This is a genomic window from Clostridium neonatale (genome assembly GCF_900465025.1).
GTDB lineage: Bacteria > Bacillota > Clostridia > Clostridiales > Clostridiaceae > Clostridium > Clostridium neonatale.
Genome location: NZ_UICR01000001.1, coordinates 951,371 through 1,009,041, shown reverse-complemented (window position 1 = coordinate 1,009,041; position 57,671 = coordinate 951,371). Strand labels below are relative to the sequence as shown.

The 57,671-nt window shown below is 29.6% G+C and carries 49 protein-coding genes, 1 pseudogene, 1 riboswitch and 1 other annotated feature (2 of these 52 running past the window's edge); of the genes and pseudogenes, 4 read left to right on the top strand and 46 right to left on the bottom strand.

From position 1 onward, the window contains the following. From CNEONATNEC86_RS04610 to CNEONATNEC86_RS04425, 39 genes and pseudogenes are all read right to left on the bottom strand, one after another. Positions 1 to 437: the 5' portion of an ABC transporter ATP-binding protein gene (locus CNEONATNEC86_RS04610; protein WP_125149311.1), read on the bottom strand. The gene continues 1,330 nt to the left of window position 1, outside the view; 437 of the gene's 1,767 nt are visible here — the first part of the coding sequence; its start codon is at positions 435 to 437; its stop codon lies off the left edge, out of view. A gap of 1 nt (position 438) precedes the next feature. Further along, the gene (locus CNEONATNEC86_RS04605) at positions 439 to 2,172 is read right to left on the bottom strand and encodes an ABC transporter ATP-binding protein (protein WP_159135592.1); all 1,734 of its coding nucleotides are present in this window, start codon (positions 2,170 to 2,172) and stop codon (positions 439 to 441) included. 734 nt (positions 2,173 to 2,906) lie between these two features. Next, positions 2,907 to 3,494, bottom strand: a complete 588-nt coding sequence (gene rbr / locus CNEONATNEC86_RS04600; protein ID WP_125149313.1) for a rubrerythrin — start codon at positions 3,492 to 3,494, stop codon at positions 2,907 to 2,909. A gap of 316 nt (positions 3,495 to 3,810) precedes the next feature. Then, on the bottom strand, positions 3,811 to 4,662 hold the full coding sequence (locus tag CNEONATNEC86_RS04595; protein WP_058294085.1) for a MetQ/NlpA family ABC transporter substrate-binding protein: 852 nt from the start codon (positions 4,660 to 4,662) through the stop codon (positions 3,811 to 3,813). Positions 4,663 to 4,758: 96 nt separating this feature from the next. Then, entirely contained in the window at positions 4,759 to 5,397 is a 639-nt protein-coding gene (locus tag CNEONATNEC86_RS04590; RefSeq protein WP_058294084.1) for a methionine ABC transporter permease, read from the bottom strand. Continuing rightward, the gene (locus CNEONATNEC86_RS04585) at positions 5,397 to 6,362 is read right to left on the bottom strand and encodes a methionine ABC transporter ATP-binding protein (RefSeq protein WP_058294083.1); all 966 of its coding nucleotides are present in this window, start codon (positions 6,360 to 6,362) and stop codon (positions 5,397 to 5,399) included. The genes CNEONATNEC86_RS04590 and CNEONATNEC86_RS04585 overlap by 1 nt, the downstream gene beginning before the upstream one ends. 98 nt (positions 6,363 to 6,460) lie before the next feature. Beyond that, a riboswitch (SAM riboswitch) is annotated at positions 6,461 to 6,584 on the bottom strand. A gap of 296 nt (positions 6,585 to 6,880) precedes the next feature. Further along, positions 6,881 to 7,348 carry an SsrA-binding protein SmpB gene (smpB, locus tag CNEONATNEC86_RS04580; RefSeq protein WP_058294082.1) on the bottom strand — a complete coding sequence of 156 codons (468 nt, stop codon included), beginning with the start codon at positions 7,346 to 7,348 and terminating at the stop codon, positions 6,881 to 6,883. Between the two features lie 212 nt (positions 7,349 to 7,560). Beyond that, positions 7,561 to 9,759 carry a ribonuclease R gene (gene rnr, locus CNEONATNEC86_RS04575; RefSeq protein WP_159115715.1) on the bottom strand — a complete coding sequence of 733 codons (2,199 nt, stop codon included), beginning with the start codon at positions 9,757 to 9,759 and terminating at the stop codon, positions 7,561 to 7,563. Positions 9,760 to 10,107: 348 nt separating this feature from the next. Continuing rightward, on the bottom strand, positions 10,108 to 10,674 hold the full coding sequence (locus CNEONATNEC86_RS21905; protein ID WP_317049001.1) for a beta/alpha barrel domain-containing protein: 567 nt from the start codon (positions 10,672 to 10,674) through the stop codon (positions 10,108 to 10,110). Positions 10,675 to 11,298: 624 nt separating this feature from the next. Further along, positions 11,299 to 11,958 (bottom strand): class I SAM-dependent methyltransferase, encoded by a 660-nt coding sequence (locus CNEONATNEC86_RS21900; protein ID WP_230131910.1) that lies wholly within the window; start codon positions 11,956 to 11,958, stop codon positions 11,299 to 11,301. A gap of 9 nt (positions 11,959 to 11,967) precedes the next feature. Continuing rightward, a pseudogene (gene cysK, locus CNEONATNEC86_RS21895) lies at positions 11,968 to 12,873 on the bottom strand (cysteine synthase A); the annotation flags it as partial. Beyond that, entirely contained in the window at positions 12,874 to 14,031 is a 1,158-nt protein-coding gene (locus tag CNEONATNEC86_RS04560; RefSeq protein WP_058294078.1) for a trans-sulfuration enzyme family protein, read from the bottom strand. A gap of 451 nt (positions 14,032 to 14,482) precedes the next feature. Then, a complete protein-coding gene (locus tag CNEONATNEC86_RS04555; RefSeq protein WP_159135589.1) occupies positions 14,483 to 15,502 on the bottom strand; it encodes a D-cysteine desulfhydrase family protein in 1,020 nt (339 codons plus the stop codon). A gap of 444 nt (positions 15,503 to 15,946) precedes the next feature. Further along, on the bottom strand, positions 15,947 to 16,870 hold the full coding sequence (locus CNEONATNEC86_RS04550) for a radical SAM protein (protein WP_370468876.1): 924 nt from the start codon (positions 16,868 to 16,870) through the stop codon (positions 15,947 to 15,949). Between the two features lie 6 nt (positions 16,871 to 16,876). After that, positions 16,877 to 17,227: a NifB/NifX family molybdenum-iron cluster-binding protein gene (locus tag CNEONATNEC86_RS04545; RefSeq protein ID WP_125149317.1), complete on the bottom strand. Its 351-nt coding sequence runs from the start codon at positions 17,225 to 17,227 to the stop codon at positions 16,877 to 16,879. 80 nt (positions 17,228 to 17,307) lie between these two features. Further along, positions 17,308 to 18,162: a MetQ/NlpA family ABC transporter substrate-binding protein gene (locus tag CNEONATNEC86_RS04540; protein WP_159135588.1), complete on the bottom strand. Its 855-nt coding sequence runs from the start codon at positions 18,160 to 18,162 to the stop codon at positions 17,308 to 17,310. 21 nt (positions 18,163 to 18,183) lie between these two features. Next, the gene (locus CNEONATNEC86_RS04535) at positions 18,184 to 18,852 is read right to left on the bottom strand and encodes a methionine ABC transporter permease (RefSeq protein ID WP_125149319.1); all 669 of its coding nucleotides are present in this window, start codon (positions 18,850 to 18,852) and stop codon (positions 18,184 to 18,186) included. Next, positions 18,849 to 19,628: a methionine ABC transporter ATP-binding protein gene (locus tag CNEONATNEC86_RS04530; RefSeq protein ID WP_159135587.1), complete on the bottom strand. Its 780-nt coding sequence runs from the start codon at positions 19,626 to 19,628 to the stop codon at positions 18,849 to 18,851. The genes CNEONATNEC86_RS04535 and CNEONATNEC86_RS04530 overlap by 4 nt, the downstream gene beginning before the upstream one ends. A gap of 139 nt (positions 19,629 to 19,767) precedes the next feature. After that, positions 19,768 to 20,625, bottom strand: coding sequence for a nitrogenase iron protein (gene nifH, locus CNEONATNEC86_RS04525; RefSeq protein ID WP_058294072.1), 858 nt, complete (start codon positions 20,623 to 20,625; stop codon positions 19,768 to 19,770). 207 nt (positions 20,626 to 20,832) lie between these two features. Then, positions 20,833 to 22,131: an O-acetylhomoserine aminocarboxypropyltransferase/cysteine synthase family protein gene (locus CNEONATNEC86_RS04520; RefSeq protein ID WP_159135586.1), complete on the bottom strand. Its 1,299-nt coding sequence runs from the start codon at positions 22,129 to 22,131 to the stop codon at positions 20,833 to 20,835. A 42-nt stretch (positions 22,132 to 22,173) separates the two neighbouring features. After that, the gene (locus CNEONATNEC86_RS04515) at positions 22,174 to 23,505 is read right to left on the bottom strand and encodes a nitrogenase component 1 (RefSeq protein WP_058294070.1); all 1,332 of its coding nucleotides are present in this window, start codon (positions 23,503 to 23,505) and stop codon (positions 22,174 to 22,176) included. Beyond that, a complete protein-coding gene (locus tag CNEONATNEC86_RS04510) occupies positions 23,493 to 24,971 on the bottom strand; it encodes a nitrogenase component 1 (protein ID WP_159135585.1) in 1,479 nt (492 codons plus the stop codon). The genes CNEONATNEC86_RS04515 and CNEONATNEC86_RS04510 overlap by 13 nt, the downstream gene beginning before the upstream one ends. 237 nt (positions 24,972 to 25,208) lie before the next feature. Then, positions 25,209 to 25,361: a YezD family protein gene (locus tag CNEONATNEC86_RS04505; RefSeq protein ID WP_058294068.1), complete on the bottom strand. Its 153-nt coding sequence runs from the start codon at positions 25,359 to 25,361 to the stop codon at positions 25,209 to 25,211. Positions 25,362 to 25,877: 516 nt separating this feature from the next. Continuing rightward, a complete protein-coding gene (locus CNEONATNEC86_RS04500; RefSeq protein ID WP_125149326.1) occupies positions 25,878 to 26,558 on the bottom strand; it encodes a TIGR00266 family protein in 681 nt (226 codons plus the stop codon). Positions 26,559 to 26,696: 138 nt separating this feature from the next. Further along, positions 26,697 to 28,721, bottom strand: coding sequence for a sodium-translocating pyrophosphatase (locus tag CNEONATNEC86_RS04495; RefSeq protein WP_058294066.1), 2,025 nt, complete (start codon positions 28,719 to 28,721; stop codon positions 26,697 to 26,699). A gap of 173 nt (positions 28,722 to 28,894) precedes the next feature. After that, complete coding sequence (secG, locus tag CNEONATNEC86_RS04490) at positions 28,895 to 29,125, bottom strand: preprotein translocase subunit SecG (RefSeq protein ID WP_058294065.1); 231 nt, start codon at positions 29,123 to 29,125, stop codon at positions 28,895 to 28,897. Positions 29,126 to 29,351: 226 nt separating this feature from the next. Then, entirely contained in the window at positions 29,352 to 29,711 is a 360-nt protein-coding gene (locus CNEONATNEC86_RS04485; RefSeq protein WP_125149327.1) for a DUF805 domain-containing protein, read from the bottom strand. Between the two features lie 114 nt (positions 29,712 to 29,825). After that, positions 29,826 to 31,121, bottom strand: a complete 1,296-nt coding sequence (gene eno, locus CNEONATNEC86_RS04480) for a phosphopyruvate hydratase (protein ID WP_058294063.1) — start codon at positions 31,119 to 31,121, stop codon at positions 29,826 to 29,828. A gap of 441 nt (positions 31,122 to 31,562) precedes the next feature. Further along, complete coding sequence (locus CNEONATNEC86_RS04475; RefSeq protein WP_058294062.1) at positions 31,563 to 32,144, bottom strand: hypothetical protein; 582 nt, start codon at positions 32,142 to 32,144, stop codon at positions 31,563 to 31,565. A 349-nt stretch (positions 32,145 to 32,493) separates the two neighbouring features. Further along, complete coding sequence (gene gpmI / locus CNEONATNEC86_RS04470) at positions 32,494 to 34,032, bottom strand: 2,3-bisphosphoglycerate-independent phosphoglycerate mutase (RefSeq protein WP_125149329.1); 1,539 nt, start codon at positions 34,030 to 34,032, stop codon at positions 32,494 to 32,496. A 486-nt stretch (positions 34,033 to 34,518) separates the two neighbouring features. After that, on the bottom strand, positions 34,519 to 35,265 hold the full coding sequence (gene tpiA, locus CNEONATNEC86_RS04465) for a triose-phosphate isomerase (protein ID WP_058294060.1): 747 nt from the start codon (positions 35,263 to 35,265) through the stop codon (positions 34,519 to 34,521). A 335-nt stretch (positions 35,266 to 35,600) separates the two neighbouring features. Next, on the bottom strand, positions 35,601 to 36,779 hold the full coding sequence (locus tag CNEONATNEC86_RS04460; RefSeq protein ID WP_058294059.1) for a phosphoglycerate kinase: 1,179 nt from the start codon (positions 36,777 to 36,779) through the stop codon (positions 35,601 to 35,603). A 185-nt stretch (positions 36,780 to 36,964) separates the two neighbouring features. Beyond that, positions 36,965 to 37,966 carry a type I glyceraldehyde-3-phosphate dehydrogenase gene (gap, locus tag CNEONATNEC86_RS04455; RefSeq protein WP_058294058.1) on the bottom strand — a complete coding sequence of 334 codons (1,002 nt, stop codon included), beginning with the start codon at positions 37,964 to 37,966 and terminating at the stop codon, positions 36,965 to 36,967. A 77-nt stretch (positions 37,967 to 38,043) separates the two neighbouring features. Continuing rightward, positions 38,044 to 39,072, bottom strand: coding sequence for a sugar-binding transcriptional regulator (locus CNEONATNEC86_RS04450; protein ID WP_159135584.1), 1,029 nt, complete (start codon positions 39,070 to 39,072; stop codon positions 38,044 to 38,046). Between the two features lie 165 nt (positions 39,073 to 39,237). Next, positions 39,238 to 40,611 carry an RNA polymerase factor sigma-54 gene (gene rpoN, locus CNEONATNEC86_RS04445; protein ID WP_058294056.1) on the bottom strand — a complete coding sequence of 458 codons (1,374 nt, stop codon included), beginning with the start codon at positions 40,609 to 40,611 and terminating at the stop codon, positions 39,238 to 39,240. 197 nt (positions 40,612 to 40,808) lie between these two features. After that, positions 40,809 to 41,645 (bottom strand): DegV family protein, encoded by an 837-nt coding sequence (locus CNEONATNEC86_RS04440; protein WP_058294055.1) that lies wholly within the window; start codon positions 41,643 to 41,645, stop codon positions 40,809 to 40,811. Between the two features lie 16 nt (positions 41,646 to 41,661). Beyond that, complete coding sequence (locus tag CNEONATNEC86_RS04435; protein WP_058294054.1) at positions 41,662 to 42,123, bottom strand: tRNA (cytidine(34)-2'-O)-methyltransferase; 462 nt, start codon at positions 42,121 to 42,123, stop codon at positions 41,662 to 41,664. Positions 42,124 to 42,337: 214 nt separating this feature from the next. Then, positions 42,338 to 43,822 (bottom strand): VanW family protein, encoded by a 1,485-nt coding sequence (locus CNEONATNEC86_RS04430; protein WP_230131908.1) that lies wholly within the window; start codon positions 43,820 to 43,822, stop codon positions 42,338 to 42,340. Positions 43,823 to 43,973: 151 nt separating this feature from the next. Continuing rightward, a complete protein-coding gene (locus CNEONATNEC86_RS04425) occupies positions 43,974 to 44,918 on the bottom strand; it encodes a glycoside hydrolase family 25 protein (protein ID WP_159135583.1) in 945 nt (314 codons plus the stop codon). A 246-nt stretch (positions 44,919 to 45,164) separates the two neighbouring features. On the opposite strand from CNEONATNEC86_RS04425, the gene CNEONATNEC86_RS04420 reads away from it, so the two are divergent. Continuing rightward, positions 45,165 to 45,878 carry a response regulator transcription factor gene (locus tag CNEONATNEC86_RS04420; protein ID WP_058294051.1) on the top strand — a complete coding sequence of 238 codons (714 nt, stop codon included), beginning with the start codon at positions 45,165 to 45,167 and terminating at the stop codon, positions 45,876 to 45,878. A gap of 10 nt (positions 45,879 to 45,888) precedes the next feature. Next, complete coding sequence (locus CNEONATNEC86_RS04415) at positions 45,889 to 47,352, top strand: sensor histidine kinase (protein WP_230131911.1); 1,464 nt, start codon at positions 45,889 to 45,891, stop codon at positions 47,350 to 47,352. A 137-nt stretch (positions 47,353 to 47,489) separates the two neighbouring features. Here CNEONATNEC86_RS04415 and CNEONATNEC86_RS04410 read toward each other — a convergent pair whose 3' ends face one another. The 7 genes from CNEONATNEC86_RS04410 to CNEONATNEC86_RS04380 all read right to left on the bottom strand — a co-directional run bounded on the left by CNEONATNEC86_RS04410 (position 47,490) and on the right by CNEONATNEC86_RS04380 (position 54,479). After that, on the bottom strand, positions 47,490 to 48,398 hold the full coding sequence (locus CNEONATNEC86_RS04410; RefSeq protein WP_159135582.1) for a D-alanine--D-alanine ligase: 909 nt from the start codon (positions 48,396 to 48,398) through the stop codon (positions 47,490 to 47,492). Positions 48,399 to 48,643: 245 nt separating this feature from the next. Then, a complete protein-coding gene (gene nth, locus CNEONATNEC86_RS04405; protein WP_058294049.1) occupies positions 48,644 to 49,282 on the bottom strand; it encodes an endonuclease III in 639 nt (212 codons plus the stop codon). Between the two features lie 12 nt (positions 49,283 to 49,294). Then, positions 49,295 to 49,999: a lysophospholipid acyltransferase family protein gene (locus CNEONATNEC86_RS04400; RefSeq protein ID WP_058294048.1), complete on the bottom strand. Its 705-nt coding sequence runs from the start codon at positions 49,997 to 49,999 to the stop codon at positions 49,295 to 49,297. A 175-nt stretch (positions 50,000 to 50,174) separates the two neighbouring features. After that, positions 50,175 to 51,173 carry a tRNA epoxyqueuosine(34) reductase QueG gene (gene queG, locus CNEONATNEC86_RS04395; protein WP_058294047.1) on the bottom strand — a complete coding sequence of 333 codons (999 nt, stop codon included), beginning with the start codon at positions 51,171 to 51,173 and terminating at the stop codon, positions 50,175 to 50,177. Positions 51,174 to 51,183: 10 nt separating this feature from the next. Continuing rightward, on the bottom strand, positions 51,184 to 51,774 hold the full coding sequence (gene epsC / locus CNEONATNEC86_RS04390; protein ID WP_058294046.1) for a serine O-acetyltransferase EpsC: 591 nt from the start codon (positions 51,772 to 51,774) through the stop codon (positions 51,184 to 51,186). Positions 51,775 to 51,817: 43 nt separating this feature from the next. Continuing rightward, on the bottom strand, positions 51,818 to 52,729 hold the full coding sequence (gene cysK, locus CNEONATNEC86_RS04385) for a cysteine synthase A (protein WP_058294045.1): 912 nt from the start codon (positions 52,727 to 52,729) through the stop codon (positions 51,818 to 51,820). Positions 52,730 to 52,889: 160 nt separating this feature from the next. Continuing rightward, positions 52,890 to 53,128 (bottom strand) — a binding site (T-box leader). Between the two features lie 103 nt (positions 53,129 to 53,231). Then, positions 53,232 to 54,479, bottom strand: coding sequence for a magnesium transporter (locus tag CNEONATNEC86_RS04380; protein WP_058294044.1), 1,248 nt, complete (start codon positions 54,477 to 54,479; stop codon positions 53,232 to 53,234). A gap of 697 nt (positions 54,480 to 55,176) precedes the next feature. Here CNEONATNEC86_RS04380 and CNEONATNEC86_RS04375 point away from each other — a divergent pair. After that, positions 55,177 to 57,138 carry a YgiQ family radical SAM protein gene (locus CNEONATNEC86_RS04375; RefSeq protein ID WP_159135581.1) on the top strand — a complete coding sequence of 654 codons (1,962 nt, stop codon included), beginning with the start codon at positions 55,177 to 55,179 and terminating at the stop codon, positions 57,136 to 57,138. A gap of 109 nt (positions 57,139 to 57,247) precedes the next feature. Then, on the top strand, positions 57,248 to 57,671 hold the 5' portion of the coding sequence (locus CNEONATNEC86_RS04370; protein ID WP_058294042.1) for a hypothetical protein. 125 nt of this gene lie beyond the right edge of the window; 424 of the gene's 549 nt are visible here — the first part of the coding sequence; its start codon is at positions 57,248 to 57,250; its stop codon lies off the right edge, out of view.

Below are 57,671 nucleotides of genomic sequence, written 5' to 3'. Positions count from 1 at the left end.
TTTGCTATACTATTATTTAATAAATTTTGAAGTGCATTAACGTCACCAACTACTCTTGAAATAATTTTCCCAACTGGTCTATCATCAAAAAACTTAAAACTTAAGGTTTGAATATGAGTATACAAGTTATATCGTATATCCACTAAGATTTTATTTGTTATTTTTGACATGGATATTGTTCTAATTCCTGATAATATTGGTGCAATTAGATTTAACAATAATAATCCTAAACCAACAATTAGTAATCCATTTATATCTTTACTTTCAATAAATTTATCAATAGAAATCTGCATTAAATAAGGAGTTATACTACTGCATGTCATAACTATAAGTAATAATAAAACTACGAAAATCACTTTCGACTTATATGGTTTTACATATGATAATAGTCTTTTTATTATTTGCGATTTAGATGATTCATTATTTATATCATTCATATTAATTCGCCTCCAATTGTACAGCTGCAAAATCTTGAAATTGGTGAGCATAAACGTTATAGTAATTTCCTTTTAAATTTACTAAAGATGTATGATTTCCTTTTTCAATTATTTTGCCATCTTTCATAAATATAATAATATCTGCATCCTTAACAGCTGAAATTCTATGTGCTATTAAGAAATTTGTACATTTCTTTTTACCTTTTCTTAGATTTTGAAGTACTTTAAATTCTGTTTCCATATCAAGAGCTGAAGTTGAATCATCAAGAATTACTATAGGTGTCTTTCTTATAATAGCTCTTGAAATAGCTAGTCTTTGTTTCTGCCCTCCTGATAAACCGACACCTCTTTCTCCAATAATAGTTTCAAGTTTATCTGGCATATCTTCTATAAATGAATATGATTCACTATCTTTAACCGCTTCTATAAGTTCACTTTCTGACTTGTCACTTCCAAAATCAATATTATTTCTAATACTATCTGAAAATAAAAAAGTATCTTGAAATACTACTGACATATTACCTCTTAAAGTCTCTAAGTTCCAATCTTTAACATTAACACCATCAACTAAAATCTCTCCTTTAGTAACGTCATAATATCTTCCTATAAGCGAAAGCAATGTACTTTTACCAGAACCTGTTGCTCCCATAATAGCTACTTTGCTTCCATGAGGAATAGTTAAATTAATCTCATGTAATATTTCCTCATCATTATATGAAAAACTAACATTTTTAAATTCTATATCTCCTCTTACAAATTCAGGATTATAAGCATCCTTTTTTGAGATTATTTTTGATTTTCTATTTAAGATAGCATTTATTTTTTCCATTGAGGCTTTATTTTGAGAAAGCAAATTAACAAGCGAACCCAAATTTCTTACACACCAAGATAAGTTAAATATATAACTTGTAAATGCAATTAAGCTTCCTAAGCTTAATTCACCATTAATACATAAATAACCACCATATACTATTATTAGTATGGGAGCACAGTTAGTTAAAAATTCTACTAGTGGACCATAGGTTCCTAATATCTTAGCTTGTTCAACGTTCAAATCATAAAATTTTTCATTAATCTTGAGAAATTTTGATATCTCATACTTTTCACGTGCAAATGCTTTTACAAGTCGTATTCCACTTACATCCTGTTGAACTATTGAATTAATTTCAGCTGTCTGATCACTAATTTGTGAATATATATCCCAAAATTTTTTATCCATAACTTTGGCAATAAATATTACTGGTATTAATACACTTACACATATAACAGTCAATGATACATTGATTTTTAACATGATAATAATACATACTACAAAAAGTATAAAAGCTTCTATAAAAAGCCTCATTCCAAAAGCTAATGTATCCCAAACAACATCTACATCTTCTATTATTCTAGACAATAATTCTCCAGTATTATTATTATCAAAAAATGAAAATTCAAAAGACTGAAACTTTGAGTATAAATCTCTTCTCATTTGCCTACAAATCGTAAGTGCAAATTTATCAAAGAAATATTCTTTTACATATCCAAATATCCCTTGGGTAAACGCCAATACAGCAAATATAGTTAGAAATCCAAACAAATATTTTTGCTCATTACCTAAAATAATGTCATCTACAAATATCTTTTGTAGATATGGATACGATGAGTCAATACAAATACAAACTATCATTGCAATTATAGGAAGTATTGTTAATCTACATTCCTTCAAAATATAATTTCTAAAAAAATTCATTAGTTTTATTCCCCCTTTGATTGTCTACTAAATTTTTGTCGTAAAAAAAAGCACAGCTATTACTCATAGCTGTGCTAGTCCAATAAAATAGTAATTAAGATTTAAATCATATTAATTACACAATATTATACCTCCATTTAAAATGCATCACAGATGAATAACTAAAACTATAATATTTAATTTTCATATTTAAATATAATATTTTTACCATTTTCACTGCTTTGCTTCAATTATCTTTTCTAGTACTAGTTATATAAAAATTATAATTTTATGCAAAATAAAAGCGCAGTTACTTACAACTGCGCATACAATCTCTAAAAAATATATTTCAAGTCTTATTTTATTAAAATAATCACAAAATATACACTCCAGAAGGCATTACAGATGAATAAGTAAAAAAATTATATTTAATTTTAATATGTCTTTCAAATCTATTACTCATTTTCATATTTTTACCTCCTTTTGATTTTTTTGCTTTTACAAAATATATCATAACTCCATATTTTTATTAAGTCAATATTTTTTTAAAATTTTTAATAATAATTTTTAATTTTTATTGCTTTTTAGGTATTATAAATTTAATACATGGTCATATTTAGCTAAAAATTATATTATCAAATGCCACCTCATCAATAGATTGTCCAACAATATAATTTCTTAAAAAATAGGAAAGCCCCCATATATTTATATGGGGGGCTCGTACACAAATTTAATAATTTATGTTTATATTATTTTTAATAATTTTCTACAAATACTTCAAAGTATGATTGTGGATGTGCACATGCTGGGCATGCCATTGGTGCTTCGGCACCTTCATAAATATAACCACAATTATTACATTTCCAAAGTACAGTTTCGTCTTTCTTAAATACTTTATCTTCTTCAATATTTTTAGCTAATTTATTATATCTAATCTCATGGTGATTTTCTACTTTTGCTATTTGTCTATATACAGCTGCTATTTCTGGATATCCTTCTTCATCTGCAATTTTTGCAAATGTAGGGTATAAATCAGTCCACTCTTCATTTTCTCCACTTGCTGCTGCCTTTAAATTCTTTAATGTGTCATCATAAAGAGCTACTGGATAGCCTGCTGTTATTTCAATTTGTTCTCCTGAATAATCATTCTTTAAGAACTTATAAAATCTTTTTGCATGCTCTTTCTCATTTTCTGCTGTCTCCATGAAAATGTTGGAAATTTGAACATACCCTTCCTTTTTAGCAACACTTGAATAATAAGTATACCTAGTTCTTGCTTGACATTCTCCAGCAAATGATTTCATTAAATTTTCTGCTGTTTTGCTTCCTTTTAAACTTTTCATGTAAAACCCTCCATTCTAAATCCATATATATCTATATATGTTTACATTTATATTATATCACTTATAAATTTTTTTTCTATATCTCAACTTAATTTAATTATTTTATATTTCTTGTTGCTTTCTAATAATTAGCCATTTTATATTTTTTATCTTCTGTGACTTCTTTTCCAAGCCACGTTGGTACAGTAAAACTTTCTGCTTCCTTTTTAGATTCAAACTCTATTTCCCCATAATATTAATACACTGCATTTATCTGCAGAATCAGAATAAAAAACAGCTTATGTAAGATTTAACACATAAGCTGTTTTTATATAATCTAGAATGCTGGAACTACTGCTCCATCTGGATATGTTTCTTCAATATACTTCTTAACTTCATCTGAATTTAATGCTTTAACTAAAGCTTGAATCTTAGGTAAGTTTTCATTGCCTTCTTTTACAGCAATTATATTTACGTAATCAGATTCTTTACCTTCAAGAATAATTGCATCAGTAGATATATTAAACCCTGCTGGTATTGCATAGTTACCATTAATAACTGCTGCATCAACATCTTCTAATGCTCTTGGAACAGATGCTGCTTCTAATTCTTGGAATTCTATCTTCTTTTCATTTTTAGTTATATCTTTTGGAGTAATTAATTCTCCATCTGGAATTTCAATTAATCCATTAGCTGCTAATAATTTTAATGCTCTAGCTTCATTTGTAGCATCATTAGGAATTGCTATTGTTGCGCCCTCTTTTAATTCATCTAAGCTCTTTATAGTATTAGAATATAACCCCATTGGTTCTACGTGAACTCCTCCAACTGAAACTAATCCTAAGTTCTTTGATGAATTTTGTTCATCTAAATAAGGCTTATGTTGGAAGAAGTTCGCATCTAAATCTCCTTCTGATACTGCTGTATTTGGTTGAACGTAATCATTAAATTCTGTTATTTCTACAGTATATCCTTCTTTTTCAAGTAAAGGTTTTGCTGCATCTACGATGCCTTTATGTGGTTCTGGTGTTACACCAATTTTTATAACTTTATCATCTCCACTGTTTGATGCTTCTGTTTTAGCTCCATCACTCTTTGTTCCTTCATTTGAAGCTGTCCCCCCACAACCTATTAAGCTTAATGCAAGTACTCCTGCTAATATTGATGATATAATTATTCTTTTTTTCATATTTGATACCCCCATTTAATCAATTCATATTTTACAATGCACAATTCACAAATCAAGTAAAAATTTAAGTTAAAAGCACATTGTACTAATTTAATTTTATTTTGATAATTTATTGTAGAAATAGTTTCCTAAAAATTGTAGTAATTGAACTACTATAATAAGTATTATACAAGTTACTACCATTACATCTGTCTGGAATCTTTGGTATCCATATCTTATTGCTACATCACCAAGTCCTCCTCCACCAATAGCCCCTGCCATAGCTGAATAACCAACTATGCTTATTATTGTTAATGTTATTCCTGACATTATTGATGGTATAGCCTCTTTTAGCATAACTTTAAATATTATTTGGAAATTTGAAGCTCCAAATGCTTTAGCAGCCTCAATAACGCCTTTATCCACTTCTCTTAATGAAGATTCAATAACTCTTGCAACAAAAGGTGCTGCTGCTATTGTAAGTGGAACTATCGCTGCTGTTGTACCAATTGATTTACCTACAATAAATCTTGTTAGTGGTACTATTATTACCATTAATATAACAAACGGAAAACTCCTTAATGTATTTACTATAAAATCTAAAATATTATATATTATTTTATTAGGTTTTAATCCATCATTTGCTGTGACTGTTAGAAGAATTGCTGGTATAAATCCTAATATTACTGCAAAAATTGTTGATGTAAAAACCATGATTAGTGTTTCTTTTAATGCATCTAATACTATCTCACCCATTAATTAAGCACCTCCAATAAGATTTCTTTACCTTCAAGATACTTAATAACAGCATCCTTGTCTTCTTCTTTTATATTTATTACAAGCCCACCTAATACATTTTGTCTGAATTTTTCAAGTTTACCCCAAACTATTGAAAAATCTATATTTAATTCTCTAGCCATCCTAGTTATAAGGGCATTTTCTGAAGAATCACTTGGGAAAAATATTTTAATATTTACTCCATCTTCAGGTAATACCTCATCATCTTCTTCACCTAAGAATTTTTTAAGTGATTTTCCTGGTTGTAAAAATACGTCCTCAACTTTACCTTCTGCTCTAATTTCGCCACCATCTATTAAAGCTACTTTTTCACATATTTCTTTTATTACTTCCATTTGGTGTGTAACCACTACTATGGTTATTCCAAGTTCTTTATTTATTTTCAAAAGTAATGCCAAAATATCTTTTGTTGTTTTTGGATCTAAAGCTGATGTTGCTTCATCACAAAGTAATACCTTAGGTTCTAGTGCTAGTGCTCTTGCTATTGCTACTCTTTGTTTTTGTCCACCACTTAATTCTGATGGTTTATTTTTAACTTTTTCTTCTAGTCCAACTAATTTAAGAAGCTCTAAAACTCTAGTCTTTATTTCTTCCTTACTGTATCCCCAAACTTCAAGAGGAAGAGCTACATTATCAAAAACGTTCTTTCTTTGCATTAGATTAAAGTTTTGAAAAATCATTCCTAAATCTTTTCTAAATTTTCTAAGTTCATAGCTGCTTAATGTAGAAACTTCTTGTCCCATTACATTTACTGTTCCTTCATTATATCCTTCAAGACCATTTATACATCTTAATAGTGTTGATTTACCTGCACCACTATGCCCAATTATTCCGTAAATTTCCCCCTGCTTTATGCTTATTGAAATATCTTTTAAGACTTTAGTTTCCCCAAAACTTTTAACAACATTTTTTATTTCTATCAAAGCACTTTTCCTCCTTGAAGCTGTTTTTGAATTATCGCGATAAAAACAAAAGCGCTAGAGAATAAACCTCTAGCGCATAAAACACTCATTAATTTACTCTCTCATCTACCAGTTTTAAATATAAAAACTGCAGGAATTAGCACCGTATATAATTGGAAAATGAGCCAATCTATCGGTTGCTGGGCTTCATCGGGCCAGTCCCTCCGCCACTCTTGATAAGACTATATATTTAATTTAGCTTCTGTCTGTTATTATAAATATATTTTTTTCATCTGTCAAACAACACCTGAAATATTACTTATCACCTTTTAAAACTTTTTCAATATATATAGTTTTAAATTATCCATTTATCACAATATATTGCTATTTATTGACTACTCTCATAAATTTCTACAATATATTTATTAAATTAATAATTCAATTCGCAAAACTTTTAATTTTTAAGTAATTGTTTACTAAATAAAAATGAATATAAATGCTTCTAAAAAGCCTATATTCATTTACATAATTATAATTTATTATCTATACTTTTCTTTAATAGCTCTGTCAATATCTCTCTTATGAGCCTTTTCCAGCATAGCATCCCTTTTATCGTAATTTTTCTTACCTTTACATATACCTAGTGCAACTTTAACTCTTCCTTGTTTCAAATATAATGATAATGCAATTAATGTATATCCATCCCTAGATACAAGCTCATCAAGTCTTCTAATTTCTTGTTTATGAAGTAATAATTTTCTTTCTCTAAGTGGATCAACATTAAATATATTTCCTTGTTCATATGGAGATACGTGCATATTTTTTATGAATACCTCTCCATTGTATATATCAGCATAGGAATCTTTGAGATTCGCTCTTCCATTTCTTATAGATTTTACTTCTGTTCCTACTAACTCTAATCCTGCTTCTATTGTTTCTTCAACAAAATAATCATGTCTTGCTTTTCTATTTTCAGCTAATGTATTTGAATTTTTCTTTCTTACCATTTTTATCACCTTCTACTTCGGTTAAAATTTCCCTAAATAAAATTATATTATAGCTAGAAATTTTAATCAATTAAATCTTTATAGCTATAATGTCTATTAAATATTCGATTATTTTTCTATTGTCAAATCTTCTTATAACATTTAATTATGCCAGCATCCATTATTTATTATATTGAAGTGGCTGGCATATTAAGGTATTTATATTATATTATTTATTCTTCTATGTTTTCTTGCTCATGCATTATTTCATTTTCTTCATCATCTAAAGTTTTACCTTCTTCTTGGGTAATCTTAAAGAAAATTTCTCTATTATCTATATCTACATGATCACATTGAACTTTTACTTTATCACCAAGCTTATATATTTTTCTAGTTCTTTCACCAATTAAAGATAATTGACTCTCATTATAAACGTAATAATCGTCGTCTAAATCTGTAATATGAACTAATCCTTCTATTGTATTTGGAAGTTCAACAAATACACCAAATGATGTAACCGAAGATATAACTCCTTCAAATTCTTCACCAATTCGATCTTGCATATACTCAGCCTTCTTTAAATCATCAACTTCTCTTTCTGCATCTTGTGCTTTTCTTTCCATTTCTGATGATTGTTTTGATGCCTGACCTACAATATTTTTAAGTTTATTTACTCTCTTTTCATCAATTTCACCATGAAGATGCTCTTTTATGATTCTATGAATTTGTAAATCAGGATATCTTCTTATTGGAGAAGTAAAATGACAATAATATTTAGCAGCCAAGCCAAAATGTCCTGTACATTCAGGTGCATATCTAGCCTGCATCATTGAACGTAATAATAATGTACTTACTACGGTTTCCTCATTTTTACCCTTTACTTTCTCTAATATTTCTTGGAACATCTTTGGATGAATATCCTCTTTCCAATGAATTGTATAGCCTAAATTATAAATAAATTCTTTAAATTTAGCCAATTTCTCTTCATCTGGATTTTCATGAATTCTATATACAAAAGGCATATGTGTCCAAAACATATGCTCAGCTACAGTTTCATTAGCTGCAAGCATAAATTCTTCTATCATTCTATTTGCAATTGCCCTTTCGTAAGGCTTTATTTCTATTGGCTTTCCAAGCTCATTTAAAACAATCTTAGCTTCTGCTATTTCAAAGTCAATAGCTCCTCTTTTTTCTCTTTTTGTTCTTAAGATAGTGCAAAGTTCTTCCATAAGTTTAAAGTCATCATATAAATAATCATATCTCTTTATCAATTCTTCATCATGATCTCTTAACATTTTAGTTACATCTGTATATGTCATTCTTTCATTTGTCTTAATTACAGATTCAACAATCTCATGATCTACAACCTTACCTTTTGAGTTTATTTCCATAAAGCATGTAAGTGTAAGTCTATCAACCTTTGGATTTAATGAACAAATTCCATTTGATAACTTTCTAGGCAGCATTGGAATAACTCTATCTATTAAATAAACAGAGGTAGCTCTTTTTAACGCTTCTCTATCTAATGGATTATTTTCTTTTACATAATTAGTAACATCAGCTATATGAACACCAAGTCTGTAATTACCATTTTCAAGTTTTTCTATAGATACTGCATCATCTAAATCTTTTGCATCTTCACCATCTATAGTTACCATTCTTAACTCTCTTAAATCTCGTCTTCCCTTAAGCTCTTTTGGATCTATTTCCTCGGAAATACCATCAGCATACTTTAAAACTTTATCTGGGAACTCCTCTGGAAGTCCATTTTTCTTGATTATTGTTAAAATATCAATTCCTTTGTCACCTTTTTTACCTAGAATTTCTGTTACGACACCTTCTGGCTTTCTTCTTTCAGCTGGATATTTTGTTATTTTTACAACAACTACATCACCATCTTGCGCACCATTTCTATCTCTCTTTGGTATATATATGTCTCTTGAAATTCTAGTATCTTCTGATATTACAAATCCAAAGTTTCTTGAATCTTCATATACGCCAATAACTTTGGTTACATTTCTCTCTAATACATCTACAATCTGACCTTCTCTTTTTTTAGTATCTGTATCTTCTCTTGTTACTTTTACTGCTACTTTATCACCATTCATAGCATCTCTCATAGCATTGCTTGGTATAAATACATCTTTCTGTCCTTCTTCATCTGGAATAAGAAAACCAAACCCTCTTTGATGTACTTCTAAAGCTCCAATAACAAGACCATCATAATTATTTATCTCTTCTTTTCCTGCAACTTTATATCTATCTCTTTTGGTTTTTACTATTAATCCCTCTGCTTCCATAGTTCTTAATGTCTTTTTAAATGCTTTATATTCATTCGGTTGTATATCAAATACAGCGCATAATTCCTCTAAATCCATAGGACTATAAGCTGTTTCTTTCATAAAGCTTACTAGTGTTTGTTTAATTCCCATAATGATTCCTCCTTTAAAAGGCATTATTTTACTATTTATAATTTAAATTTCTTAAACATTATAAATATTCTTTTATATCTATATACTACCACAATAACATCTTACTGAATATATCTCCATTACTATTCTCTCTGCTATAAATAATATTATTATGTCTATAATAAATAATAATTTATTATGATTTATTAATTTAGTATGTCATCTTCATTATAAATTATAGCCATTATGTATACTTTCTATAAAAAAAGTTATCATTATTCCTATACTACTTAAAATATATAAAAAAGCGATAATAATAAATCAGAAAAAACTAATCTATAATCATCACCCTTACTTCTCACCTAATTTTCAAATTATATTTTTAAGATCACTTTTGATTAAATTCATTTTATCTATTTTCACTTCTTCAGGAAACTCAAACCCAATTCTTAAAAATTCTTGTAAATTGCAATTTCCACTTCTTTCTCCTATTCCATCTAAAGTACAATCAACATATCTCACACCATTTTTTACTGATTCTATTGCAATTGCTAATGCCATTCCAAAATCATTGTGTGAATGTATCTCTATCTCAACATTAGAATTTTTTCTTAATTCACTAATAACTTGTTTTGTTTTTGATATAGATAATATCCCAACCGTATCTGCATATCTTACTCTTTTTACACCTAAGTCTTCAACTAAATTACATAAATCTAAAATATATTTTTGAGTTGGATATCCATTAAATTTCTTAACTTCATATTTAATTGAATTTTCTTCTAAACTTCTGTATAAATCTATTCTCACTATTTTTAATGCTGTCTCTCCTCCAACTATTAACACATTTTTTCCGAACTCTTTAATAAAATCTCCTGCTCTTTTTATAATCCCAGCTTCATTTTCATAATATTTAGGTAAATTTATTTCACTCATTTTTAACACTCCTTCCATAATTAAAATTTTACATATCCCTCAAAAGCCCATAAAATAAGAAAAGTTCCTTATTGCAGCATAGCTGCTCTTTTTATAAGTGCACATTCTTAAGCAGAGAACCCGAATCTGTGATTTGGTGTGAATCGCTTACACCTACCAATGTATATGAGTAGGTGTTTCCTTGGCATATAATGCTTGGTGAGGTACGAGCCTAGCAGTATAGCCCATCTTCATCTAGTGATGAAGATGTTTCCTTAAATAATTCCTTCTCCCCCGCATAAAATAAGCAAATTCTTATATTCTTATATTCTTATATTCTTATATTCTTATATTCTTATATTCTTATATTCTGGACATTTTATCTTTATTAAGATATTTATGCAAATAATTTTTTTAAACGAAACTCACTATTCACATCCGTTCATAGGAGTAAGTTCGATCAGCCAAATACAAAATTTGGGCTCTCACTTAAATTCTGGGCATTTTATTTTCTTTTAAATATTTGTGCAACTATTTTCTGCTCTTCTTTTATAAACAAATACTTTTTTATATTGCAAAAAAGACTTACGCAAAAATTATGCGTAAGTCTCCAGTTTTCTAGTCAACTTATAACAATTAAATTTATTAATCAAGTTTTGCAGTTAAAATCCATACAAATTTATTCATTTGCTGATAAGTTACTTTAAAACCTTCATTTTCAAATAGTTCTGTTAATAATGTCTCTGTTGAAGAAAATTCATTTTTCAATGTATGTGCTAAAGTAATCTCCACAGACTCTTCTACTTCTCTTATAAAGTTCTTCTTAGCTTCATCATTTTCATAAATGGTATCTGCAATCACAACAGTCCCATTATCTTTAAGTTTCTTTTTAAATTCTGCAATTGCATCTTTCTTTTCTTCATCAGTCAAATTATGAAATGCATAACTGCTTATTATTGCATCTAAACTACTATCATCTATTGGTAGTGATAAAAATGTTCCTGATAAAAAGTTTATTTCCGGGTATTTTGCAGTTGCAATATTTCTTGTTTTTAAATTTGGCTCTATTCCAACTATATCATATCCAATTTTAGAAGCAATATTTGTTAAATTTCCAGTTCCTGAACCGATATCAATAACTTTTGCATTTTCAAATTTTGATATGTGTTTTACAGTTTCATTCAATATCTCATTATAATTTTTAAATAACTCTTTATATTCTCCATCTTCCATAGCAATAGCTTCATCATAATTCTCTGCAAAATCATCAAACAAAGCATTAAATCTAAAATCGGAAAGCTGCACATTAAAATCATACAAATTTTGACTGAAATATCTATCACTTCGATCTGGAAGTATTACTACTATATTAGTTTTACTTTTTGCCTTATACGCCTGTTTTAGTGCTGCTGCCACTGCTGCTCCTGATGATGACCCAGCAAATACCCCTTCTTTTTTAGATAATAATCGTACAAAATACATTGATTCTTCATCACGAATTTTTTCTACTTCATCTATAAGACTTCTATCAAAGATACTTGGAATAAAATGATTTCCTATTCCTTCTACCTTATATGTGCCTTCTTCTCCACCTCCAAGAATTGAGCCAACTGGATCTGCAAGAATAATTTTTACGCTTGGATTTTTCTCTTTTAAATATTGAGCTATTCCAGTAATAGTACCTCCAGAACCTGCACCTGCTACAAGTACATCAACATTTCCATCAAGAGCATCATATATTTCTTTTCCTGTTTTTCTATGTGCAGCCACATTTGCCGGATTATCAAATTGCTTTGCCATAAAAGAATTTGGTATTTCTTTTAATAATTCATCAGCTTTTTTAACTGCGCCTTCTATCCCTTCTTCTGAAGGTGTAATAATTAGCTCTGCGCCAAGAGCCCTCATTAAAATTTGCTTTTCTATTGAAAATTTCTCTGGAATTACAATTATTAATTTATAATTTTTTTCAAATGCTGCGATAGCAAGCCCAATTCCAGTATTTCCAGCAGTAGCTTCTATAATTGTGTATCCTGGCTTTAATAAGCCTTCCTTTTCTGCACTTTCTATAATCTCAAGACCTATTCTGTCTTTAATACTTCCTCCTGGATTTAGATATTCTAATTTTGCAAATATATTAACATTATTATCGGGAGATATATGATTTAACTTAAGTAATGGTGTATTACCTACTAATTCTCTTATATCATCATAATATTTCATTTACATCAAACTCTCCTTAAATGCATTATTTAAATCATCTATTAAATCGTCAACATTTTCTATTCCAACTGATAATCTCAATAAATTGTCCACTATACCCACTTTTTGTCTTATCTCATATGGTATTGCCGCATGTGTCATAGTTGCCGGATGGCATATTAATGATTCAACTCCACCTAAGCTTTCTGCAAGTGTTATAAGCTTTAAACTTTTTACAAACTTTTTATAATCTACATTATCTGCTACAACAAATGATATCATTCCGCCAAATCCTGATGCTTGCTTTTTTTGTATTTCATATCCTTTAGAATCCTTGAGTCCTGGATAATATATCTTTGATACATAATTACTATTTAATAAAAACTCTGCTATTTTGCTTGCATTTTCATTATGTCTATCCAATCTTACTCCTAATGTTTTTATTCCTTGAAGTAAAATAAATGAATCAAATGGCCCAAGAACTCCTCCTGTTGAATTTTGAATAAAATGAAGTTTTTCAAGTAGTTCCTGATCATTTACTACAATTAACCCAGCGACAACATTGCTGTGTCCCCCTAAATACTTAGTTGCACTATGGACAACTACATCTGCTCCAAAGTCTAATGGTCTTTGAAGATAAGGTGACATAAATGTATTATCAACTACTGTAAGTGCACCAAATTCCTTTGCTAATATACTTACTTCTTCAATATCTGTTATATCCATAAGTGGGTTAGTTGGAGTCTCTATTAATATTGCTTTTATTGGCGTATTATTCTTATTATCTTCTAATACTTCTCTAACTTCACTTAATCTTGAAATATCCACAATTTCATAATTAATATTAAAGTTCTTAAACACTTTATCTACAACTCTAAAAGTTCCACCATAAAGATTGTTTGGTATTATTATTTTATCTCCACTTTTAAATAATGATAATACAGCTGTGATTGCTGCCATTCCACTTCCAAAAGCAAGTCCACCAACACCATTTTCTAGTGTAGCAATAGTTTTTTCCAACGCTTCTCTTGTTGGGTTTCCTGTCCTTGAATATTCATATTTATAATCTCCAAGTCCAGCTTGCTTATAAGTTGATGTTTGATATATAGGAACATTTACTGCTCCTGTGAATTCATCTCCATCAATACCTCCGTGTACTAATAATGATTCTATTTTCATAATATATTCCTCCTCTATAAATTTTCATGATTTTTATATATTTTATTAACAAAAAAACCTCTGTAACTAAAATTACAGAGGCAGATTAAATCCACGATTCCACTCTGATTATTATACATAAATTTATGTATAACATCTTATTTCATGCTATATCAGGCATACCTGCTAAGACTACTACAAATGTTCACCTCAGTACTCAAAGATGCATTCTAATAAGTTCCATTTAGAATTCTTTTCAGCCGTTTTCGAGAATTCCTCTCTGAAAATTTTCCTTATTATACTTTTTCTTATCATCGCAATTATATATTCAACTATTCCTATTGATTTACTATGATTTATATTTTTATTATATGATTTCATATTATAATTGTCAACATTATTTTCTATTTTTTTGTTTTATTGTAAATAAGACCATTCTAATCAATGGTCTTATAACTCAATTTTTAAATTATTAAAATAAATCCCCTATTATTTCTTTTTCTGCAAACAATGCTGTCGATCCACCTGTATGCCAAAAAACAACATTACTGCCTTGTTTAACTTTTCCTCTTTCTATATAATCAATTAATGCAGAGAAAGCTTTCCCTGAATAAACAGGATCAGCTAATATTCCTTCTGTTCTAGCTAATCGCTTTATAGCATTGCTTGCTAATTCTGTTGGTATCTCATACCCTTTTCCAAAATAGTCTAAATCATGATTTATATCCTTGCCTGTAATTATTTGCTCAAATCCAACTCTTTTTATTGTTTCAGTTGCGAGCTTGGCTACATTTTCATAGAATTCTTCATCTTTGTCACTTACATCTATTGATATTATTTCTGTACCAGAATTTAATAGTTTCTTTCCTGCTACTAATCCAGCTAATGTTCCTCCTGTTCCTGTTGCATGAAAAATATAGTCTGCTTCAATCCCTTTTTTACTTAGCTGCTCTGTTAATTCTGCATATCCACCTACAAATCCGGTTGATCCTATTTCATTAGCTCCTCCCATTGGAACTACATAACATTTGTGTCCTGCACTTTCTAGTTGATTAATTTGTTTTTCAGCTTCTTTCATAAGGTCAATACCTTCTTCAAATATATGAATTTCAGCTCCCATAATTTTATCTAGCAATAAATTAGATCGTACATCATTTTCATCTGGCTCAACTATACTTTCTAGGTATAATACAGGTTTTAATCCACATCTGCAGCAAGATGTGGCTGTTTGCATCGCATGATTTGACTGAGTAGCCCCAAAAGTAAATACATATTCACAACCTTTAGAAACTGCATCTCCTATTAAATATTCAAGTTTTCTTATTTTATTTCCACCAAAAAGATTCATTCCAGAAAAATCATCTCTTTTTAAGTATAAGTTAACACCTAACACCTTTGATAAATTTTCTAATTTATGCAAAGGTGTTGGGAAAAAGCCTAGTTTTACTCTTGCAAGATTATTTAATTTTTGTTTTAATTCCTCTATTTTCATTAAATCATTCCTCCACTTTCTATATTTTATTATTTCTTAATATTATTATCGTAATCAATAAAAAAACATTTCACACACCTCTCCCAAATATTTCTTAAATTTTAGTTTACTTCAATTTCACATTTCTTTATCATAAGGATATCTTTATGATATATTCTATAAATAATCAGCCTCTGTAATTAAAATTACAAAGGCTGATTAAATCCACAATTTCACTCCCATTGTTATAAATAACTGTTTTGTACACTATCATCTCAGATGCAAAAATACGATAAAATTGTATTTGTTAATTATGGCAAAATCATTGAAGAAGGTCGCTGTTAAGATTTAAATAATTCATCAAATGATAGAGTTACGCAGTTTTTAAACTTAATTAACTAATAATTAAAAACTAAATTAAAAGGATAACTTTGAATCTATCGAAGCTACCCTTTTACTAGATCCTTAACCATGTGAAAATGTTTCTACTACTTCCTTATCATATAATAATCCATGTATATCCTGATTCTTCCCCGGAACACCACATGCATCTGCTCTACAATGCTTACAATGCCTGAATACATCTAGATATTCACCAGCCTCTTGTCTTACCCTCTCAAGCATTTCACATGTTGGAGCATTAAGGTGTGACAATTCATTTTGAGGTATAAGTGGTATTATATTTAATATTGAAGCTCCTAATTCTTTTGTAACTCTTGCTACTTCTTTAATATGCTTATCATTTATTCCTGGTACTAAAACACTATTTATTTTCACTATTACACCTAATTCACTAATCTTCTTGATTCCTCTAAGCTGTGCATCTATTAATTTTTTCGCTCCTTCAATACCTTCAAGTTTATTTCCGTTTTCATCAATAACAAATGAACATATATCTTTAAGGATTTCTGGATCTACAGCATTAACTGTAACAGTTAATGTTTGCACACCAGCTTTAACTATTCGCTCTGCTTTTTCTTCTAAACGTAATCCATTTGTACTTAAACAATTAACAAGATGAGGAAATTCTTTCTTAATAAGTTCAAATGTTTCTAACGCCAAATCAGTAGCTAATGTATCTCCTGGGCCTGCAATTCCTGCTACTCTGATCTCAGGACATAACTCCAATGCTTTCTGTACAGTCTTTACGGCTTCTTCTGGCTTCAAAAGTAATGAACTAACCCCTGGACGCACTTCTGATTTATTAAACCCCCGCTTACAAAACTTACATTGAATATTACATGCAGGACTTACAGGCAAATGAATTCTACCATATTTAAAATGTGCTTCTCCTCCTAAACATGGATGAGTCTTTGCAAGATGTTTAAACTTTTCATCTTTATGATGTCTATTATTTTTAGGCTCTTTCACAATCGCTAGTTTTTCCACTTGCCATCACTCCCTTTCATCAAATAATTTAACTTTTGAATTTATCAAATTATCTATTATATCTTCTATAAAATAAGGTGCTTCTATAGCTTGTATTCCACTTGCTTCAACCTCATTTAAAGCACCTTGTCCAATTCTAGCTATAAATACTGCTTTACAGTCTTCTATAAGTTTTATTGAATTTATTATTCCATCTTCTGTATGCTGGAAATCATTGCAAGGAGGTATATTCTCTCTACTTTCAATAACCTTATAATCTTTATCATCTATTTCAACAATATGAAATTGCCTAGCTCGTCCAAAATGTTCATTTACAACTTTTCCATCAGTACTTGCAAATGCTACTTTATAAGACATCTAAATCCTCCTTTTAAAATGATATTTAATATTAATTTTCACTTTTAACTTTTTCTCTATTATAATTAACTTATTACTTATTAAAATGCTGGAACAACTGCTGATCCATACTTTTCTTTTATAAAGTTCTTTACATCATCGGTAGTCAATGCTTCAATTAATGCTTTTATTTCTTCTCTATTTTCATCACCATTTCTAACTACAACAATATTGGCATATGGTGAATCACCTTCTTCTCTTACAATTGCTGAATCTGTTTTCATACCAGCTTCAAGCACCACATTAGTATTTATTATAGCTCCAGCTAAATCATCAAGTGATCTAGGAAGTTGAACTGCTTCTGCCTCAATAAATTCTAGATTCTTTGGATTTTCAATTATATCATCAGGTGTGGCACTGTAATCAGCCAATCCATCCTTTAATTTTATTACTCCGTTCTTTTCAAGTAATTTTAAAGCTCTATATTCATTGGATGGACTATTAGGTATTCCAATCTTATAACCATCCTTTAATTCATCTAAAGATTTGATTGAGTTTGAATAAAATCCAATAGGCTCTACATGGATTTTTCCTGCAACCTTAAAATCATATCCCTTTTCTTTTTCTACTGACTCTAAATACGGAAGATGTTGAAAATAATTAGCATCAATTTGCTTTTCATCTAATGCTGGATTCAATCCATTTTCATCATCCAAAGTTACAATTTCTAAATTTATTCCTTTTTCCTTAAGTTTTGGTTTTACAAATTCTAATATTTCTGCATGTGGAGTCAGTGCTGCTCCAACTTTAATTGTTTTTTCTTCGCTAGCACTCTCTGTTTTCCCATTACTGTTATTTGACTTTCCATTATCTTTTGATGATGAATTTGTGCAACCTGCCAAAATTCCTATTGCTAAGATTCCTATTGCTAAAGCTGATATAATTTTCTTTTTCATTTTAATCTCTCCTCTTACTCATTATTCAAATTTATATCTCTTTTTATTTATTAATCTCGCTATAAAATCCCCAATAAACTGAAGTAACTGCACAACCACTAATAATATTAAAACTGTTCCAATAAGTATATCTGTACGAAACCTCTGATATCCAAATCTTATAGCCAAACTGCCTAATCCACCTGCACCTATTGCTCCTGCAATTGCTGTAAATCCAACTATTCCAATAATAGCTATTGTTATTCCTCTAATAATCGATGGAAGTGCTTCAGGTATTAAAACTTTAGTTATTATTTCAAAAGAAGTAGCTCCCATTGCCTCTGCTGCTTCTATTTTCCCAAATTCTATTTCCTTCAAACTATTTTCTATTATTCTTGCAATAAGCGGTGCTAAACCTATTGATATTGATATTATTGCTGCATTTGCTCCAAGTGTTGTTCCAACAATCAACTTTGCTAAAGGAAGCAATATTATTATTAGAATCATCTCTGGCATTGATCTTATAATATTTATAAATATCCCTATTACCTTATTTACTTTAATCAATGGATATATTCCACCTTTATCAGTAACAACCAATGATATCCCTATAGGGATGCCTAATATTAACGCAATTATTGATGAAATTGAAACCATATATAAAGTTTCCTTAGTTCCATTTAAAAGCATCTTTAATAAATCACCACTCATATTCCTTCACCTCCAACAAAGCTCTTATTTTTATTAAAACTTTCTGTAATACTTATAAAATTCTTTAGTGTATCACTTTTAGGGTTTAAAAATAAACTTTCAGTACTTCCTACTTCTACAATTTGTCCATTTTCTAAAACAACCATATTATTAGTTGCATATCTTAATACATCTAATTCATGAGTTATTATTACTATTGTCAGATTTAACTTTTTATTTATACTTCTCAAAAGCTCTAGAATTGAATATGTTGTTTGTGGATCTAATGCTGAAGTTGCTTCATCACTTAAAAGTACATCTGGTTCATTTGCCAGTGCTCTCGCTATGCCTACTCTTTGCTTTTGTCCTCCACTTAATTGAAGTGGATAAGAATCTCTTTTTTCTGATAATTCTACTAGATCTAATATTTCTTCAACCCGTTCTCTTATGTTTTCCTTTTTGTATCCTGAAATTTCTAATGGGAAAGCAATATTTTCATAAACAGTTTTTGAATCAAATAAATTAAATTGCTGAAATATCATTCCTATTTTCTTTCTTGCGTTTCTAAGCTGCTTTCTATCTAACTTTGTTATTTCATTTTCTCCAACAATTATTGTTCCAGAATCTACTTTTTCAAGACCATTCAAGCATCTAATTAAAGTCGATTTTCCTGCACCACTAAATCCTACTACTCCAAAAACATCTCCATCTTCTACTTCTAAATTTACATTTTTTAAAACTTCTACCTTGCCTGTTTGAGTATTAAATGTTTTACTTATATTCTTTACTGATATCATTAAATATCACCCCCTTATTAAATTGACACTAGACAGTTAATAGTTGACAGTTTAATTCTCATATAAAATCATTCTTATTTGCACTTTAAAGAAAATCTCATTACTCATAATCAAACTATTACTTATTAATTGTCACTGTTTAAATTTGATATTCTTTTTCCAAGTCATCCATCAAGCCATATTCTATTAAGATTTCTTCAAGTCTATCTTGTGTCATTGGGTTAGGAATAACAAACAGTTGATTTTCTTCAATTTTCTTTGCTAATTCTCTATATTCATCAGCCTGTTTATCCTCTGGTGAATAATCTATTACTGTTTTCTTTCTGATTTCTGCTCTTTGTACAACATTATTTCTTGGTACAAAATGAATTAACTGAGTTCCAAGTTCATCTGCAAACGCTCTTAAAAGTTCAATTTCTCTATCAACGTTTCTACTATTACAAATTATTCCTCCAAGTCTTACTCCACCTTTTAATGCATATTTTTTTATCCCCTTACAGATATTATTAGCTGCATATAAAGCCATCATCTCGCCACTTGCAACTATGTAAATCTCTTTTGCTTTACCTTCTCTTATTGGCATTGCAAAGCCTCCACATACAACATCTCCAAGTACATCATAAAAAACATAATCCAAGTCTTCTGTATATGCCCCTAGACTTTCAAGCATTCCAATTGATGTTATAATTCCTCTTCCAGCACAACCGACTCCTGGTTCAGGTCCCCCCGATTCTACACATTTAATTCCATTGAATCCTGTTTTCATTATTGCATCTAGCTCGATATCGTCGCCTTCTTCTCTCAATGTATCAAGAACGGTCCTTTGAGCAAGGCCATTTAAAAGTAATCTTGTTGAATCTGCTTTTGGATCACATCCAACCACCATTATTTTTTTCCCTAACTCTGAAAGTCCTGCTGTTAAGTTTTGAGTTGTTGTTGACTTACCTATTCCACCTTTTCCGTATATTGCTATTTGTCTTAACTCTTTTTCTGCCATTTCCAATTCTCCTATCTATAATTTTTTTATTATAAACTTTTATCTAATTGGCTATTATGCCTATTTAGATATTATCTATATAGCCTTTAATCTTAAAAAATTATTTCTATGTGTGGTTAATTACATACAATAATTTATTTTAGAGATAATTCTATAATCGCATTCAGTTATGGTTAAATATATATTGTTGATCTATTTAATCTGATTTCAAGATAAAGCCTTTTTAAAAGCTTGTTTCAAATCATTTATTAAATCTTCTGGATCTTCAAGTCCTATTGAAAGCCTTATTGTTTCTTCTGGTATATCTGCAAGCTTAAATTCTTCTTCACTTAACTCACCATGAGTTGTCTTTTGAACATTTACAATTAAAGAACGTGCATCTCCAACATTTGCCTGATAACTAAACAATTCTACTGAGTCAATTAATTTATAAATTTGATCTGCATTTCCATTAAATCCGAATGAAAATGTTGATCCCACTCCTTTTTTATAATATTTATCTGCCAATTTCTTATATTGACTATCTTCAAGTTCAGGATATCTTATCCACTTTACTGCATCACTTGTTTTAAGAAAATTTACTATTTTTCTAGTATTAGCAACCTGCTTATCAACTCTTTCTGAAAGTGTTTCAATTCCTAATAATATTAAATATGCACTGAAAGGACTTATTACAGCTCCAAAATTAGTAACATAATCTAATCTTATCTTTCCTGCAAGTGCTGAATTTCCAAACATCTCATTAAAAGAACGATTTTTTCCCTGAAGATCTTTGAGCATTACATCAGGTTCATTGAATTGAGGGAATTTTCCATTATTCCAATCAAAATTACCACTATCTACTACAATTCCACCAATAGTATTTCCATGACCATTTAAAGCTTTTGTTGCTGAATGTACAACAATATCTGCACCAAATCTAATTGGATTAAATAAATATGGTGTAGCAAATGTATTATCAACAATAAGAGGAATATTATGCTCATGGGCGAGTTCTGCAAGTGCTTCGATACCACTAATGACTGCTCTTGGATTACTAATAGATTCTACAAAGATTGCTTTTGTATCATCTCTTATATTTTTTCTAAATTCATCTATACTGCTATCATTTTTTACCTTATCAATTTTGACTCCAAACTTAGGTAATAAACTATCTAAGTTGTATATTGTTCCACCATATAACTGTTGTGTTGTTAATATTCTTCCACCTCTCTCAGTTACTGCAAGTAATGAATAAGTTATTGCAGCCATTCCAGATGCTACTGCAACTGCTGCTACTCCGCCTTCAAGTTCATTTACCCTTTCTTCTAAAACTGCTACAGTTGGATTTGATAATCTGCTATAAAGATGTCCATTTTCTTCTCCAGCTGCGATTCTTTCAAATCTAAGTGCATCTCCAATTTCATAAGATGCAGTTGAATATATAGGTACTGAAACCGCATCATTGTGATCTTTAGGATTGTATCCTGCCCTTACTTTTAAGGTATCAAATTTATACTCTGCCATTTTCATTTCCTCCTCATAATTATGATTATTAATATATACTAGCTATCTATACGTTCCTAAAACTCTGTCATAGATATCTTCTATAGCTCTAAGTCCTCCAGCATATCCAGCATATCCGCAATTTAAAATTAACCTGTAGGTTACTGGAACACTTATTATAAGCAAATCCGCTTTAATTCTTTCTGCTAAATCTTTATCCCATCCACTGCCTAAAATCAATGGACGTTTATCTGGATTATTTTTAAAGTCTTCTTCAATTTTAGAGCTATCAGCTCCGGCATCTGGATTGAATTCTATTTCTACAGTTCTTTCTTTATATTCTGATATATTTTCAAACTGCTTTCTTATATATTCTTGATATTTTTCTGGAGTATCATCTATTATAAATTGCTTTCCTGGTATAATTCCAAGTTCGTTTAATAAAAATCTGCTGAAACCTAAAGCATACGTTGAATCAGCTATACTATATACCTTTCTTGGAATACCATATCTAAACTCCAACATAAAATCTGCTGTTTTCTCAATATGAGAATAATACTTTTCCTCTTCTCTTCTTATAAATGCTTCAACTTTTTCTTCATTAAGTTTTCCAAATTTAGCCACACCTCGTAAAAACTTTGATGTATCTATCCCTCCAATAGGTAAGTATGGAAAATGAAAATATGGTGTTTTATATTTTTCCTCTAAATGTTTTACAATATCAAGGCCAGCCCATGAATTAACTAAAATATTAAACTCCGCATTAGGAACAGTCTTCCACTCCTCAACACCATCAGATTCATTTCCAAAAAGTACATTAACTTTTAATCCAATTGCTTCAAGTATCCTTTTAAGTTCTTCCAAATTTCCATTCCAATATGGATCTTGATATGGTACTGTTGCAAATAAATTGACAAGTCCTTTCTGCACTCCATTATTATTTTTAAATTTATCCACATATTGATCAATTATTGCATTTACAACAACACTATGGCTAACATAGTTATTGCTTTTAAATCCGCCACTATCAACATGAACTATGGGCTTGTCATCATCTTGATACTGTGAAACTACACTTCCAACATCATCACCAACAATGGCTGCTGTACATCCTGTTAAAACTACATAAAGATCAGCATCTATAACCTTAAAAGAACCATCTATAACATTTTGTAATTTTCTTTCTCCACCAAATACGACATCTTTTTCTTCTGCATTAGTACAAGGTATTGTACTACCTCCTGCATATCCTTCTCCTTGACCTATTAATTTAGTGATTTTATTTGCACATCCTGGTCCTGAGTGTAATATTGGTACACCTCTTTTTATTGCTACTACACTTTGCATTGCTCCTAGAGCACATGAATATCTCGGTTGTTCAATTAATCTTGGCATCTCTTTTTACCTCCTAAAAAAGCTCCTGGTTCTTGATCCAGCCACCACTTTGTATATGGCATTGTGCTGTGCTTAGATAAGTTAGTTACAAATTCAATAGCATCTAAGGCTTCTTCTATTCTTGAAGCATAATTTAGTACACCTTGATATCCAAAACCAAATTGTTCATCGCCAACTAATAATGCTGGTATTCCAAGCTTAGTTCCCCATAAAGTCATTCCATCATGCCTAGCCACCATTAAATCTGGCTTAATTCGATTCAATGCATTTACAAGCTCGTATGCTTGCTTATTACATACATGATAATTTTTTATATCACCATAGATTTCAACATCTTGTGCTAATGCATCTGATTTTACATCCTTATTATCATAAAGTGGGTCGTGATGGAATATAGCTGCCCCTTGAAATTCTAATCCAAGCTCTCTAAGTAATGCTATAATCGCATGTCCATGTGCTGCCCCTGCTGTTACATATGCCTTCTTTCCTTTAAATTTTTCTTTATATTTTTCTACTTGTGGCAGTATTTTTTCATGTTCTTCTTTTATTATTTTTTCAATTTCCTCTTGTCTATCTAATACTTTTCCAACTTCTCTAAGCCATCTATCTGTACCTTCTATACCATAAGCTGGCGGCGCCTTTACTTCTGGAACACCATAAACTTGTTCAAGACCTGCTCCCATATAAGTGCTTAATGATGGACAAATATGAATTGTTGCAGCGGCTTCTGAAATATGCTCGAGTTCTTTTATTGAAGCAAAAGGCATTATATATTGTGCTTCATATCCCAGCCTTCTTAATAAATCATCAAAAATATGGCTTCCCCAGAAATTTGGTATATTTACTTTATTGGTCTTTTTAGTTGGTGGTTTTACTATTTTTCTTAAAACAGAATGATATGCTGCATCAAATCCTGTTGTCCATATTCTTGATCTAAAGCCTTCACATGAACATGATACAACTGGTATTTTAAGTTCATCGCTTAATGATTCAACAACAGATTCAATATCTTCACCAATAATTCCTGATGCACAAGAAGTAGTAACAAAAATAGCACTAGGATTTACTCTTTTATAAGCTTCCCTTACTGTATCCTCTAATTTTTTAACTGCCCCAAAAACAGTATCTTTTTCTTCAATACATGTGCTAAAATATCTCCCTATTGCTGGTGGTAAATTTCTTTTTACTTGTTCTACTCTATAAGTAAAATTGAAACCAAAGAAATCTCCTGAGCATCCAACAGGTGCATGATTAACTATAGCTACATCTTTTATCATTGATAGTTGACAAAATGCCTGCCCAGCATTACATCCCATACACTGTGAAAACTTTCTAGAACATTCTTTTAATTTTCCTGAATGTGAACACTCTACAAGCTCTTTGGCTGTTCCATTAAATCCAGTAATAGAGCCTAGTCTACTTTCTCTTATAGGTACATTAGCCTCTTTTAAATTAATAGTTGCCATTGCTTAATCCCCCTAAAATATTTATTATTTCAAAATCAACTTAATAAATTGCATTTTTTATTTAATGCAAGAAACTAAATCAATTTGATAGCAAATATAAATAAAAAACAAAAGAGGGCATACTTCATGTTTTAGAAGTATGTCCTCTGGTTTTCCAGTCAGATATAACTTTGTTCATTATAATATTTATTTTTATACTATATGTTCTTAATATTTTTAGCTTATTGTTTATTACTATTATTTTAATCTTATCTTCTCGTTTTTTTCTATTTGTAATAGTACTCCATCTTGTATTATTAGTGTTACAGATCCATACTTTACACTTGAAATAATTTTTTGCAATTCTTCTAACTGCTCAGGTTTTAATACTTTACCTTCTTTATTAACCATTTTCCCCACACTCCATCGTATAAAAATAAAACTACCTCTGCAAAAAGTTACAGAGGTAGATAAGTTATCTACGGTCCCACTCTGACTCATTATAAATCAAATAATAATTAGTAAAAATAAGTTTTAAAATAATTATTATAGCTTTCTTTATAATATCTCATTTTGTGCTATAACAGGCACACCTGCTAACCCTACTACTATTTCGGTTTAGTTGCTCCAGGACGCACTTCCATTAAGTTCCGTTTAGAATTTCTTGCAGCTTGGTTAAAAATTCCTCTCTTTAAACTTTCCTTAATATACTCTTTCCCTTCATTGCATTTTATATTTCTTAATTCATATCTGTTTACTACGATTTATATTTAGTATAAAGTCCCAGTTATATTTTGTCAATATATTTTGAAACTATTTTTAAATATTCTCAAAATAATCTATAAACTAGCTTTTTATAATATATATTAAGATACTTTATATTACAAAAATTATAAAGTATCTTATATATTAATGTTATTAAGCTTACTAATTTCCTGATGGGAAATATGGTCTTAATGTGCCTGCAACCGCACTTATAGGCATTGTTTGAAGCATAACTTTACCCGGACCAGTTACTACTGTATTAAAGAATCCTTCTCCCCCAAATACTTTATTCTTAAGTCCTGCAACTGTTTGAATTTCCATCTTACAACTTTCACTCATAGCTGCTAGATACCCGCTGTCAATTACTATAGATTGCCCAGCAGATAATTCATATTCTACTATATATCCATCTATTTCAATAAAAGCAGTACCATGCCCGCTTAATTTTTGCATTATAAATCCTTCTCCTCCAAAAAGGCCCGATCCTATTTTCTTTTGAAAGTGAACTGATAAATTAACACCTGCTTCTGAAGCTAAAAATGCTGATTTTTGAACAATAATACCTTGCTCTGGTGTAATTTCAATTGCTCTTATTGAACCAGGAAAACTTGATGCAAATGCAATCATTCCTTCTCCACCTTCAGCAGTGTATATGTTTTGAAATAAAGACTCTCCTGAAAACATTCTTCCCAATGCTTTCCCTAAGCCACCATTTGTTGTTGTTTCCATTTTCATATTAGGAGACATCCAGCTCATAGATCCCTTTTCTGTTATCATTTTTTCCCCTGCTTCCAAAGTACAAATTACTACTGGAAGCGGCTCTCCTTGAATTTTATATTGCATTATTATTCCCTCCATATATTCTTATCATAATAATTGTAATATATCATATATCTCCTATATTTTCTCTTAATTTTTTCATAATTCTAAATAAAGAGGAGATTATAACCTCCTCTTTATTCACTAAATCATTTAATCATTTTAACTAAATAGTGATAATAATATCCCACCATACTTAAGTATCAATGGTGCAAAAACAACTGAAACTATAGTCATTAACTTTATAAGTATATTCATAGATGGACCTGAAGTATCCTTAAATGGATCACCAACTGTATCTCCTACTACACCAGCTTTATGAGCAAAGCTACCTTTTCCACCATTTACTCCAGTTTCAATGTATTTCTTCGCATTATCCCATGCACCGCCTGCATTTGCCATCATAATAGCAAGTAATACTCCTGTAACAACACCTCCTGCAATAAGTCCAGCTAGCGCTTCTGTTCCAAGTAGTAATCCTATAGCTAATGGAACTACAATTGCAAGAATTCCAGGTATAATCATTTCCCTTAATGCAGCATTGGTTGAAATTTCTACACATCTTGAGTAATCTGGCTTATCCTTTCCTTCAAGAATACCTGTCTTTTCTCTAAATTGTTTTCTTACTTCTTCAACCATTTCTGTGGCTGCTTTACCTACAGATTGCATTGTCAAAGCTCCAAATAAAAATGGAAGCATGCCTCCAATTAATACTCCTACTAATGTCAATGGATTTAATAAATTTATACTTTGTAAATTTACAGCTTGAGAATAGGAAGCAAATAATGCAAGGGCTGTAAGTGCTGCTGATCCTATAGCAAATCCTTTACCTATGGCTGCTGTGGTATTACCTACAGAATCAAGCTTGTCTGTTATTTCTCTAACACTTTCATCTAACTCACACATTTCAGCAATACCACCTGCATTATCTGATATTGGACCATATGCGTCAACTGCAACAGTTATAGCTGTAGTTGCAAGCATTCCTACTGCTGCAAGCGATATTCCATAAAGACCAAGTGCTGGATTGCTTGATCCTCCAATAGCAAAATAAGATATTATTATTCCAATTACTATTAATATTATTGGTGCTACTGTTGATTTCATTCCAACACCAAGACCTGCTATTATATTTGTTGCTGGTCCAGTCTTAGATTCATCAGCTATGAGCTTAACTGATTTAAAATCTGCTGAAGTATATATTTCTGTAATCTTTCCAATTAATAATCCTACTATAAGCCCTGCAACTATTGGAATAAATATTTTAATTTCTCCAATCATCATATCACATACTATAAAACCGGCTACAAGTACAATTATACCTGCAATTGTACTACCTGCATTTAACGCTTTTTGTGGATTATCTCCTTTATATGATTTAACATATATTATTCCTACCAAGGATGCTAAAATTCCTAGTGCAGATAATATTAACGGAAATATAACTATGTTTTCCCCATATGTTGCTACAAGTGCGGCACCTAATGTGATAGCTGAAATAATCGATCCTACATAAGATTCAAACAAGTCAGCCCCCATGCCAGCAACATCGCCAACATTATCACCAACGTTATCCGCAATAACTGCTGGATTTCTTGGATCATCTTCTGGAATTCCTGCTTCAACTTTTCCAACTAAATCCGCACCTACATCTGCTGCTTTAGTATAAATTCCACCACCAACTCTTGCAAATAAGGCAATTGACGAAGCACCAAGTCCAAAACCAGTTATATATTCAGCATTCAAATCGAAAATAATAGAAAAAAATCCAAGTCCAATTAACCCTAATCCTACTACACTTAATCCCATTACGGTTCCACCAGAAAAAGCAATTGATAAAGCTCCTTTTATACCATCTTTAGCCGCTTCTGCCGTTCTTACATTTGCTTTCACAGCAATTCTCATGCCTACATAACCAGTTATTATAGAAAAAATTGCTCCCACCACAAAAGCCATAGCTGTTTTATAGCTTAAAAATATTAATATTGCTATGGCTACAACAACTATGAAAACACTTAAATATAAATACTCCTTTCTAAGAAATGCCATGGCTCCTTCTTCAATGTAACCTGAAATTTCTTTCATTCTCTCGTTTCCTGAATTTTTCTTTAGAATGTCTTTCACTAGTAAAATAACAACCAAAATAGCTATAATACCAACAAGTATTGGAATATATAATAAATTCATACCTCTCACCTCTTTTTTAAATTTGGAGATAAGTATAGAAGATTAGGCTTTTCATTCTACCTTATAGATATATTCATTTGTTTCTTAAACATTCTTAATAAATTTCCATTTAGTTAAACCTTTACAAAAGCTTCATAAAAATAAGCTACCTTAATTAAAGTAGCTCAGATTATTTATATTATGTTTAAAATAAGTGTATTTATTGCAAAAAGTATTGAAAATAATACTGTCAATTTAACTAAAACAACTTCTTTTGTTCTAGATTTATTTTTTGCAAAGAAAGTCTCTTTATTTCCACCTTGAACTAATCCACTTAGTGCATCAGCTTTACTTGGTTGCATAAATATTGTTATTACTATACCCGCTCCAAGAATTACTTCTAAAATTAATAATATATTTTCCATTGGAACACCTCCATTTATCATCATAGCGTACATTCTAAATGATATCACATTTACAATATCATTACAACTTTTCTATTGTAAAAAATATACCTGAGCTTGGTTATATTATACCACACTTTGGTAATAAAGAGTGGAAATAAATCAAAATTTTAGGAATTGGCTTAATCTATAGTTCAACTCCTTTTTACGTTATCTAAAATCCTAGACTTAAATTATAAGTAATTATTTAATCTATATAGCTTCCTTCTTTAGGATCTAATCCATATTTATTTTCTCCGTGTGTCCCATCCATGCACATTAACACTAAAAACCATATCACTCCTACTAATGGAATAAAACTTATAAGGTACCACCATCCACTTTTCCCTATATCATGTAACCTTCTTACTACAACCGCTATTGTTGGTAATAAAAATGCCAATGAATATAATAAGTTTATTTTATTTCCAGCATTCAACATCATATCTGCAACAGTTACTGGTATAGCAAAAATATTAAAAAATAAAAAATACATCCAAAGCTCTTTTCTGCGTGCTCTACCAGTAAATGTAGCATAATTTTTTAATGCCTTCAAATAATAATTCATTTATTATTCCCCTTTATCTTTTGATTTATGAATTTAATAATTATATTGTATAAAAACAAAGATTGTAGACATTTAAGCTACAACCTTTGCTTCAAAATTATATGTTTTACCTATTTATTTTTTAATATTGAAGAATGCTTTCTTTCCTCTATATTCTGCTACATCATCTAATTCTTCTTCTATTCTTAACAATTGATTGTACTTAGCAACTCTTTCAGATCTAGCTGGTGCGCCAGTCTTAATTTGACCCGCATTAACTGCTACAACTAAATCAGCTATTGTTGTATCTTCTGTTTCACCACTTCTGTGTGATACTACTGCAGTATATCCTGCTCTGTTAGCCATCTCTATAGCATTTAAAGTTTCTGTTAATGTACCAATTTGATTTAATTTAATAAGAATTGAATTAGCTACTCCTAGATCAATTCCCTTTTCAAGTCTTTCAGTATTAGTAACAAATAAATCATCACCAACTAATTGAACTTTCTTTCCAAGTCTTTCAGTCATTAACTTCCAGCCTTCCCAATCTTCTTCTGCCATACCATCTTCAATTGAGATTATTGGATATTTGTTAACCCACTCTTCAAAGAAATCAACCATTTCAGCAGATGTTAATGTTTTTCCTTCATTTTCTAAAACATATTTACCGTCTTTATAATATTCAGATGAAGCTGCATCAATTGCAATAAACATATCTTCCCCTGGCTTATATCCTGCTTTTGTAATTGCTTCAAGAATAACATCTATTGCTTCTGCGTTGCTCTTTAAGTTTGGAGCAAATCCACCTTCATCACCAATAGCTGTTGAATATCCTTTTTCATGTAATGTTTTCTTTAATGTATGATAAACTTCAGCACACATTCTTAAAGCTTCACTAAAGCTACTTGCTCCAGCTGGCATTACCATGAATTCTTGTAAATCTACAGAGTTATCAGCATGTGATCCTCCATTTATGATATTCATCATAGGAACTGGTAATACTTTTGCATTTAATCCGCCTATATATCTATATAGTGGTAATCCTAAAGCATTAGCTGCTGCATTTGCTACAGCTAATGATACACCTAATATAGCATTTGCACCTAATTTACCTTTGTTATTAGTTCCATCTAATTCAATAAGCATTTTATCAATATAAACTTGATCAAATACATTACATCCAATTAATTCTTCTGCTATAGTGTCATTAACATTTTGTACTGCTGTTAAAACACCTTTTCCTAGGAATTTATCTTTATCTCCATCTCTTAATTCTACTGCTTCATACATCCCAGTTGATGCACCTGATGGCACAGCGGCTCTTCCCATAGTTCCATCTTCCAAATATATTTCAACCTCTACTGTTGGGAAACATCTAGAGTCTAGTATTTGTCTTGCGACAACATCTACAATTTCTAAATAATCTTTCATTTTATTTCCTCCTCAAATTTAGTAATTGTTATATTTAATTTTCTTTAATATTATTATAGCACTTTTGATAATAATTATCAATGACATTCATAAACTTATTAATATTAAAGTATGTAACATTATTACTAGAATATTATTTGTTTATATTCTAATAAATATTCATACTAAAATTTTTCGCTATAAAATGCAGTATATAATTTAATAAAAATGCCTCAATACAATTATACACCAAATATAGCAACATATTAATATTGTTTGAAAATACAATCTACAAATCTATAACTAAATTAGATTTATTTGCAACAAAATAAGAAATATAGTTGTCTAATCCCATATTTCTTATAAAATGGTAATTATATAAAATATCTAAATAGGTCATTTCACACCTTTTAAAATATGTTTTATAGCAAAGATAGTAAATCTATTTGGGATTCTATAAGTTTAAATATTTTCAATATATTCTTGGAATTTTTCTTCCCAAATAACTGCTTTTTCTCTATCTATTTCACTTATTCCTAAAAGAAAATCTTCCAAAATACCTATACGTTTCATACCCTTCATCAAATGTCTTGGATAATCTACTTTTCTTTTATAAGCCTTTTTAGGATCTATTATCATTAATTCTTCATCAGTAGAAACGTATATATCTTTACATCTTGTGTCAAGTTTCTTAAATTTGAGTCTCTTAAATTCTTGTAGCAATGAATATATATTTCTAATTAATTTTTTGCTTAATCCATTTTTTTTTATATAATCATCAAGTCTTTCTCCTTCTACCATATCTCTAACGATATATAACTTACCCCTTTTATATATTCTAGGAAAGTATTGTGATCCATTAGTTTTTAAGAGTATGCTGCTCTCATCATTGCAAACTTTTGGGGTTAGAAAAATTTTAATTGCTTTCTTTTCTGGCAATTCATAAACTATCCCATTATTACCTTGCCCCAAATAATTAGCTTCCCTAAATAATATTTCAGTACTATCATCAAAATCAGCTGAATACCCAAAATTCTTTTTCATATACCACTCAACCTTACGTATTTTTTATAAATATATTAATAATATTAGCAGTTTATGATTACTCTCTCTATACAGTTTCTATATTTCACTATACATTTTACTATTAAGAACCTCTATAATAAAAAAACTTCAAAACAAATGTGTTTCTAAGGATCATCCTTTTCAAACACATGTAAGAAAGACCTGTCTATCTACTAATTTTTCTTTTTATTTTTTATGTAATATCTCTTTCATTTTATTTCAACTAACAATTAGCTCATTTATAACTTTTAAATAGTATAATTTTATAAAAAACAAAAAGTATTTCAAAACAAAATACAGTTTTGAAATACTTTTTAAATTATAAATTTTATTTATTTACTATTAAGTTTTCTCCAGTCATTTCAGCTGGTGCCTCAAGACCTAATACATTTAACATAGTAGGAGCTATATCAGCTAACTTACCATCTTTAATAGTCTTTCCATCTGTGTTATTTGATACCCATAAAAATGGTACTGGTTGTGTAGTATGAGCTGTAAATGGATTTCCTGTTGAGAAATCAATCATAGTTTCAGCATTACCATGGTCAGCTGTTATAAATACTGTTCCATCTTTCTCTAAAACTTTATCCACAACTTTTCCTAAACATTCATCAACAGCTTCAATTGCTTTAATAGCTGCATCAACAACTCCTGTATGACCAACCATATCTGGATTAGCAAAGTTTAAGATTACCATATCATATTTATCTGAGTCTAATCTCTTTATTAATTCTTCTGTAACTTCATATGCACTCATTTCAGGTTTTAAATCATATGTTGCAACCTTTGGTGATGGTATTAATGCTCTTTCTTCATTTTCGTTTTCTTTTTCTACACCACCGTTGAAGAAGAATGTAACGTGAGCATACTTTTCTGTTTCCGCAATTCTTAATTGATTTAAGCCTTTATCACTTACATATTCACCTAGAGTATTAGTTAAAGTTTGTGGCTTAAATGCAACTTCTACACCTTCTAAAGTCTTATCATATTGAGTCATTGTTACAAATGTAAGATCTAATGCTTCTCTCTTGAATCCATCAAATACTTTATCATTTATAGCTCTTGTTATTTCTCTTGCTCTATCTGGTCTAAAGTTAAAGAATATTACTGAGTCTCCATTCTTTATTTTAGCTACTGGATTACCATCTTTTTCAATTACTGTTGGTAATACAAATTCATCTGTTTTATCATCATGATATGATTTTTCAATAGCTTCTGTTGCACTATTTGCAGTTTCTCCTTGACCTAATACCATTGCATTGTATGCAAGTTCTACTCTTTCCCATCTATTATCCCTATCCATAGCATAGTATCTACCACTTACAGTAGCTATTTTACCTACACCCACTTCTGCCATCATAGCTTCTGTTTTTTCTATGAATTCTTTACCTGATGATGGTGGTACATCTCTTCCATCCATAAATGCGTGAACATAAACATTTTGTACACCAGCTTTTTTAGCAAACTCTAAAAGACCTTTTAAATGATCTATGTGTGAGTGAACTCCACCATCTGATAATAATCCCATTAAGTGAAGGGCTCCATCAGTTTTCTTAGCATTTTCCATTGCTTTTACTAATGATTCATTTGTGAAGAAGTCTCCATCTGCAATTGACTTTGTTATTCTAGTTAATTCTTGGTATACTATTCTACCTGCTCCAATATTTAAATGTCCAACTTCTGAGTTTCCCATTTGTCCATCTGGAAGACCAACAAATAATCCACTAGCTTGTAATTCTGAATGAGGATATTTTTCTAATAATCTATCGAAATTTGGTTTCTTTGCTAAACTAACAGCATTTCCTTCTGATTTTGGTGCAATTCCAAAACCATCTAATATCATTAACATAACTGGTTTCTTTGACATATGCCTATCCCTCCAACATTTTATCTTAAATACGATAATATACTGATATTATCACTTATTTTCTATGCTTTAACCATTTAATTATATTATTTTTTTGCTTTTATTGCAACTTATATACAATATACTACTATTAAAAATATTTTTATGTTTGTCATAATAATTGAATTTAATCCAGTATATTCATAAATAATAAAAAAGTAAGACTTATAATAGCCATAAATTATTTTTATTATTAAAAATTCAATTAAATGTACTTTTCATCTAGTACTGTTTTAGTAGATTTATACATATTATTTACAAATAAATCCAAAAATATAGAGTCATTTGAACTTAATTTCAAATGACTCTATACTTGCTTATTAATAATTTATTCTATGCTTTCTTAATTAACACTAAATTTACTAATTACACTCTCATTTTTTATACATTCCTATTTATAAAAATTAAGAGATGAATCTATTAAAATTCATCTATTAAATCTTTATTTTAGTAATTAACTATTGCAGAGAAGTCAGCAGCATTTAAACTAGCTCCACCAACTAAAGCTCCATCTATATCAGACATAGCCATTTGTGCTTTAATTGTAGCTGGTTTAACTGATCCACCATATTGAATTCTTACTTTATCAGCAACTTCTGATCCATACATTTCAGCAACCATAGCTCTTATTGCTTTGATTGTTTCATTTGCTTGTTCATCTGTAGCAGTTTTACCAGTTCCTATAGCCCAGATTGGTTCGTAAGCAATAACAACTTTTTCTGCTTGATCATTAGCTAATCCAGCTAAATCAGCTTTTATTTGAGCTTCAATTACTGTATTAGTAGTTCCATTTTCTCTTTGTTCTAATGTTTCACCACAGCAAAGAATTGGAGTTAAGTTGTGCGCAAATGCAGCTTTAACTTTTTTGTTTAAAGCTTCATCAGTTTCATTGAAGTATTCTCTTCTTTCACTATGTCCTAAAACAACATAATCAATTCCCATAGCTTCAAGCATTCCTGGAGCAACTTCTCCTGTAAAAGCTCCACTTTCTTCAAAGTGCATATTTTGAGCCGCAACTTTAATGTTTGATCCAGCTACTGCTTTTTTAACAGCATCTAAACATACAAAAGTTGGACATACTACTACATCACAAGTAGCATCTTTAACTAATGGTTTTAATTCTTCTATCATTTTTACTGCTTCATCAACAGTTTTATTCATTTTCCAGTTTCCAGCGATAATTGCCTTTCTCATTTACATTCACCTCATATTTTATTTTTATTAAAAATCAATCACATAAACTTAAGGAAAGTGATCAGCTTTCCTTAAGTTCATTTTAAATATAATAATTAAGTTTTTATTATTTAAATTATATCTGCTATACTTAAAATCAAGAATTTTGGCCTAAATTCTTATTAAGTTGCGTCCAACTTATTTTAAATAATGCATAATACTAATTTAGTTAATCTCTATATTAGTAATTACTAATTTTTCATTATATTCATAACCAGTTATTTAAAATACATATTTAATTTAAATATGCCTTGTGTGAAAGTTTAATATTATAATATTTAAAACCAATCTAAATACTATTTATCGTTTAATGCAGCTATACCTGGTAATACTTTACCTTCTAAGAATTCTAACGACGCTCCACCACCAGTTGAGATGTGAGTCATCTTATCTCCAAATCCTAATATATTAACAGCAGCAGCAGAATCTCCACCACCGATTATAGTAGTTGCATCAGCCTCTGCCATAGCTTTAGCTACTGCAATTGTTCCTTTGTTGAAGTTTTCAAATTCAAATACTCCCATTGGTCCATTCCAGATAACAGTCTTAGCATCTTTAATAGCATCAGCATATAAAGCTTCTGTCTTAGGTCCGATATCTAATCCCATGTTACCAGCAGGAATATTTTGATCTTCAGTAACTGTAGCTTCTACATCTTTAAATTCTGCAGCAACTCTGTGATCTACTGGTAATAAGAACTTAACGCCTTTTTCTTCTGCTTTAGCTATCATTTCTTTAGCGTAGTCAAGTCTATCTTCTTCAACTAATGAAGTTCCGATTTCATATCCTTGAGCTTTTAAGAATGTATAAGCCATTCCACCACCAATGATGATAGTGTTAACTTTGTCTAATAAATTGTTTATTACAGCAATTTTATCAGAAACTTTAGCTCCTCCTAAGATAGCAACGAAAGGTCTTACTGGATTTTCAACTGCTTCTCCTAAGAATTTTAATTCTTTTTGAATTAAGTATCCGCATGCAGCAGTATCTAAGAATTGAGTAACACCAACTGTTGAGCAGTGAGCTCTGTGAGCAGTTCCGAATGCATCATTTACAAATACATCAGCAAGTGAAGCTAATTCTTTAGAGAATTCTTCAACGTTCTTAGTTTCTTCTTTTCTGCATCTAGTGTTTTCTAATAATACAACGTCTCCGTCTTTCATTTCAGCAACAGCTTTTTTAGCATTTTCACCTACAACTTCTTCATCTCTTGCGAAAACTACTTCTTTTCCTAACATTTCGCTTAATCTTACTGCTACTGGAGCTAATGATTTAGAAGCATCTTTTCCAAGATGTGAGCAAAGTATAACTTTTGCACCTTTTTCAATTAAATATTTAATAGTTGGAAGTGCTCCATTTAATCTGTTTTCATCAGTTATAACACCATCTTTTAATGGTACGTTAAAGTCACATCTAACTAAAACTCTTTTTCCTGTTACATCGATATCTTCGATTGTCTTTTTATTAAAACTCATTACGTTCACCTCAAAATAATATTTTATATATTTCAAATTTAATTAAAGTGTACTCTTATTAATTCAGTATTTAAATTTAATTTCTATTTTAAAATAGTCTGGCTTTATAGCCTTATACTACAAAACCAGACTTATTCATTTTACATAAGATTTGCGCAAATTTATATGTTTAAATTAAATTCAAATTACTTTAAGTTAGCGAAGTATCCTAAAGTTCTGATTAATTGGTTAGTGTATGACATTTCGTTGTCGTACCAAGAAGCAACTTTAACTAATTGTTCTCCGTTAACTTCCATAACCTTAGTTTGTGTAGCATCGAATAATGATCCGAAGCTGCTTCCGATGATATCGCAAGATACTATTTCATCTTCAGTGTAACCAAATGATTCAGTTGCAGCTTCTTTCATAGCAGCATTGATTTCATCTACAGTTACTTTCTTATCTAATGTACAAACTAATTCAGTTAATGAACCTGTTATACATGGAACTCTTTGAGCACCACCATCTAATTTACCTTTTAATTCAGGAATAACTAATCCGATTGCTTTAGCAGCACCAGTTGAGTTAGGGATGATTGAAGCAGCAGCAGCTCTAGCTCTTCTTAAATCACCTTTTCTGTGTGGAGCATCTAAAGTATTTTGATCGTTAGTGTAAGCATGGATTGTAGTCATGAAACCTTTTTGTAATCCAAATTTGTCGCTTAATACTTTAGCCATTGGAGCTAAACAGTTTGTAGTACAAGATGCACCTGAAATTACTGTATCATCTGATTTTAATATGTTGTGGTTTACGTTGTAAACTACTGTTGGAAGGTCGTTTCCAGCTGGAGCTGAAATAACAACTTTCTTAGCACCTGCTTTAATATGAGCAGCAGCTTTATCCTTTGAAGCAAAGAATCCTGTACATTCTAAAACGATATCTACGTTTAATTCTCCCCATGGTAAGTTTTCTGGGTTAGCATCTGCAGTAACTTTGATTTCTTTTCCGTTTACTACGAAAGCTCCTTCTTTAACTTCGATTTCTCCATCGAATCTACCTTGAGATGAATCATATTTGAATAAGTGAGCTAACATTTTAGCATCTGTTAAGTCATTGATTGCAACCACGTTAAATTCAGGGTTGTTAATCATTAATCTTAAAGCTAATCTTCCTATTCTTCCAAAACCATTAATTGCTACGTTTACCATTACAATTACCTCCTAATAATGCGTTTATTAATTTTTTTATAAAAATAAATTTTTACAAACAACTTTAAATAACTGAATTATGATTCCATTGTATTTAGTATAGCATAAGCTGTTGCTTCATCCGTTACTAATACACCATTTTTATCATTGTATTCAGTTGATATTATTGACTCCACCTTATTTTTCCCACCTGCAACAGCAATATGTGTTTTAATTTTTTTTGCGTCATTAATTTTTATTCCAATTGCGGTAGTTTCTGTAATAATTTTAGAGTCTTTGTTAAAATAACATCCAAAAGCTTCTCCAACAGCACCTTTATTGATTAAATTATCAATTTCTTCTTGTGGTACTCCTCGTTTCCTAGCCATTTGTACTGCATTTCCTATTCCATAAATCAATATATCTGCCTTATGGATTGTATCAATAACAGCTTTTACTGCTTCTTCTTTTAAAAGGCTATCTATTATGTCAAGCCTTAGGCTTTCAGAAATATGAAGCATTTTATATGTACCATTTAGCTTTTTCGCTAAACTAGCTGCTAGTGTGTTTGCTTGGGTTTCAACATTTTTCCCCATGCCACCTCTAGCTGGTACAACTTGGATATTTGAATAATTATTTATTTTAGGGAAAGCTTCTACAACTTCTCTTAGTGTACTTCCACCAGTTAAAGCTATGATACAATTATCTTTCAAATAATCCTTAACATAATTTGAACATGCTTTTCCTAAATCTTTTAAGACTAATTGATTTTCTTCAACATCACCCGGTACAACTATAACTTTTTTCAGATTAAGTAATGATTTAACTCTATTCTCAATATCAGTGAGACCCTTTATTTGATGAATAAAATTTTTTAATTTCTTTAAAACCTTATCTCCATCATCTGTTATAACCATTCCTGATGAATGTATCTCAATTAATCCCTGTTCTTTTAAAAAAGTGGTTTCGGTTCTGACACTTCTTTCTCCAATGTTTAATTTTTCAGAGAGAATTCTACGACCAATTGGTTGATTATGATATATTGTTCTCAATAGGTTATATCTTTTCTCTAATACATTGACAAGCTCAGGAACTACTTTTTTTTGCAACTCTAATATTTCCTGCACTCTTATCACTCCTTTGGTCGATGACTGTCCCACGCACTTTCAATCTGTCCCACATTTAATATTATAAAACACCTTTATGAAATTTTAAAGGCTTTAATTAAAATTTTTTTTAATATTTAAGAAAATTTCAAAAAAAGCCTATCACTCTTATTAAAATTTTAAGATCTATACTCTTTTTCTCATAGATGAGGATTTTATTCCCAACTCTTCTCTGTATTTAGCTACTGTTCTTCTAGATATTTTCATATTATCTTTAGCTAAAATCTCACTTATTGCTTGATCTGATAATGGCTTATTTTTATTTTCTTCACCAATAACCTTTTTTATTACATTTTTTATTTGTAATGTAGCCATATCTTGGTTAGAATTATTTACTCCAGCAGCAAATAAACTTTTTATTTTAATTGTTCCAAAACTAGTTAAAACATATTTATCTTTTACCGCTCTGCTTACAGTTGATTCATGCATTTTTATGTCATCTGCCACTTCTTTTAGAGTCAATGGCTTTATAAATTCCTTTCCCTTCAAGAAAAATTCTTCTTGTTTAACTAGTAAGCATTCTAAAACTTTGTATAAAGTATTTTTTCTTTGTTCAATTGATTTTATTAAAAACATCGCTTGATTAATTTTATCTTTAACATAAGCACTTGTTTGCTCATCTTGATTATTTTCAAGCACCTGCTTATATGTCTTGCTAATAGTCAGCTTAGGAAGTACACCTTCATTCATTATAATGAAAAATTCTCCATCAATATTTTTTATTTCAGCATCTGGTATTATATAATTAACTTCATCTCCAGTGTAAAATCCCCTTGATGGCTTTGGTTCTAATTTTTTAATTGCATCGCCATATCTTTGAGCTTCTCTTGGTGAAATTTTTAGACTTTTTCCAACTAAATCATATTTATTTGATGCTATATTCTCTAAATGATTATTAATCATTTCTTCCATTACATTATCTAAAATATTTAATTTCTCACTTTGTATTAATAAACATTCCTTGATATTTCTCGCACCAATCCCAAACGGTTCCAAATCTTGTACTATTTCAAGTGCTTCTTCTGCATCTTTTTGTGGAATACTTAACTCTTCTGCAATTTCATTAATTCCAATCTCTAAGTATCCCTTTGCGTCTAAGGATTCTATTATATATTTACAAATATTAATTATATACGGATCTTTTTTAAGTTCACCTAATTGTTCTTGTAAAAATTCCTTTAATGAAACACTTTTTTCTATAAAATTAAGAGGTGAAGTTTCATCTTCTTTAGAATAAAACTTTTCTGTATTATCCCTATAATCTTCATAAAATTCCTCTGCTATTTTTTTATGATCTATTTCTTTTATTTCTTTTGTTTCATTTTCATAAGAATTATATTCTTCATTAGCCTCAAGAACTGGATTTTCTGAATATTCATTACCTATATATTCTCTCAAATCATGAAGTGACATTTGTAAAAGTTTAATAGACTGCTGCATATTTTGTGTCATTATAAGTCTCTGTTCTTGAGTCATTTTTACATTTAAATCTAACTTCATATTTATTCCCCTTTATTACATATCATCTCTCTAAGCACTTATTTTATTAAACGTATTCATAGTAGGCATATTCCTCTTTTAAATGATTAATTATAGTATAACCCTACATCTAATCTTTTGACAAGTATTCATTTCTAGATAAAAATAAAATCCTAGTTAATATTTTAATATAACTAGGATTTTATACTCTACTTTAATTATTTATTTAAAAACACTAATCCGCAACATTTACGTCCAGAATGAATACATACTGTTGTTCCAACTGGTGATAAAATATAATTAACCTTGTTTTCAATCAAATATGTTTCTAACGCATTTGTAACTTCTGGATTATCTACCTCAATCAATATTACTGGAACATCATTATCTAAATCATTACTTTCCAAATCACTTATTATCTTCTTAATTGCCTTTTTACTTCCTCTTATTTTATCTTTTACTGACATAAGACCATCTTTAATTTCAAGAATTAATTTTATTCCTAACACGCTTCCTACAATTCCAGCTGTTTTAGATATTCTTCCACCTCTAACAAGGTTATCTAATGATTCAAAAAGAATTGAACTCTTAATATTGAATTTTATTTTCTCCAATTCTTCTGCTATTTCTTTAGTTCCATATCCATTTTCTTTAAGGATAGCAGCTTTTAATACTAACATTCCAAGTGCAGCAGTAACATTTTTAGAATCAATAACAAAAATCTCTTCTGACTCTAATGTATCTTTTGCTATACATGCTGATTGATATGTTCCGCTCATTGCTGAAGAAATATGAATAGATATAATTTTATACCCATCATCTAGATACTTCTTATACGTATCCATAAATCTATTTGGTATAACTTGCGCTGTTGTAGGAAGACTTCCTTCTTTTTCAATTCTTTCAAATAACACTTCTGGGGTTATTTCTACTCCATCCAAGTAACTTTCTTCTCCAAAATTTATTAGTAAGGGTAAAACTTCTATATCATATTTTTCATATACTTCCTTAGGTAAATCTGCAGTACTATCTGTAATAATCTTTATTTTTTCCATCTGCCTCATTCCTCTTCTATTTCATATTTGGAAATCCAATTTGCCTTAATGCCTCATATGCTACAATAGCTACAGTATTAGATAGATTTAAACTTCTAGTGCTTGTTTTTACCATTGGTACTCTAAATCCTTCATGATTATTATGAACAACTTCTGGAACACCACTTGATTCCCTTCCAAACATTATGAAATCACCATCTTTATATTCAACTTCATCATAATGTTTCTCTGCATGAGTACTTGATAAAAATATTCTCCTATCTCCATACTTAGCAAGAAAATCCTCATAACTTTCATGTATTTCTAAATCAAGTTCGTTCCAATAATCTAATCCTGCTCTTCTTACTTGTTTTTCATTTATATCAAATCCTAATGGCTTTATTAAATGTAACTTACTTTGTGTTAACACACAAGTTCTTGCAATATTCCCTGTGTTTTGTGGTATCTCTGGTTGATATAGAACTATATTAAAATTCAAAACTTCACCTTCTTTAAATTCTTTTAACTATATATTGTTAGGCTGATTATTTCATTTAAAAATTATACTATATGCTTTAATACAAGTCAAAAATTCTAAACTTTATTAGTATATTGATTTATAATAAAATAAAAAAGCATATTGACTATGTATATTTATGTTATAAATTTCTCATAGATCCATATGCTCTTCTATATTTCTTATATTGATTTAACTAATTAACTTCTGGAGGCATTTGATTTTCTTCTGATATTTGGCCTACAGCTGGTGGCTCTAATGGTTCTGTAGCCTCTTCTTTTTCTGCCTTCATAGTTCCTACTTTCACAATTGAATCAACTTTAGCGTAATTATCAGTTGATATAAGCTCTCTGCTAATCTCAACTCCATTTTCATATGTTATTTGATATGAGTTGACTTTATATCCAGTCATGGCCCCACCTTCATCTACGCGTTCGCCTTCTGGAAGGTTAGGATCAAGAACTTCTTTAGTTTCAGGTGGATGCACTTCAAGAATTTCATTTGTCATATCATATTTTTTTCCATTTAATGCAGATGGATCTCCATATATTGTATATGTAACAACTTTACCTGCTGTTATTCCTTCTATATATATAGGAAAGTCATATGTATTCTTAAACTTATAATCTAAGTATCCATAAGCTACAGTTGCATCTAATCCTGGTTCCATATATCCAACCACCATAGAATGATTAGTTCTTTCTGTTGATCTTATATTAGCTCTCATCGCAGCTCTATATAATGCAGATGATACTTGACATATTCCGCCACCAATTCCTGGCTCTACCTTATTACCTACATAAGTTCCTGCTTCTTGATATCCTCTTTCTACTGATCTATCTCCAACTACATCATTAAAACTAAAAACCTCTCCTGGCATAAGTATAGTACCGTTAATACTCTTAGTTGCTAACTCAATATTAGTAGATCTCCCAGGTGCTGAAGTTCCATAAGAACTAGAATAGCTTCCCATAGGACCAGTAATTTTTGATAACTCTTCTGCTGTGATTTTTGCTTTTGTAGTTTCTAATTCTAATTGTATTGTTTCATTTGTATTTGATTTAAGTGCTTCTTTTATTTTTGAATCCAACTCATCAATATTTATAGACTTTCCATCAGATTCACTTTCAACGGAAATATTTCCATTAGAAATATTTATTTGGGCATTTTTGGGTTTTACATTAACTTTATCCTCTATTGTTTTTTCAAATTCTTTTAGTTTTTCTTCATCATATGTAAAGTTAATAGGTACTTGTTGAACCTCTCCCTTTTTAATTATAGAATATTTTTCTAAAACACCATGATCTTTTCCAAATTTAAATGCCTGTTCAACTGCATCATTAATATCATATTGTGGATTAATATCTGAATAAATAAGTTCGAAATCTTGATCTTTAACTTTTATGTGTAAACTCTTATTAGCTATTTCACTTTTTAGATGTTCTTCTAACTTTGCTTTTGCTTCTTCTTTTGACATACCACCAATATCTATATTATCTATAGTGATTCCTGGATATACTTTATCTTCCCATTTTCCAACTACTTTTTTTGTAGCCAATGTATATGCTGATAAGCAAACAGCTCCAACGATAACTATAGCAAGCATAACAGTAATAACTTTTCTTTTTACATCATTAGCATTATTATTTGATCTTTTCTTTTTACTTCTATTTCTCCCCACGCAAATTTTCCTCCTTTCATAAAATATTTATATTAAAAATTTGATGATAATTTATATTATGTATATTTTTCATCAATGCTACAATATTATATCATATTTCGACTGATATATGATATAAAAATATATCAGTCAAAATACAATAAACATATAATTATAGCATTACTTTAGCTCTTCTTTTTGATGTTTCTCCATCATAATCGAATGCCTCTATTGTTACAGAAATATTTCCCGGCTTAGGTATTTTAAATTTATTTTTATTTATAATGTAACTTGTATCATCTTTATCAACAGTTGCTACCCATTCGTTATTAACAAAGATATTATATCCCAATAAATCAGTATCTTCATTCCTGTTCCAACTTACATATATGTTGCCATTTTCCAATCTGGCCTTTAGCCCTTTCACATCATCTGGTTGTGTTAATAAATCTATACTGTTAGGTCCCCAGTTAGCATCCACTGGATTACCAACTCCTTGGACTATTTGATTTTCGCTATACTGCCAAATTCTCCATCTAGTCCATCCCCCTATATCTGGAGGAACTGCAGGATTAGTTGGTACATTAGTGTACATAGCAAACCATAAAGGCATATTCTTTAATGGATATCCTCTTCCTTGAATATAAAAGTTATTATATAATTCTATAAAAAATAGTCCCGTATAAAGCATTAATCTTCTTCTTGTTTGCTTTTCAAACCTTTTTCTAAACCTATCTATCCAATTTATTAATGCTGTTGTTGAAATTTCTGCTGTATCCACAGGTACTTCCACATCTAATACTGGCATTAAATCTCCATAATCTCGTTCTCCAAAACCTTGTTGTAATACATCAATAAAATCATCACATTGATTATCTGCAGTAGTCAAATCATAAGATGGAACAGCAAAATGATATGCGCCTACTGGTATACCATAATTTCTAGATTCTACTGTATATTGTAAAAATTTTCTATCTGTTCTAAATCTTCCACTTCCTGAACCTGAAGCTCTTAAATATAAAAAATCTATTTTAGTTGCTAAGATATTAAACTGAACATTTTGAGTATATTCATTTATATCAATACCAAATAGACTTTTAGAATTTTTATCTTGCATATTTCCTCCACAAATAATACTTTTCTAATATATAAAATATTCATATATATTTAAATTTGTGAATACTTTTATCTATAATTTTCATGTATATTTTAAAGCCGTAAATTCTAAAATAATTTATAAAATATTAAGAACTTTTGTTAGATATATTAAGGTCTTCAGTTTAAAATATATTTATACATGAATACCAATTAAATTGTTATTAATATAGAAATATGTATATTATTATTTATAGGAGATGATTTTATGGATAAAGAAAATATTTTAATTGTAGATGATGAAAAAGAGATTAGAGATTTAGTTGAAATATATCTTAAAGGCGAAGGCTATAATACACTACAAGCTGCTGATGGGGAAGAAGCTTTAGTTCTTCTTGAAAAAAATCAAATAGACTTAATAATTCTAGATGTTATGATGCCTAAATTAAATGGAATTGAAACATGTTTAAAAATAAGAGAAATAAGAGAAATGCCAATAATAATGTTATCTGCTAAAAGTGAAGACATAGATAAGATTCTGGGTTTGAATATGGGAGCCGATGATTACTTAACCAAACCATTCAATCCATTAGAACTTATTGCAAGAGTAAAATCACAATTAAGGAGATTTCATAAATTTACAAACAATAAAACTTTAAATGATATTTCTAAAGTTAATGAAAATATAATTCAAATAGATGATTTAATCATTAACTTAGAGACACATGAAGTAATATTGAATGAAGAAATTCTTAGGCTCACTCCAACTGAATTTGATATTCTTTCACTGCTTGCTAAAAATCGTGGTAAAGTCTTTTCAATAGAAAACATTTATGAGAGCGTATGGAATCAAGAATTTATGGCTTCTGATAATACTGTTATGGTTCATATAAGAAAGATAAGAGAAAAAATAGAGCAAGATCCAAGAAATCCAAGATTTATTAAAACCGTTTGGGGGGTTGGCTATAAAGTTGAAAAATAAAAAGAAACTAATCGATAAATTTAAAAGGATCCCTTCACTGAATACTTTATTGGATGAACTCAAAAACAAAATAAAAAAATCTATTCAGTTTGAGCTTATGTTTGTTGTTGCTATATGTTTTTTAATATCGTTTCTTTTTTATAACTTTACTAATAATATTCTTAAAAGAGAATATACAGAGCCTCAAATCACTTATGATTATGATTCAATAGAGCGACAAGCAAACGATCTTTTAAAAAATATAGAAAGTAAAGAAAATTTAACACTCTCTGATAAAGAAATTATAGAAAGTGAATTAAATAAATATTCTGATAACGCTAAGTGTTATATAACAGATTTAGATGGTAAAATTCTTTTTAAAACCACGAATGTAGCCGAAGATTCTATTGATATTTATACAGCTTTAAAAAATGCTATGACAAATGTTAATTACGAAAGCGCAAATATGCCTAAAGAAAAAAATTATATAATGCCACTTAAAATTAATGACGAAAGAATTTATTTAATATACTCAAAACTTCCTGAAGCCACAATAACTTATAATGTTGTCAATGTTTCCAATTCACATTTCGCATTGCTTCTTACTTTTATTGTTTTCATTATAAGTTTTGTTATTATAACCAATCATAAGATGAAATATCTAGATGAAATTGCTTCTGGATTAAAAATAATTGCAAATGGTAATTTAGATTATAGAATAAAAGAAAAAGGCGATGATGAAATCAGGAATATAGCCTATAATATAAATAATATGGCAAAAGAAATAGGAGAAAAAATTCAAGCTGAACGAGCAGCTGAAAAAACAAAAACTGATCTAATCACAAATGTATCTCATGATCTTAGGACTCCATTAACATCTGTTATGGGATACTTAGGTCTTGTAATAGATAATAGATATAAAAATGAAGAAGAGATGCGTGAATACTTAAACATTGCATTTTCAAAAGCTGAAAGATTAAAATTACTTATTGAAGATTTATTTGAATATACAAAGTTAAACAACGATGGTATATCACTTTCTAAAAGTAGCGTTAATCTTTCTGAATTTTTATCTCAGCTTTTAGAAGAGTTTTTTCCAATACTTGATGAAAATAATCTCACTGTTTATAAAAAATTTGAAAATGAGAAGCTAATTATTTCAATGGATACTTTAAAAATGCTTAGGGTATTTGAAAATATATTAACTAATGCTATTAAGTATTCATATAAACCTGGAGAAATAATAGTCGCACTATATGAAGATAATAACTATGCAATGATAGTTTTTAGAAATAAAGGAGAGCATATTCCTAAGGAAAAAGCTGATAAACTTTTCGATAGGTTTTACAGAACTGATGAATCTAGAAATTCTAACACTGGGGGATCCGGTCTAGGTCTTGCCATATCAAAAAATATTGTTGAATTGCATGGCGGTGCTATTTGGGCTCAATCAATAGGTAATAACATTAATTTTTATATAAAACTAAAACTTTAAAAAAATGATCAATTTTCACTTATCAATTATCAATGACCTCTAAAATTCTAAAGTGATTTATAGATACTATAAATTTTTCTTTTAAGAATTATCTTTCATTGAAAATTAAATATTGAGAATTGATCATTTAAATTAGATTATCTTTGCACTTTTAATGAATCCTGAATTATCATATCAATTAATTGAGTAAATCCTATATTTAATGCTGCTGCACTTTTAGGAATTAAACTATTCTTAGTCATACCTGGTAATGTATTTACTTCTAATATATAAGGTGTTCCTTCGCTTGTAACAATCATATCAACTCTAGAATAAACTTCACATTTTAAAGCTTTATAAGTTTCCAAAGCCATTTTTTCTACTTCTTCATGTAAGCTTTTTTCTAGCTCAACCACAATTTCTTCTGAACCGCCATCCTCATATTTTGATGTAAAATCAAAGAATTCACCTTTTTTAGGTTTAATAGCTATTACTGGCATCATTTTATCTGCAAATACTGGGCATGTTATTTCGTCACCTTTAATGAATTTCTCAATCATAACTTCATTATCCCATTTAAATGCTTCTGCTACGCATTCCTCAATTTGTTTTTCCTCTTTTACAATAAATGTAGCTACACTAGATCCTCCATGTGTTGGCTTAACTACAACTGGATAACCTAATTTATTTATTTCATCATAATCAACATTATCATCTTCTCTTAAATTAATCCATGGTGCTGTTCTTATTCCCGCTGACTTCAACATTGATTTTGTTACATCCTTATCCATACACATTGCACTGCTTAAAGGCCCACAGCCTGAGTATGGTATTCCTAGTGTTTGAAGCACCGACTGAACTGTTCCATCTTCTCCAAATTTTCCATGCAATGCTAATAAAGCAAAATCTATACCTTTAACCATATTTATTATATCTTCTTTTTTATCTATTATAATTGATTCAACATCATACTTTTCTTTATCAATATTTTCAACTATAGACATACCACTTTTTAATGAAATTTCTCTTTCTGATGATATACCGCCCATTATTACTCCAATTTTCATAAAAATACCTCCAAAATTTATATTTGATCTAATTGTATAGTTTTAATTATAATCTGTGCTTATATCAATTATTAATTTTAATCATAATTTGTGTTTATATCAATTATTAAAATAACTATCTTTATATATATTTTACTAAAATCTATTGTAAAAAAAAGAACCACTAATTTATAAAATAAAATTAGTGGTGGATTTTTTCAGCTTACAATTTCAAAATATATAATTTTTATTATAAAAGAAAATTGTTATTTTTTTGTTCTTGTTTTATTATCATATTTACATTCTTTATTAAGTGGACATTCACTACACTTAGGATTTCTAGCTGTACAACATCTTCTTCCATGAAATATTAACATATGATGCATAAGCGACCATTCTTTTTTAGGTAACTCCTTTTGAAGTTGCTTTTCAACTTCTAACACGCTCTCTGAATTAGCTAATCCTAATCTATTAGATACTCTAAACACATGAGTATCTACTGCTATTGATGGAACTCCAAATGCATTTGACAAAACAACATTTGCTGTCTTTCTGCCTGCTCCCGCAAGAGAAGTTATTCCTTCCATTGTTTGAGGGACTTCACCATTAAATTTCTCTTTAACTTGATTAAACATCATTATAAGATTCTTAGCCTTATTTCTATATAAACCTATTTGTTTTATTCTTTCTTCAAGTTCATCGTTTGTTATTGTAAGAAAAGCATCTAAATCAGGATAATCTTTAAATAGACCTTCAGTTACTTCATTGACCTTTTTATCTGTAGTTTGTGCAGACAAAATTGTAGCTACAAGCAATTGAAGTGGTGTCTCATAATTTAATTCACACTTAGCATCTGGATATGTCTCTTTTAATATCTCTACAATTTTTTTTGTCCTTGCTTTCATTATAAATTCTCCTTATTTATAAACACCTCTATAGCTTTCTGGTAAAAGTTTAGCTATACTTCTCATTAGTGTGTCCATACATCTATCTTCGTATGCATGTCTATCCTCATCTTTTTCTCTTGGAGGAAATTCTACTTTCTCTCCTATTTTTATAGTAACATCTGCATGATACCATTTTTCTCTTCCCATATCTCCATCTTCACTGATTGGTAGCAACTTGTCGGTTCCACTCATTCCAATTGGAATTATTTCAGCTTTAGACATTCTTGAAAAAAGAAGTATTCCTTTTTTCCCTTCTATCATAGCTCCAGTTCTACTTCTTGTTCCTTCTGGAAATATCAAAATATCTTCTCCGCCCTTTAAAACCTTAACAATATTAGTAATAGCTTCTTTATCAGCAGAATTTGGTTTTATCCCTATATTTTTCACAATCTTAGTTCCAAGATTAGTTATTGGATCATCAGATAACTTTACTCCTGCAACAAATGTTGGATCACTTTTTTCCTTAAGTATTTTAGATAAAATTAATCCATCTGAATTACTAAGATGATTGCATATAAATATTCTTGGTTTTTTGACTTTATCTATATTATCCAATCCTTCAATTTTAATGTTAGCATATTTTTTTATATAACCATTAGCAATGCTTTTAGCAACTTTTATTACAAATCCTTCTGGCAGCATTCCTATTATTTTAACTGTAATTGGTGATAACATTCTAATCAGCCTTTCTAAAATAAACATATTAAATTTACACTATTTACATTATATATTCTTTTATACTTTCGTGCAATTTTTATATATAACTATATGACACTACTATAATATTGTATAAATTCATTTTTAATACTATATAATGTAGTTTATCCTATAATAACACTATAAGTTATCCCTATTCATTTTTCAACACTAATTTTTCCAGATATTTCTGTAGATATGGAGATTCAAATTTTTTATGTTGCATATTATCTTTTAAATATAATTGCTTTCTTATTAAAGCATTTCTTTTTAAAATATTCTTTCCTCTCCAGCCACAGGATGTTAATTTAAAGCTATTTTTAAACTCAGCATTTCCCATATTTATAATAAAATCTTCGTTATTATCATTCATAAACTCTAAGCTATCAAACTCTCTTATTGATGATAATTTTGCTTTTTTATTGTATGGGCATTTCAATTGACAGCTGTCACAACCAAAAACTCTGCCATCCAGCTTCTTAATTTCCCAATCTTCAAGTTCTTTTTTTTGTGTTATGTATGATAAGCAAATATTGCAATTTTTCTTTATACTATTAATCGATTTGGTTGGGCATTCACTATAACATATAGTACAATCTCCACATTCTTTAAAAAGATTAATTTCTTCAAAACTTCGTTTATCTTCTTCATAAAATTCTAAATCTGTTATAACTTCACCTAAAAAAACATATGATCCATATTCCTTTGTTATTATCATATTATTCTTTCCTATAAATCCAACTCCAGAAATATAAGCTAAATATCTTTCTGGAAGTGTATTACTATCCACAAAAGCCTTTGCCTTCCCACCATAATTTTCGATTATATCTATTATATTCTTCAAATACTTATTTACAACATAATGATAATCACTTCCTCTAGTATAAAGTGAAAATCCATTATCTATTCTATTATCTATATTTAAAGAAAGATAAGGGAAAGCTATAGAAACTATAGTCTTTCCCTCTTTAAACCATTCCCTGCCTTCTATTCTAAGGTCTATATTTTTTTCTTCAAATTCATTTTCTAAGTTCAAAGCTTTTCTTTCTTTAAAAAAGCCTTCCAATTCTTCAAACCTTCTACATCTTATAAAACCTACTGAATTTATACCTAATGAAAAACAATAATTAATAATGTCTTCTTTTACTCCCACTTTAACTCCTCTAAATAACCATATCATTAAATATTTTTTTACGGCGACCTTTTAAATCACTTATTTCAATTATACTTGAATTAGACTTAGCTTTCACTATATTTTTTGCTCTAATTCCAACAGCTGTTGCACCTTCTGGAACATTGTGGAGAACAACCGAATTAGCTCCTATCTTAGCATTATTTCCAACTATAATAGGCCCAAGTACCTTGGCTCCAGTTCCTATCAGCACATTATCTCCAATTGTAGGATGTCTCTTTCCAGTATGCTTTCCCGTACCACCTAGAGTTACTCCATGATAAATAGTTACATTATCTCCAACTTCAGCTGTTTCACCAATTACAACTCCCATACCGTGGTCTATAAATAGTCCTTTTCCTATTTTGGCCCCTGGATGAATTTCTATACCTGTAAAAAATCTAGATAGCTGTGAAATCAATCTTGCTAAGAAAAATAATTTATGCTTATATAAAAAATGTGTTAATCTATATGCTATAATTGAATGCACACAAGGGTATAAAAATAATACTTCTAATTTACTCTTTGCAGCCGGGTCTTCTTTTAATATTCTTTCTAGGTCATAATTGAGTCGTTTAAACAAGTTCCTTCCTCTCCTTCAATAAATTCAGTTTGTGGTAATAATATTACTCATATAATCCCATTGATATATATTTTTCTCCACCATCTGGTGCAATTGCTAACACTTTTTTACCCTTTCCAAGTTTTTTAGCTAATTCTATTGCTGCATATATAGCAGCACCACTTGAGATTCCAACTAATACACCCTCTTTATCTGCAAAAGCTTTTGCAGTTTTAAAAGCATCTGTATCTTTTACTCTTACTACTTCATCGATAAATTCTTTTTCATATATGCTTGGAATAAATCCTGCGCCTATTCCTTGTATCTTATGGCCGCCTGGATTTCCGCCACTTAATACTGGTGAAGCATCTGGTTCAACTGCAATTGCTTTTATGGCTGAATTTTTCTTTTTAAGATTTTTAGCTACACCAGTAATTGTTCCACCAGTTCCTACTCCTGCAATCACTGCATCTAAATCTGGAATATCAGTAAATATTTCTTCTGCAGTTGTTGCATAATGCTTTTCTGGATTAGCTATATTTTCAAATTGTTGTGGTATAAAATACTCATCCCCGACACCTATTTCTATAGCTTTCTCGATGGCACCTTTCATTCCTTTTGCGCCTTCTGTCAAAACAAGTTCTGCCCCATAAGCTTTAATTAAATCTCTTCTTTCCTTACTCATTGTCTCTGGCATTACTATTATTACTTTATAGCCTTTTAATTTTCCTATAAGGGCTAATGCTATACCTGTATTTCCACTTGTTGGCTCTACTATAGTAGATCCCGGCTTTAATAATCCTTCTTTTTCAGCTTTTTCTATCATTCCTAGTGCAGCTCTATCTTTTACGCTTCCACCTGGATTAAACTTTTCTAATTTAACATATATATCTGCGATATTGTCATCCTTCACTAAATTGTTCACCTTTAAAATTGGTGTTTTTCCTATCAATTCTAATACTCCATTATAAATCATACGCTTGTCCTCCTACTATTTTATACTTATTTTAAATCTATTTAATTGCTTTAATCTTAAGTGTTTTTAAATTATCATGCATGAAAATTTATGTTTTAATCATAAAACCTGTGAATTAACTTTTATAAATGTATATAAAAAAACCCCGTCGCTATAAAACTATAGAGACGAAGTAAATCCGCGGTTCCACTCTAATTGAATTAAATTAATAATTCCTCTTTGGTTTCAGCACATTATTATGCTATATCACTATAACGGGTGAATCCGGAGAATCATACTCTTATATTCTGATTTCAACTCCAAAGGGCACTTCACATAAATTTCTGATGAAAAGTTCTCAGCCTTCTTTTCTCTCTGTTAACATTCCTTTATGTTACTTTCCTTTTTCATAGTCTTTATTCTTAATTTTTTATTCCGAGTGTTCTGATAAACTTTATATATTCATTATATGACTTATATAAAAAAAGGTCAACACCTTATCAAGTATTTTTTTCCATAAATATTAATTTTTCTTTTTCCAAAGTGGATAAAGAAACTCATCTATTAAATCGTGAATAATTACAATCCCAATTAATTTTTCATCTGCATCAATTACTGGAACAGAATTCAAATGATACTTCGCAGCTACTTTAATAACTTTGTTAATTTCATCATCAAATCTCACTCTTGACACAGTTTCATCCATTATTTCTTTTATTTTGATCTCTGAATCATTTATAATTAAATCTCGTATTGGAACTACACCTTGAATCTGCTCATCTTTGTCAGTTATATAGATATAATACATAACCTCTTCATCTGGCTGCATTTCTTTTAATATATCGATTGTTTCACCAACTGTTATATCCAGATTTACTGAAATAAACTCCTTACTCATTATGCTTCCAACAGTTTCATCTTCATAATTTAAAAGTTCTTTTACTTCTTCTGCATCTTCTCGCTCCAAATTTAATAATATTTTTTCTCTTTCTTCTTCATTCAAATCATCTAATAAATCTGCAATCTCATCGTTAGGCATATTCTCTAAAACTTCAACTGCCTTACTATCTGATAATTCCTTTATTATCTCTGATTTATATTCTGAATCTATTTCCTCTAATGTGTCTGCTGCTAAGTCTTCATCTAATGATTCTAATACCTGTTTTCTTGATGTTGAGTCTAATTCTTCTAGTATGTCTGCAAGATCAGCGGGGTGAAGTGTTGATAACTTTTTATATGGCAAGTTAATCTTTAAATTATTATCTACCATTTCTAAAGATTCAACATCGTCCCATCGTAGCATCTTATCAGTAGTATCTTTTCTAAAAAGTTTAAATATAAATTTAGCTAATCCACCTATACCTAAACGTCTATATTTTGCTAGTGGACCCGCTTCTACTCCTATTACCCTATATTCACCAGCTATTTTTGCTATTCTTAAATCATTAACACTTACAACTTTTTTCCCATTGATATCTACTATTTTTTTATCTAATAAATTCTCTGAAAGTAGATAGCTATATCTCATAGGAAGTATTTCTTTACTTCCTCTAGTTTTAATTTTTACTTTACCATCTTTCTCATTAAATTCTATATATTTAAATTCATAATGGAAAGTCACTCCATCTTTTTTTAATTTATAACCAATAACACGTGGATATCCATCTTCTGTAGTAACATAAATATCTTTTAGACTTCCTAAGACATCGCCAAATTCATCATATACCTTTTTCCCTAAAATAATAGAATATAGGAATGTAGATAATTTCATAATTTAGATTCCTCCTTTTTTATTCACAGAAAGAAGTCATTAAATACGAAATTATCCACATTTATATGTATATATTTTATACATAATCAGCATAATTATTTCCAAAACTTTCATATTTTATAAGTTAAATAAATAATGCTGATTTAGTGCATTTCAAATAAATGAGCTCTCTCTGAATATATTTAGTTTTTGCCGTATGATAATTAATATTCTGAGGTCCTTCCTCCATTTTTTGATACACCATCCTTTATCAATTTATAATTTACAATTCATGATTCACAATTTAAAACTCATAATTATAACTTGCAATAAATAAATATAAATTTTAACTCATATTTTATAAACTTATACTAAATAAATTTAAATATTCCTTCAATAGAAATTTTATAATTAAATTTAAGTATTTATTCTTTCTTAATTATTATATTATATAGCTTCAAAAAGGCAACAAATTTTTGCTTTTCTTTAAAAATTAATTATTGCATATATTTTATTATAAAAATGAATATATATTATCTTATAAATTCTGAAAATACTTAAATTATCATCCAAATTTTACTTTCTTTAAATATTTGTAAAATTAACATCCGTATGTTAAACTGAAATCTGTTAATGAATAGAAAAATAGCTAGTATAATAACTAGTTATTTTTTTAATATATCTTAATTAATATAATAAAGAATTGGAGTTAATATATATGAAGCTTTGCAAAGAATTTTTACCTATAAGCAAGGATGATATGAAACGTAAAGGTATAGAACAATTAGATTTTATAATTGTAACAGGTGATGCTTATGTTGATCATCCTTCTTTTGGTACTGCTATTATTGGTAGAACACTTGAAGCTCAAGGTTTTAATGTTGGTATAATTGCTCAGCCTAATTGGCATAATTGTGATGACTTCAAAAGATTAGGATGTCCAAAATATGCCTTTTTAGTTAATTCAGGTAATATTGATTCTATGGTAAACCACTACACATCTGCAAAGAAGAAAAGAAGAGATGATCTCTATTCTCCTGGTGGTGAAGCTGGACATAGACCTGATAGAGCCGTTATTGTTTACTGTAATAGAATTAGAGAAGCTTATAAAGATATTCCCATAGCTATTGGCGGTATAGAAGCAAGCCTTAGAAGATTTGCTCATTATGACTATTGGGATGATAAAGTAAGACGAAGTATACTATTAGATTCAAAAGCTGATCTTCTAATGTATGGAATGGGTGAAAAAACAATCGTACAGATTGCTGATTTATTTAGATATGGTGGGCATATACAGAATATGGATAATATTCGAGGAACTTGTTATATAACTAAAGATATTTCACATATTAATAAACCTGTGATAGTCCCATCGTTTGAAAAAGTATCTACTGATAAAAATGCTTATAATGAAGCATATAAATTAGAATATTACGAACAGGATTCCATTCTTGGAAGGACCATAATTCAGCAATATGGAGATAGATATCTGGTACAAAATCCACCACAAGAAAATCTTACACAAGAAGAAATGGATGAAACTTATAATTTACCTTATACAAGAACATATCATCCTATATATGAAGAAAAAGGTGGAATTCCTGCTATAACTGAAGTTAAATTTTCTATAACTAGTCATAGAGGCTGTTTTGGTTCTTGTTCTTTCTGTGCATTAACTTTTCACCAAGGAAGAGTAATCCAAAATAGAAGTCAGGAATCTATAATTGACGAAGCGGAACTACTTACTACTTTACCTGATTTTAAAGGATATATACATGATGTTGGAGGTCCAACTGCCAACTTTAGGCATAGAGCATGTAAAAAGCAAGAAATTCATGGCACATGCAAAACTAAACAATGTATGTTCCCTTCTCCTTGTAAAAATTTAATTATAGATCATACTGAATACTTATCACTTTTAAGAAAAATAAGAAAACTACCTGGAATAAAGAAAGTATTCGTACGTTCTGGAATCAGATATGATTATTTAATTCATGATAATAATGATGCTTTTTTCAAGGAATTATGTGAACATCATATAAGCGGTCAATTAAAAGTTGCTCCTGAACATGTTGTTCCTAGAGTTTTAAATCAAATGGGTAAACCTACAAGGGACGTTTATGATAAATTTGTTAATAAATATTTTAAGATAAATAAACAACTGAATAAAAATCAATTTTTAGTGCCTTATTTGATGTCTTCTCATCCTGGTTCAGATTTAAACGCTGCAATTGAGCTTGCACAATACGTTAAACATATGGGATATACACCTGAACAGGTTCAAGACTTTTATCCTACTCCTGGAAGTCTTTCAACGACTATTTATTATACAGGCGTTAATCCTATTACAGGTGAAAAAGTATATGTTCCTAAAACTCAAAGTGAAAAAGATATGCAAAGGGCTCTAATACAATTTGCTGTACCAAAAAATTATGAAAAAGTAAAAAAAGCTTTAATTGCTGCTCACAGAGAAGACTTAATTGGAAATAGTAAAGATTGCCTAATTGGATATGCTCCCAAAAAACAGGGATATCAAGGAAAAAATAAACTTAATTCTTCTACGAATATAGCAAAGGGGAATTCCAATACAGCAAAGAGCAATTCCAAAAAATACTCTAAAAATAAAAATAGTAATTTCAAAAAATCTAATTCAAAAAAAAATAATTCTAGATTTAATTGATAATTATTAAATGTTTTTTTATTATTTGTTAAGAAACATTTAAGATGCATGTTTTATAATAATTTGTAATTAATAGTATTTAATATTTATAAGAAACGGGGAATGATGGGTGAAAAGAAATATTTATATTATGGTTAGCCAAACTGGAACTAACTGCTCTAAAATATTACAATTTTTTACGCGTGCACCTTATAATCATGCTTCTATAGCACTTGATGAAGATTTAAATTCTTTATATAGCTTTGCCAGACAGAACTTATATATTCCACTAATTGCAGGATTCGTTAAAGAAAATATAAATGAAGGAATTTATAAGCTCCATGATAATACAGTATGCCAAATATACCGTATATCTATTACAAACAAACAATATAGAAAATTACAAAGAGAAATACGTGAATTCGAAAGAAACGGAAATAAATATCATTATAACTTTGCTGGTCTTGTAGCCATGTTATTTAACATACCATATCACAGACCTAATCACTATGTTTGTTCTCAATTTGTTGCGTACGTACTAGAACAATCAGAGT

Bases quoted from the DNA above. Each gene is read 5' to 3' on its own strand.
- CNEONATNEC86_RS04605 (WP_159135592.1), bottom strand. From the start codon at position 2,172: ATGAATTTTTTTAGAAATTATATTTTGAAGGAATGTAGATTAACAATA.
- rbr (WP_125149313.1), bottom strand. From the start codon at position 3,494: ATGAAAAGTTTAAAAGGAAGCAAAACAGCAGAAAATTTAATGAAATCA.
- CNEONATNEC86_RS04595 (WP_058294085.1), bottom strand. From the start codon at position 4,662: ATGAAAAAAAGAATAATTATATCATCAATATTAGCAGGAGTACTTGCA.
- CNEONATNEC86_RS04590 (WP_058294084.1), bottom strand. From the start codon at position 5,397: ATGGGTGAGATAGTATTAGATGCATTAAAAGAAACACTAATCATGGTT.
- smpB (WP_058294082.1), bottom strand. From the start codon at position 7,348: ATGGTAAGAAAGAAAAATTCAAATACATTAGCTGAAAATAGAAAAGCA.
- rnr (WP_159115715.1), bottom strand. From the start codon at position 9,759: ATGGGAATTAAACAAACACTAGTAAGCTTTATGAAAGAAACAGCTTAT.
- CNEONATNEC86_RS21905 (WP_317049001.1), bottom strand. From the start codon at position 10,674: ATGAGTGAAATAAATTTACCTAAATATTATGAAAATGAAGCTGGGATT.
- CNEONATNEC86_RS04560 (WP_058294078.1), bottom strand. From the start codon at position 14,031: ATGAAAATAGAATCATTATTAGTACACGGAGGTATTGATGGAGATGAA.
- CNEONATNEC86_RS04555 (WP_159135589.1), bottom strand. From the start codon at position 15,502: ATGAAAATAGAGGAATTAAAACAAAAATTAAATAATCTTGCAAGAGTA.
- CNEONATNEC86_RS04545 (WP_125149317.1), bottom strand. From the start codon at position 17,227: ATGTCTTATAAAGTAGCATTTGCAAGTACTGATGGAAAAGTTGTAAAT.
- CNEONATNEC86_RS04540 (WP_159135588.1), bottom strand. From the start codon at position 18,162: ATGAAAAAGAAAATTATATCAGCTTTAGCAATAGGAATCTTAGCAATA.
- CNEONATNEC86_RS04535 (WP_125149319.1), bottom strand. From the start codon at position 18,852: ATGAGTGGTGATTTATTAAAGATGCTTTTAAATGGAACTAAGGAAACT.
- CNEONATNEC86_RS04530 (WP_159135587.1), bottom strand. From the start codon at position 19,628: ATGATATCAGTAAAGAATATAAGTAAAACATTTAATACTCAAACAGGC.
- nifH (WP_058294072.1), bottom strand. From the start codon at position 20,625: ATGGCAGAAAAAGAGTTAAGACAAATAGCAATATACGGAAAAGGTGGA.
- CNEONATNEC86_RS04520 (WP_159135586.1), bottom strand. From the start codon at position 22,131: ATGGCAGAGTATAAATTTGATACCTTAAAAGTAAGGGCAGGATACAAT.
- CNEONATNEC86_RS04515 (WP_058294070.1), bottom strand. From the start codon at position 23,505: ATGCCAAGATTAATTGAACAACCGAGATATTCATGTGCTCTAGGAGCA.
- CNEONATNEC86_RS04510 (WP_159135585.1), bottom strand. From the start codon at position 24,971: ATGGCAACTATTAATTTAAAAGAGGCTAATGTACCTATAAGAGAAAGT.
- CNEONATNEC86_RS04505 (WP_058294068.1), bottom strand. From the start codon at position 25,361: ATGGTTAATAAAGAAGGTAAAGTATTAAAACCTGAGCAGTTAGAAGAA.
- CNEONATNEC86_RS04500 (WP_125149326.1), bottom strand. From the start codon at position 26,558: ATGCAATATAAAATTCAAGGAGAGCCGCTTCCAGTAGTAATTTGTACT.
- CNEONATNEC86_RS04495 (WP_058294066.1), bottom strand. From the start codon at position 28,721: ATGAATTTATTATATATTCCAATACTTGTTGGTATTATAGCTATTTTG.
- secG (WP_058294065.1), bottom strand. From the start codon at position 29,125: ATGGAAAATATATTATTAATTTTAGAAGTAATTCTTGGAGCGGGTATA.
- CNEONATNEC86_RS04485 (WP_125149327.1), bottom strand. From the start codon at position 29,711: ATGAATTATTATTTGAAGGCATTAAAAAATTATGCTACATTTACTGGT.
- eno (WP_058294063.1), bottom strand. From the start codon at position 31,121: ATGAAAGATTATTTAGAAATTGTAGATGTTGTCGCAAGACAAATACTA.
- CNEONATNEC86_RS04475 (WP_058294062.1), bottom strand. From the start codon at position 32,144: ATGAAAAAGAATTTTGGGTATTCAGCTGATTTTGATGATAGTACTGAA.
- gpmI (WP_125149329.1), bottom strand. From the start codon at position 34,032: ATGTCAAAGAAACCAGTTATGTTAATGATATTAGATGGTTTTGGAATT.
- tpiA (WP_058294060.1), bottom strand. From the start codon at position 35,265: ATGAGAAAGGCAATTATCGCTGGAAACTGGAAAATGAATAAAACTGTT.
- CNEONATNEC86_RS04460 (WP_058294059.1), bottom strand. From the start codon at position 36,779: ATGAGTTTTAATAAAAAGACAATCGAAGATATCGATGTAACAGGAAAA.
- gap (WP_058294058.1), bottom strand. From the start codon at position 37,966: ATGGTAAACGTAGCAATTAATGGTTTTGGAAGAATAGGAAGATTAGCT.
- rpoN (WP_058294056.1), bottom strand. From the start codon at position 40,611: ATGAAGTTAGATTTAAATGTAAAAATGACTCAAGAACAGAGACTTATA.
- CNEONATNEC86_RS04440 (WP_058294055.1), bottom strand. From the start codon at position 41,645: ATGGAAAAAATAAAGATTATTACAGATAGTACTGCAGATTTACCTAAG.
- CNEONATNEC86_RS04425 (WP_159135583.1), bottom strand. From the start codon at position 44,918: ATGCAAGATAAAAATTCTAAAAGTCTATTTGGTATTGATATAAATGAA.
- CNEONATNEC86_RS04420 (WP_058294051.1), top strand. From the start codon at position 45,165: ATGGATAAAGAAAATATTTTAATTGTAGATGATGAAAAAGAGATTAGA.
- CNEONATNEC86_RS04410 (WP_159135582.1), bottom strand. From the start codon at position 48,398: ATGAAAATTGGAGTAATAATGGGCGGTATATCATCAGAAAGAGAAATT.
- nth (WP_058294049.1), bottom strand. From the start codon at position 49,282: ATGAAAGCAAGGACAAAAAAAATTGTAGAGATATTAAAAGAGACATAT.
- CNEONATNEC86_RS04400 (WP_058294048.1), bottom strand. From the start codon at position 49,999: ATGTTATCACCAATTACAGTTAAAATAATAGGAATGCTGCCAGAAGGA.
- cysK (WP_058294045.1), bottom strand. From the start codon at position 52,729: ATGATTTATAATGGAGTATTAGAATTGATAGGAAAAACACCAATTTTA.
- CNEONATNEC86_RS04380 (WP_058294044.1), bottom strand. From the start codon at position 54,479: ATGAAATTATCTACATTCCTATATTCTATTATTTTAGGGAAAAAGGTA.
- CNEONATNEC86_RS04375 (WP_159135581.1), top strand. From the start codon at position 55,177: ATGAAGCTTTGCAAAGAATTTTTACCTATAAGCAAGGATGATATGAAA.